We start from the raw sequence: 57,671 nt of genomic DNA, 5'->3' as shown, positions 1-57,671 counted from the left end.
GTATTTACTAAAAAAGATTTTGAATGTTTTCCTTTCCAGTCAAGCAATGCTTTTCTCCCATTATGCTCAATTATTATATCTGGTTTGTCTTCCCCTTTTTCCCACAATTTTTCATATCGCTTATCTTCGCCAAAATCTTTGAAAATAATTCCCCATTGGATAAGTAAATTTTTTCCGGTCCGCTCAGTAAGATCGTGTAATTTATAATTGCCCCGGAATTCTTCTTTAGATTTAGCCGGTTGAAAGTCCAATTTTTTCATACTTGTTACTACTCTTTTGTAAAATCTCTTATCTCTTCCATTTTTGGTATAGTTCGGTCTATCCAGGCTGTTAAGCCAATTTCAGTATTTTTATTAGATATTTCAATATTCCTTTTTAAGATTTACTTTGAAAATAATTCTTAATAAAGAATGTAACAATAGAATTAATTGTTTCGTCTATAATATAGAAAATCATAAATGTTTGCAGAACAGAGATATCGTTTTCTAATTAAGCAGTATAAAAATAAAATTTATACTTACTCGCTTTATATGCTGAAGAACAGAATGGACGCTGATGATGTTACGCAAGAGGTCATGATTCGAATTTGGCAAAACATTGATAAGTTCAACATACTTGCGGCTAAAACTTGGATCATAAGGACAACCAACAATTTATGTATAGATTATTTACGAAAACGTACAGTTGCGGTAAACCGGGAGATTGAGATAGATGAATTCTTTGAAGAGACATACAGCAAAAATTATAATTCTGAGAATCCATATTTAATAACACATTTTAAAATGATCGCGTCAAAAGTTAAAGAGGCAATTCAACGATTGCCGGAAAATTTAAGAAGCGTCTTTGTTCTATACGAAATCGAAGAAATGAAATACAAAGAAATTAGCAAAGCGCTGGGTCTGCCGATTAATTCAGTTAAAGTTTATCTTCTAAGAGCTAGAAAAAAATTGCAAGAGGAGTTAAAGGAATATGAACCGCAAGAAATCATTTGAGTTAAACGAAAAGATTGTGAATAAAATAATTTCTGTTGCATATGGTGACGCAAAATTGATAGATAAATTTATTGTTATGCGGGCAGCCGCACAAAATCCGGAAATACGCTCAGCGCTCTATTCATACAAACAAACTGCAAAAGAAGTTGACGTGCTTCGCGAAGAAGAATATCCAGATGATCTAATTAGAAACGTTATCGGAAAGAGTCTCCCCGTATATAAAAACACAACCTCTTTTTTATTCGATCTTTATTCTACGGTTTTCTCGCGACCGATTATCTCGGCTGTAACAACAATCATTTTAATTACGGCAATTGTTACAACACTTATTGTTAACAAAACGGCTCAATTCAATTACCGCTATTCTCAAACTGAAATAACCGATGCAGATCAACAGGCGCGCAAAGCTTTTGCCATTGTGGGCAAGTTTTTTAAGCAAACTCAAACAACGCTCGAAAATGAAATAATGGGTGAGCGCGTTGCTAAACCCATTAACGATGGAATTGGAATTGTAAACAACTTATTTGAAGGAGAAACAAAATGAAAATATTAAGAATTACTTTCGTTCTTTTTTTTGTATTAAGTGTTGGCTCATTTGCTCAACAAAAAGAAGATTATTCAAAATATCCAGGTTACTTTAACTACAAAGATTTTGCACAGTTAAAGAACGCGGAATCAATTACAGAGATTTATCTTGAAGAACCTTTGTTGAAAATGGTTGCCGGTCTTGCAGAAGACAAGAAAGAGGGACTGGGTGATGCCCTTGGTGGATTAAAATTAGTTCGTGTTAACGAATTTAAAATTCCCAAGAGCGAGTTAACAAATATGGAAGCCGCAATTGAATCAATAGATAATAATCTGCAATCTAAAAATTGGGACCGCATTATTCGCACCAACAACAAAGGAAATTATACAAACATTTACGTTAAAAAAAGTGCTAACGATGAGTTTGTTGGATTAACAATCGTCTCTTTAGAAAAGTCTTTTAAGAGCGTGGAGGGTTCCGATGATTCCGGAAAAGCAACTTTTGTAAATATCGTCGGCAAGATTGATCTTAGCACCATAGGAAAACTCTCCGAACAATTACACGTTCCCGGATTAGAAAAAGCAAAGAAAGAGAAATAAATCTTTAACCAAAGAAAAACCCGACAGCATCGTGTTGTTGGGTTTTTTCTTTTGGTTCGATGTGTAAAAAATTGCCGGCTCTTTGCTTAAAGCGTTTAACTGAGCCCAATTTCTTAAAGCTGGGTTTTGTTTGCCAATAAAAATTTTATACTCTTCATCGATCTTCTTTGATAGCAGCCGTTCAACTTAGATCTAAAACGCCGCGCAAGAAATTGTCTTGAATCTCCTTTGTCTCTTAATAACTATAATCTTATTTTGAATCCAAAAGAAGAACAACAAACTTCTTCCTTATCATAACTGTCGAGTTCATGTGCTTAAAAAATATTTTACTCTATTCGTCGCGCTTCTTTTTATGATTAACTGCTCTTCATCCGAAAAAACATTTGCAGAGAAAAAAATTGCCCTTAAAAAACTATCGGTAGAAAAGTTTGGAGTTTCGTTTCAGGCTACATACAACGCCGACAACTCATTCGCTCTGGTTGTAAAAGAAGCAAAGGCCACAAGCCAAAACCCCAATCCTTTTCTGCGCTTTTTTATTTACGGACTGAGCGAGAGCAAAATTATTTTTGAGGACAATGTTGCCGGTGGTTTAGCAAATTGGGAAAATGATGAGTTGATTGAGGTCACAATTACGCCCGGAACCGTTTCAACCGAGGAAGCCGGCAAACTATACGGGTATATTTATAATGTAATTTCTAAAACTAAGACCGATAGAAATTCATCAACACTAAAACAGAACAATTAAAAAATTTAAAAGGGCTGTTATGCTTAAACAAAATTGGCTGTTTGTAATTCTAATTTCTTTCCTTGTTTTGTTCCTCTCTTCTGCAGACGCTTTCACACAAACAAAAATTGTTTCTCCAGACGACGACCAAGCGTTAACAGAAAATCAGAGTGCGAAACAAAAGAGCAAAAAACAGACGAAGGAAGTTCTTTCCGAAAAGAAGAAGCGTCTTAAGGGATTAGTCAAGTATGACGAGCCCGAAATGTTCGCTGAATTCCAGAAAATGATTAGAACAAGAGATGGAGAGGACGCTCCAAAATATTCTGCAAATTATTTAATGGACGAATTGACTAAAGCAGAGAAACAAAGCAGACTATACAAAACGAACGCATTGGACTGGGTTGAACGCGGTCCGGGAAATGTTAGCGGAAGAACGCGTGGAATTATTGTTGACCCTGCAGATGTTACAAACCAAACATGGTTCGCCGGTTCTGTAGGAGGGGGGATCTGGAAAACATCGGATGCCGGTGTAACGTGGATAAACAAAACTCCTAATCTTCCAAACCTTGCTACTACGGTGTTAGCGCAAGGGGGGGCGTCTTACTTAAATATTTTTTATTGTGGAACCGGTGAAGGTTTTTCTAATGCCGATGCCGTTAACGGTGCGGGAATATTCAAATCAACTGACCACGGAAATAATTGGTTACAACTAACATCAACAGCAAATTTCGATTTTCGCAATGTTAACAGAATTATTGTTGACCCAAATAATCCGGATATAGTCCTTGCATGCACAAATCCGGGCCCAAACAGTTCTACGAATCCGGCAGGTGTTCACAGATCAACCAATGGAGGAGCGTCGTGGACAAGAGTTCTAAGCAAGAGTTCCAGCAGAGTTCAAGATTTGAAAGCAGATCCTTCTAATTTTTCAATTCAGTATTGTGCTGTAAACAATGATGGCGTTTATAAATCAATCGATAGCGGATTGAATTGGACAAAATCCAGCACCGGACTTATTACAACCGGAAGAATTGAAATTGCCGTATCAAGTAAAAATCCAAATTATATTTACGCAAGCGCACAAACTACCGCCGGCTCAGGTCTGTATGTCTCGGAAGATAAAGCTGCAACGTGGTTGTTAGTAAATTCAACTGACGGTAATACACAGAATTGGCTGCAATCACAGGGATGGTACGACAACACAATTGCCGTTAATCCATTCGACGAGAAGACTGTTTTCTTTGGGGGAATAGATCTTTGGAAAGCACAAATAACAGGTTCCGGTTCTACTAATGATGTTCTTGGAATTGATGAAGTGAACACAAGTACATTTTTATCGTTTGTTAATTGGGGTGGACCATATAGAAACGGCGGGATTGGAAAAGGAATTAATTTTTATAACTTCGCTCCTTTTGCAGATGCGAACAGTAACATTTATGCCAGCATGTTTAATCTTTCCGATAACGATTACGTTGCCGTAGAGTTAAGATTTGGTCCCGGCAAATCTCAGAAGGCACATAGATTTTTTAGAGATACAGACGCTTCATATAAATATAGAGATTATGTAACCGTCCCTTTTGAAGCCTGGGATATTACAAATAACAAACAAATTATGATTTCTTTCAGGGACTGGAAAGATGATGGTGCCTTTGATCTTATAACTTATGATGCTAATAATCTTGGAAGAGAATATCTATCCATCAACGCAATTGATTACAACGCAAACACTCCCGATCCCAATATTGCAAAAACAAATGGGATTGTTTATAAAAACATCTGGTCAATGTGGCCAATACTAGCTTCGGGAACATGGAATGCAAGTACATTACCTTCTTCCATTTTAAGAATCAGATGCGGAGATAGTTCTCTTCGTCTCGCAAACTTTTCACACGTAACAGACGGTTATAGTCAATATCAAAGTCAAACCCCAAAGCCGGCATACATTCATGTTGATCAACACAGTATTGTGCCCGTTCCGCTTGCATCTTCGCCGGGAACGTTCTGGATTCTAAATGGAAATGACGGCGGCGTTGCAGTTTCAACTGATAACGGTTTACATTGGCAGGAAGCTCTTAGCGGTGGCTACAACACAACGCAGTTTTATGGCGTTGATAAAAAACCCGGCTCAAACGAGTATCTCGGCGGAACACAAGACAACGGGACTTGGCTTTCACCAAAAGGACAAAATCCATCTAAAACAACCGCATACACAAAAGTAATTGGCGGAGATGGATTCGATGTTGCGTGGCATCATAAAGACCCAGACAAAATTATTGGAGGCAGTCAGTACAATAGTTTTAGAAGAACAACTAATAGCGGATTAACGTGGGAAAGCGCCACAAAAGGTCTGGATGATGTCGGTGGTGGAAAGGGTGCGTTTATTTCAAAAATTGCTGAATCCAATAGCGATCCAGATGTAATTTTCACAACTGGTTCACAAGGAGTTTGGAGATCCGAAGACTTTGGCGGATCTTGGGCAAAAAGTACAATAACAGGAAACACAACTTGGGCATATAGCGGAACATCAACACCAGTTGCTATTTCTATTGCAGATCCACAAATTGTTTGGGCCGGTTATTTTTATACCAACTCAACCTCAAGTAAATTATTTCTTTCAACGGATGGCGGAATAACTTTCTCCGGGGTTAGTCCTTACTCGGGAGTTGCGCTTGGTTCAATTACAGGAATTGATACACACCCAACTGAAATGAATACCGCATTCATTACATATTCAATTTCTGGTGCACCAAAAATCATACGAACTACAGATCTTGGAAATTCTTGGCAAGATATTACAGGCTTCGGCACTAATTCTACAAGCAGCACAGGATTTCCTAATGTTGCAACTTACTGTGTTGCAGTGATGCCATACAATACTAATATTATTTGGGCGGGTACTGAGATCGGTTTATTTGAATCAACCGACAACGGCGCAAACTGGCATCCGGCGAACAATGGTTTACCCTCCGTATGTATTTGGGATATGAAGATTGTTGATGATCAAGTAGTTCTTGCAACACACGGTAGAGGAATTTTTAGTGTTGCGCTTCCGGAATTGAGTGCTTATCAACCGCCTGTTGTTACTTTATCACCAATTATTACTTCACTCTCACAGGGCTTGGATAAAGCCGTCAATATTACAGCAAAATTGAGGTCAGATTACGATTCAACTTTGGTAATGGTTGACGGACAAAAAATTTTCAAGTTAACAACAACTACTGTTGAAGAAAAGGCTTTCAAATTTTCCACCACGAACGTTGGTAAAGTTAATGTTCAGTTGATTTCGTATCGTTCCAGCAGAGCTTATAAATCATCTTTGCGAAGTCTTGATCTATACAATATAAAAGCAACTCAAGTTGTTTACTCAAACTCCTTCGATGTAGAGAATGGCGATTTTGTCGGTAATGGATTTACAATCTCTACTCCTCCAAGCTTCTCTTCTCCAATGGTTAACTCTCCTCATCCTTATTCAGAATTAACAGATTATTACTACAATCTTTTAGTGCCAATTAAAATCTCAGACTTAACTAATCCTACTTATATAGAATATGACGACATAGCAATAGTAGAGCCCGGAGACCCCGGTTCTAAATTCGGTGATTCTAATTTTTGGGATTACGTTGCTATTGAAGGAAGCAAGGACGGATTAAATTGGATCCCGTTTGAGGACGGATATGATTGCAGATATAATCCTTCGTGGACTAATTTATATAATACTTCAGGCAATCCCACTTCTTCAAATTACGTTTACCATAAAATTAATATGACTAATAAATTCAACCGTGGTGATGTAATTTTTATTCGATTCCACTTGTATTCAGATGAGGCGGCGGTCGGTTGGGGTTGGGCGTTTGATAACTTAAAAATTCAGGATGGTGCAAGCGTTGTTGAAAAAGAAAATACATTACCTGCCGATTACAATTTGTCTCAAAATTTTCCTAATCCGTTTAATCCAGAGACTACAATAAAATTTTCTTTACCGCAACACAGCAGAGTTAAATTAGAGATCTTCGATCCGCTTGGAAGAGTTGTTTCTACGCTCGTTAATGGTGAGCTCGATGCGGGAAGCTATAAGTATAATTGGAACGCTTCTAATTTTGCAAGCGGAGTTTATGTTTACCGGATTACCGCAAACGATTTTTCCAGTTCAAAAAAATTAATGCTGGTTAAATAATTTTTGAGATTGGTTTATTACATAGAGGGCGGTAATAATCGCCCTCTTATTTTTTGTGGAATATTCTACTCTAATCTTTTTCTAAATCTAAGTGCACTAAAAAATAAAATTAAAATTCCCATTACCAAAAGCATTGTTGCATCAAACCAATGCTGTGCAAAACCGTTTCCCTTTAATATTATCCCGCGAATAATTGTTATAAAATATTTTAGCGGTATTAGGTAACTGATATACTGAATTATCTTTGGCATGTTTTCTACAGGGAATGCAAATCCTGAAAGATAGATCATGGGCATCATCACGGCGAAGATCGCTATCATCATTGCTTGCTGCTGTGTTTTAGAAACTGTTGATACGAAAAGTCCGAGCCCCAAAGTTGAAAGAATATATAAGAATGACGAGAAGAAAAGAAACACAACGCTACCTCTAACATGAATGCTGAAAATAATATTCATTGCTACTATAACGATCGCAACAGACACAAACCCGAGAATAAGAAAAGGAATAAGCTTTCCGATAATTAGTTGAAGCGGTTTTATTGGCGTAACAATTAATTGCTCAAGTGTGCCTATCTCTTTTTCTTTTACAACAGCTAAAGATGTGAGTATCAACGTAACAATACTAACCAGCAGACCAACAATTGCAGGCACCATAAAATTTCTCGTTTTAAGTTCCGGATTATACCACACTCGTACTTCTGCGGTAATGGTTCCCGTAGGGGAAATTTTTCTTCCGCTAAAATCAATAATGTCTTTGACGATTTGCTTTGAAAATGTTGTTATTATGGTTGTAATATATCCAGTAGCTATTGATGCTGAGTTTCCATCCGAGCCGTTAAAAATTGCTTGAAGTTGTGTGGTCTCTCTTCGATTTATCTTCTTTTCAAAATCTTTAGGAATAACAATTGCAACAAGACTCTTTCCCCTTTCGATATAAGTTTGCACGTCTTCATAGTTGTCGGCATAGTGATCTATCTGAAAAAATCCTGAGCTCTTAAATTCTTCAATAAAATTTCTGCTGATTGTTGTTTTATCTTGATCATAAAATATTGTGTGAACTGTATTGAGATCCAGCGTTGCGGCATAACCCAAAAGAATTAGTTGAACGATGGGCGCTATTAAAATAATTCCGAACATTTTAGGGTCGCGTTTAAACTGAAGAAATTCTTTTTTAATTATGTGAATGATTGTCTTCATGATAGTAGTATAAAGTATACTTTAATTCTTTGTCTCTTTTTTATTATAAATGATAATTGCGGCGCCCAATAGAATGCTTGCGTAGAGAATTAAATATAGAAGCTGATCCCAAATTGCAACGACTCCTACACCGCGAAGAACAATTGCTCTCAAAACGTTTATGAAAAATTTTGCCGGTGTTATATTGGTAATTACCTGAATAATTACCGGCATGCTCTCTATCGGAAAGACAAATCCGGATAATATAAATGAAGGCAGCATTGTAACCATGGTGGCGATTGAAAAAGCAATCTGCTGCGAATCGGAAACAACCGAGACTAAAATTCCTATGCTTGTCGAGGCAATTAAAAAAATTAATGTGCTGAGGAATAAAAGCGGATAACTTCCCTTAACAACAACATCAAACAATATATAACCGGCGATAAGAATCATGGCGGCATTAACCAGCGCTAACAAAACATACGGGAGCGTTTTTCCAATTAATAACTCCGATGATTTTATTGACGAGACATTTATCTGCTCTATTGTTCCGCGTTCTTTCTCTCTTACCAATGAAAGCGAAACGCTGACTGCTGCGGTTATAATTAGAATCATCGCTATCAAGCCGGGAATAAAAAAGCGTGTTGATTTCAAATCTGGGTTAAACCAAAAGATAGGACGGAAATCTATCGGCACAAAAGATTTTACTCCGGCTCTAGATAAAATTTCTGTTGTGAGTTTTGCGTTTAGCGATTGTGTCGCCGCCATTGAGTAGAATTGGATTATATTAGCAGAGTTGCCATCAACCCCGTCAATTAAATATTGAATCTTTGCTTCCTGTTTCGAGTAAAATTTTCTTGAAAAATCTTTTGGAATAACTACTATACATTGCGCTTTTTTTTCATCAAGGATTTCTTTTATTTGGGAATCATTGCTTATGTAACCGACCAAATCAAAATATGTTGACTTGGTTAAAGAACTTATGAACTCTCTGCTTACTTCAGAGTTTTCTTCGTCAAACACAACTATTTTTATATGGTGTACATCAAAGTTAACTGCGTAGCCGAACACGCCGAGTAAAAAGACGGGAAAGAGAAGAAGAATTAAAAGCATTCTGATATCCCGGAATAAATGCTTGAATTCCTTTTTCGCTATTGCCTTTGTTCTTTTTAGATTCATAATTTCTTTTCGTTTCCTAAAAGATGAATGAAAACATCTTCAAGAGTTGGCACAATTTTATTGATTCTCTTAATTGTTATGCAGTTCTCTTCGCATATTTTATTAATTCTGGTTAAATCATTAAATTTTTCTTTTACACTTATATGAATATTGTTCCCAAAGATTGACGTCTCTACGACAAAATTTTGCTTCTCTAGAAGTTCGAGAGTTTCAATTACTTTATCGCTCTCTATTTCGTAAATACTGTTTTTTAGGTAGTCTGTTTTTAATTGTTTTGGATTTCCCTCGGCAATTAGCTTTCCGGCATCTATCAATATAATATTATTGCAGAACTCAGCTTCTTCTAAATAGTGTGTGGTAACAAATACTGTTGTTCCTTCGGAGGAAAGTTCGTTGATTAATTCCCAAAAATTACGGCGCGAGATCGGATCTACACCGCTTGTTGGTTCATCTAGAAACACTATGCCTGGTTGATGAATTACCGCTGCGCCAAGGGCGAGTCTTTGTTTAATTCCGCCCGGGAGCGAGCCGGTTAATAAATTTTCTTTTCCTTCCAGATTAGCAATTTTTAGAACCCATTTTTTTCTTTCTTTAAGTTTTTCGTTGGATAATCCATAAACACCGCCGAAAAAATCTAAATTTTCTCCTACTGCTAAATCGTTATAAAGAGAAAATCTTTGCGACATATATCCGATGTTTTGTTTTACTCTGTCCGGATTTTTTGCAACACTGTGTCCTCCCACTATTGCATCGCCTAAGGTCGGCTCTAATATTCCGCATAACATTCTTATTGTTGTAGATTTACCGGCTCCGTTTGCGCCAAGAAATCCGAAAATTTCCGATTGCCTTACGTTAAACGAAATGTTATCAACAGAAGTGAAACTTCCAAATCTTTTTGTAAGATTTTTTACTTCGATCGAGTTCACTTATTACGCGTCCTTAATAAGATGCATAAAAACATTTTCAAGTGTTGGAGTAATTATTCTTTCGTCTGCTATTTGAACTTTGTTCTCAACAAGCAATTTTTTTATCGAAGCAAGTTCGGATTTATAATTTTCTACAACTACATTTATTCTATCGCCGAACATCTGAACTTCAAGAGCGGTGTTTCTTTTTATGGTTTGATATGCAACTCTAACAGGACTGCAGACAATTTCAATAATCTGTTTGTCCATCTTCTCCTTTATTTTTTTCGGTGTATCTAATGCTATAATTTTCCCGGAGCTCATCAAAGCCACTCTGTTACAGCGCTCCGCCTCATCTAAATATGGCGTGCTCATAAAAATCGTAATGCCTTCTTTCAGTAACTTGGAAAGGATTTTCCAGAAATCTCTGCGCGAAACCGGATCCACCCCTGTTGTTGGTTCATCAAGAAAAAGAATTTTGGGTTCGTGAATTAAGCTGCACACAAGCGCAAGTTTTTGTTTCATTCCACCGGAAAGTTTTTCGGCTGTACGATTTCGAAATGGTTTAAGTCTTGAGAAGTCTAAGAGCTCGTCTCTTCTTTTAAAATAATCTTTTACATTATGAATCTCTGCAAAGAATTCTATGTTTTCATCAACAGACAGGTCGCCATATAAACTAAATCTCTGAGAGAGATAACCAATATTTTTTTGTGTTTCTTTTCTTGATTGCCCTAGATTCTTATCTAAAATCTTAACGTTGCCCGATTCTTGACTGATCAGTCCGCAAAGAATTCTAATCATTGTGGTTTTCCCGGCACCATCAGGACCGACTAAGCCGAACATTTCTCCGGTTCTAACCGAAAGAGAGACATCATTAACAGCTTTAATTTCTCCGTAACTTTTCCGAAGTGATGTAATTTCAATAATATTATTCATTATAAAATTATCTTTACATCAGCCGGCAGCCCGGTTTTAAGTTCCTGTTGAGGATTGGGAATTGCGATCTTGACGGCAAAGACAAGTTTTGTCCGCTCATCTTTAGTTTGAATATTTTTGGGTGTGAATTCTGCTTCCGGTGAAATAAAAATTACTTTTCCTTCGAACGATTTATCCGGGAATGAATCAGCTTTGATTTCCGCTTTTTGTCCTAATTTAATTTTTCCGATTTCTGTCTCAGAGACATAAATAGTTACTTTTGCTTTTGATAAATCGGCGATTTTAAATAACGAAGAGAGCATTGAAACTGTTTCGCCAATCTCAACAAATTTTTTAATTACAAAACCATTCATTGGAGAAGTAACATAACAATCCCGAATGTTTTTGTTTATTGATTCTACTGCCGCCTCAGCTTTTTGATAGTTTGCTCTTGCCTGGGTAATTTCTTCCGCACGGGCTATGTTTTTTATTTTGTTAAAATTTTCTTTTGCCGAGCTTAGTTGTGCTTGTGCAATATCAAACCGCGCTTTTGCGTCATCGTATTGTTTCTGTGTTATCGTGTTGGCTTTAATTAAATTTTCCATTCTTTCTTTGTCTGATTTTGCAATATCAAAATTTACTTCCGCTTGATTAAGCATCTGCTCGGCTTGATTAATATCTTCTTTTCGAGCTCCGATTATTAGTAGATCTAATTGAGCCTTCGCAATCTCGCTATTGGCAATCATTTGCTTCCGCTGGATATCCAATGCCTCATGATCTATCATTACAATTGTGTCGCCGACTGATACCTGAGCTCCTTCGTCTTTGATAATCTTTATTATTTTTCCGGCCACTTGTGAACTTATAACAGATTCTGTTGCTTCGATTGTGCCTGATTCTTCGATAATTGAATTTCTGTTATTCCTGCTGCAAGCAAAAATCAAAAGCGCGAGCGTTGTTGTTATCAAATATTTTCTTATCATGATTTTTTTCTCATTTATATAACAAAATTTTTTGTTTGTGTTTCTCTCCTACGAATCGGATAACGGAGGCTTTCCCTTGGTGATATTTTCCTTCGTCCAAAATTATAATCTCTTTAGAAAATTTTTCGAAGCATAATTCTATTAACTCTTCGGAAATATTTTCAAGTGAGTAGAGCAACGTTTCATCCTTCGGTCCGCCAGAATCATATTTAATCTGATCTTTTTCAAAAACCTCAAGAATAATTTTTCCGCCGGGTTTTAACGAGTCAATTGCTTTCTTAAAGACAATGCTTCTCAAACTTTCTTCTAAATGAAGGAAAATAAACACGGCTGCATCATAATGGTTTTGTTTTGGTTTATATGAATAAAGATCTTCAACGTAATAATTAATTTTAACTTTCCGCTCTGATGATAGCTGCATGGCTTTCATTTTGCCTGTTTCGCTTTGATCTACTGCGTCAACACTCCAGCCAAGCGAGGCGGCGTAAACCGCGTTTCGTCCTTCACCTTCGCCAAGAAAAAGTATTTTGCCGGGATTCAATTTATTCAGTTCTTCTTCAAAAAATCTGTTCGGTTCTTTACCGTAAATAAATTCGCTCGTCGAATAACGATCATTCCAATGGTCTTTCCATTGATCTTTCATCATTGCCCAAAGATTATTATAACAAAGATAAGTATTTGAAGCTCACTTTTTCATTTGCTATTTTTAAGGAGACAACAAGTGAAAAAAATGATCAACACAGAAAAGATAATTATTGTAGGCGACCGTGTTCTTATCAGGCCGGAAGATAATATTAACAAAACAAACAGCGGTTTATATCTTCCTCCCGGTGTTCAGGAAAAAGAAAAGGTTCAAGGTGGATATGTAATTAAGATTGGTCCCGGTTATCCTATCGGCATGCCCTCAGAAGATGATGAGCCGTGGCGTGAGAACAAGGCAACAAAATATATTCCTCTTCAGGCACACGAAGGTGATTTTGCTTTATTTCTTAGACGGGATGCGATCGAAGTAGAAATTGAAAAAGAAAAATTTGTCATTGTTTCTCAGGCGGCCATTCTTCTTCTATACAGAGACGAGAATCTGCTTAGTTAAAGATATTTGACTAATTTATCAGTAAATTAATTTTAACAAACAAATACTGGACTATATTATTTATTATGTTTAATGGGTCTAAATATGTTGACTTATAATTAATTATTTATCATTTTTAATCTGAATTAACTGACTAACAAATATGTCTGTTGCCTCTTTGCCCCCCAATCCTAAAATTCGTCTTGATTCTGAGATATATGCATTAATTAATGAGGCTGATAAATCTCTATATCTGTTAGAGGGTGCGATAAATGTTCTTCCGTTAAATCATTTCCTAATTTCTTCTTTGACAATTCTAGAGTCCTTAAAAAGTTTGAGGATTGATGATTATAAATTAAATCTTGCAGATATTTTTAGCAGGCTTATTCAAGAAGATCAAGAAGAATTAAAAAATATTTTGGGTTATCTGCGCGCTTTATCATTAGCGCAAAAATTGCTTCGTGATGTCTCCAGCTCTTCACACATTATAAAATCAATTCACAAAGAATTAGGTCGTGATTTATCTCCGGAAGATTTGCGTCCGGGTGAATATAGAAAGACACAAACTTGGGTCGGACAATATTCCTCCGGGAAAAGCGATGCAAAATATATTCCCCCTTCTCCTGGAGAGATTGAACCACTCATGAAAGATTTTGAAGCATACATTGCTTCTGATCTCTCGTACCCTTTTGTAGTTAATGCGGCATTGATTCACGCCCAATTCGAAATGATTCATCCTTTCGAGACTAACAATGGCTTGGTTGGAAGAGTTTTGTTGCAACTTCATTTTTTATGGAAGAAGCGATTAAGCGTTCCCATCCTCCAAATTTCACAGGTCTTAAACAATAGAAAGGCGGAATATTTTGATCGGTTGGAAGATTTAGAAAAAAATAACTCTTGGGAAAGCTGGATTAAATTTTTTCTTAAAATAATAATTGATTCCTCTATACATACCTCTCACATCATAAAAAATATTTCTGATTTAGAGTTGAGCGATTATCAAACTATTCTAGATAAAGAGTTTGTATCTGCGCCATTGTTAAAAGTTTTTGATCTGATCTTTCGCAAACCATTTATATCGCTTCCATTTATCACTAAAGAACTTGGATTAAATAAACAAACGGCAAATGTTCTCATAGCGAAATTATTAGAAGAAAATATTTTAAAGGAGTCCACCGGAAAACAACGGTATCGAATATTTGTTTATAAAAAATTAATGAATATTCTTGATGGTTGAGCACTGCGAGTTGCAATAATTATAGATAATCTGTTTACGTCACTGCTTTAACTTTTAACAACTAAATCAAAGGAGATAAATGAAACTCGTTCAAGAATTTAAAACATTCGCAATGAAGGGTAACGTCGTTGATATGGCTGTAGGAATTATTATCGGTGCGGCATTCGGTAAGATAGTTACTTCACTAGTGTCGGATGTGATAATGCCTCCTATCGGCTTGCTGTTGGGCGGTATAGATTTTAGCAAACTTTCTGTCTCTTTGGCTTATGGCGTTACTATTAAATACGGATTGTTCATTAATACAATAATTGATTTTATCATTATTGCCTTTGCTATTTTTATGATGATAAAAGGAATAAACCGTTTAAGGAAAACAGAAGAAGTAAGGCCTGCACCCAAAGAAGAGGTTTTGCTGTTGACTCAAATAAGAGATCTTCTCAAAAAGTAATTTACTATTTTTGAATTTTACTCTGTTTTTCAATTTTATAAATGCAGTTTTAAATTATTTTTTTTAGCGTTTTCTATATAAATGTTTTTCGACACAAAATAATCGGATCTAATCAATGAACGATTTTACTGTTAATGTTCCTCTGTTTGCTGCTATTCCTTTTCTCTTAATGCTTCTTTCTATAGCAATCTTTCCTTTGCTCTGGAATCGTTTTTGGGAAAAGAATAAAAACAAACTCATTGTGGCTTTCGTTCTTAGCGTTCCCGTTGTGATATATCTTTTAAGCGCTGGGTTAGGAGAAAAACTTTTTGAAACTATTCTGTTTGATTACGTGCCCTTTATAATTCTGCTTGGTGCACTATATACCATTACGGGCGGAATTTTTTTAGATGGAGACATTGAAGCAACTCCTTCTGTAAATTCGTTGTTTCTGATCATCGGTGCTGTCATTGCCTCGTTAATGGGAACGACCGGTGCAGCAATGCTTCTTATACGCGCTCTTATTCACACCAACAAAGAAAGAAAATTCAAAGTCCACACTATTTTATTTTTCATAGCTGTAGTAGCTAACTGCGGAGGATTATTAACTCCGCTCGGAGATCCGCCGTTGTTTATGATGTATCTTCGCGGCGCTCATTTTACATGGTTTCTAAAATTATTCCCCGAGTGGTTTGTTACTAATCTGTTTCTCGTAACTATTTGTTTTTTAATTGATACATATTACTACAAAAAAGAGCCGGCGGAAGCGGTTGAATCAGATCGCACGGTTATAAGACCAATTAAAATTTCCGGAAAGATAAATTTTATCTGGCTCGTCGGAGTTATCGTTGCTGTAGCTTTTTTGAACGAACAATATCTTCCTTTCATAAAAAGTAATCATTATTATAAATTTATCCGCGAAGGCATTATTCTTGCGATGGCTATTTTTTCTTTAGTGTTTACAACCAAGGTAACAAGGGAATCAAACAATTTTACTTGGGAACCGATTAAAGAAGTCGGTTATTTATTTCTTGGTATTTTTATAACAATGGTTCCATGTTTGTTGTACCTTGAATACAACGCAAAGTCTCTTGGTGTAATTTTACCTCAACAATTTTATTACTATTCCGGATTGTTAAGTAGTTTTTTAGATAATACTCCAACTGCGGTAACATTTCATTCTCTTGCTCTGGGCTTAGGAATAAATTCTGGAAATATCGTTGCCGGAATACCGGAAGAGATTCTTAAAGCAATTTCTGTTGGTTCAGTTTTCTTCGGCAGTATGACTTACATCGGCAATGGTCCAAATTTCATGGTGAAGGCGGTGGCTGAAGAGAACAATATAAAAATGCCAAGCTTCTTCGCATATATTTATGGCTTCTCCCTTTTGATTCTTCTTCCGGTGTTTATAATTATTCAGCTTCTTTTTGTTAATTAGATTCGTCCGCCACAGTTTTTTCTGGTCTGTGTTTAATTGCGCCAAACCTTTCTTAAATTGCAATTGGTTCTTAAATGAGGAAGCATGCAAAAGCAAAATGTTAGAATAATCGTCTCGCTACTTTTTGTCATTAGCGGAATCGCCGGATTGATTTACCAGGTCGTTTGGTTTAAATATTTAAGTTTATTCTTGGGCAATACTACTTATGCTCAAATGACGGTGCTTGCTACTTTTTTAGGCGGTCTCGCTTTTGGTAATTATTTGTTCGGGAAAAGGTCCGACACTATTACTAATCCTGTGAAAGTTTATTCTTTATTAGAATTATTCATTGGCGTTTATTGCTTGTTATATCCCACGATTAATTCTCTTGTCGGAAATTTATTTCTTTCAACAGCTTCGAATTTAAATCTTATATCAAAACCATTATTATTTACCGGGACTCGATTTCTTGTTGCGGCTATTCTTCTTTTTCTTCCTGCAACAGCGATGGGAGGAACTTTGCCAGTGCTGAGCAATTTTTTTGTAGAGCGTCTTCAAGATGCACGGAAAGAGATTGCTTCTCTATATTTTCTAAATTCGTTTGGTGCTGTTATCGGAGTAGTGTTTGCAGGTTTTGTATTAATAAAAGAATACGGTTTAGAGATAACAATTTATTCTACTGCCTTCTTAAATGTCTTTGCTGGATTAGTGGGCTTCTACTTATCGAGAAAACAAAATAAATTACTTGAACGCAAACTTGTTCCTACAGAAGATACAAACCACAAGGATTTATTTGAAGTAGATAAACAGACTGTGAAAAGAGTTATCCTCGTTGCGGGAATTTCGGGAATGGCTGCTCTTTTATATGAAATGGTTTGGGTCAGATTGTTAATTAATTTCTTCGGTTCTTCTACATACGCATTCTCAATAATGTTGATGTCATTCATCGGAGGAATAACATTAGGCAGTTTGGTTATTTCTCGAAATGTTTTTAAAAAATATAATTATGTAAAATTGATGACCTTCTTACAGGGTGCAATCGGTTTTTCAACTATGTTCGTTCTGCTTTTTTATGAACGCTTGCCTTACCTTTTGTGGAAAGTCTCAGCGCTGTTTTCGAAATCTCAAGAATCATTTGAACTTTTCCTTGCTGTCGAGTTTATTCTCTGCTTTTGTTTAATGTTATTGCCTACTTTATTCATGGGAATGTCTCTCCCTGTTGCCTCCGAAATAGTTACTGCTTCATATAAAAAAATCGGCGTTTCTGTCGGCAGAGTATTTTCTGTAAATACTCTGGGAACCGTTGTTGGAGTTGTCTTAACCGGGCTCGTATTCATTCCATTGTTCGGAATAAAAATAACTTTTGAAATTGGTATCGCGCTTAATTTATTTGGTGCGGTTCTTCTGCTGTCTAAATACAAATCCTTTTCTGCCAAAGAAAAAGTGTTTTTCTATTCTATATGCACAATTGCTTTTTGTTCTTATCTAGTCTTTTTCCCAAAATGGAATGAAAAGGTTTTGCTAAGCGGAGTGTTCCGTTCTTTCGGTGTTCATCCGCCAAGTTCCTTCGATGAATTTGCCAAAGGCTTTACTGATGAAGAAATAATTTTTTATAAAGAAGGGATGAACGCAACTGTTGCGGTTACACAATCTCTTCGGAACAAGACGAACAAAAGATTAATAATTAACGGCAAGCCTGATGCAAGCACATTTTTTGATATGCCAACCCAAGTCTTGCTTGGTGAAATTCCTATGATGCTTCACCCCGATCCGAAAAATATTTTTGTAGTTGGTTTCGGCAGCGGGACAACTATTGGCTCGGTATTAAACTCCCCCGTTAAAAAAATTATTTGTGCGGAGATTTCAAAAGAGGTTATTTCTGCTGCTTCCCTTTTCGAGCATGAGAATAAAAATTGTATTAATAATCCGCGTGTGAATATCATCAACGAAGATGCTGTTACTTTATTAAAGCTTTCTAAAGAAAAATACGACGTTATTATTTCAGAGCCTTCTAATCCTTGGGTTGCAGGAATAGGAAATTTATTTTCAAAAGAGTATTTTGAAAAATGTTCTGCATCGCTAGCAGACGGCGGTATTATGGTTCAGTGGTTCCATCTTTATGAGGCGGATGATGATGTGGTCAAGCTTGTATTAAATACCTTCTCGGCGGTATTTCCGTATTCACAACTTTGGGGTGGTGTTTCCAATGATATTATTTTGGTTGGCTCAAAAAAAGAAATCAAAATTTCTCCAGAAGTCATCAATAAAAAATTTTCTTCTCTTTTGATAAAAAAAGATTTTGAAAGGATTGGAATTAATAGTCCGTTTACATTCTTGGCTTGTCAATCTGTTTCGCCACGCGGATTTTTTTCTCTGTCTAACGACTACCCTATTAATTCTGAGATTCATCCTCTGCTTGAATTTTTAGCTCCTCGCGCTTTTTTTGTTGGGAAGCTGTCTAACTATATTTATTCATTCGATGAAAAATTTGATACGCTTTCTTCCGGATTGTACATAAAAGAGTATGCCAAAAAACATCCTCCTCAAAAAAATGATTTGCTTAATACTATAGATTATGCGTTGAATACTTCAAAAAATTACCGCTTTGCATTCGGATTATCAAAATATCTTAAAGAACTTTTCCCGAATGATTATCAAACAAATCTGCTTTACTCTTTTGCGAATGAAAAATTAGGAATAATAAATGCGCGGTTGTCCTCTTTAGAACGGCTGGTAAATCTTTTCCCGGATTCTTTGCAGGTTAACAAAGACTATAATAATATTCTTTTAAACGAAAAAAGTAATGCCTCTACTTTTCTGCATGTTTTTTCGATTAAAAATGAATCTAATTCTTTTATTGGAACCACAAAGCCGGATAGTGCTTCTCGGCTGAGTGTATATATTCAGCTTGCTAAAGCTTTTTTACAAAACAGCGAAATTCTAAATGCAGATGAAATGCTAATTATTTCAGAAAACTATTTGAGGAGGTCCCCTCTACTTATTAATTCCGTTAAGGCAGATGACTTTTATTATGTTGGCGCAGCGATAAATCTTTATAAAAAAGAATATGAGAAAGTTATCGGCTATTACTTGGCTTTGGTGAATTACAATTCTAATTATGAAAATCTTTTTCGGTTGAGAAAGCTTGTTGCCTGGCACTTAAAAATGGAAAGATGAGGCTTGGTGTGGTCAAATGTTAAGGTCTATATTGGCTTGCTCTGTCTCTCTTAAAAAGAGAGGTAATAATAGAGCAATTAAAAACATTAAAATTCCTGTTCCATAAAAAATATTTCCTACTAATTTATCTTGTTCCAACAATCCCGTTTGAGATAACAACCACGCCCAATCATGGTAAACCTTATTCCCCCCTAATAGTGGTAACTTTTGCGCGCGTGCATCTGCTGCATAAACGCTAATGTTAATTAAGTTTTCCCCAAGCCATACTAGAAATATCTGTGTGCCGAATTTCTTTTCCTTTATCAGATAATATATTATGAACATTGACGGAATTATTATTTGCATCAGCGTTCCGCCAAGTGTATAAATAAATTTTCCGAAGATCTTAAATACGCCGTGTCCGCCTTCGTGAATTAATAAATTTATATAATCTATAAAAGTAAATTGTCCTTTATTAATCGTGTAATAAATGATAAGCGGTAAAAGGGCCGTTGTTCCTAACCATGGTTTTACATATTTCCAAAAATTTTCACTTCTGTTTTTCATGTTTACTTCTCGAATAACTTTCTAAGTTTTTCTTTGTCTTTAGTTAGACCAAGACAGACGATTAATTTTATCCTCGCCTTTTGCCCGTTCAAGTAGTCTGCAAAAATCACTCCTATATTCTTTAACCATTTTCCAGCGCCTGGATAACCATAAATGTCCAGGGTTTCTCCTGCCGGACATCTAGAAACAAGAACTACCGGAATATTTTTTTCTACTATATACTTAATTCCATCAAATGCTGGTGGTGGAACATTGCCAACACCCATTGCTTCAATGACTACGCCATCTGCCCCGCTGTCTGCAGAGTACATGAAAAATTTTTCGTTCATTCCTGCATAAATTTTTATAAGATCTACGTTTGAATTAATTTTTTCTGTTTCTATTCTTTCTAGTTTATTCGGCTGTCTGTTGAATATAATTCTACCTCTATCAACAAATCCCAGCGAACCAAAATCCAGGCTTCGGAATGTTTCTATGTCTTCTGTATGTGTTTTTGTAACCTCGCTTGCCGCATTAATTTCTCCGTTAAGACAAACCAGAACGCCCATTCCTCTGCTGTTCGTGTTATTGCAAATATGAATTGCGTCCAAAAGATTTAACGGACCATCCCAGTCTTTTTCGCTGCTAGTTTTCATCGCACCTATTACCACTATTGGTTTTTCAGTTTTAATTGTTAAATCTAAAAAATATGCGGTCTCTTCCAGTGTGTCCGTGCCGTGGGTTACTATAATTCCGTCTATGTCTGCGCGTGAAGTAAATTCTTTTATTTTCTTTGATAGTTTCAACATTAGTTCGGGTGTGATATGTGGTCCTGGATATTTTCCAAAGTCATAAACAGATATATTTGCGAATTGCTTTGCTTGAGGAATCATTTTTAACAATTCCTCTCCGTGGAAATAAGGAACTGCTGAATTCGTCTTTTCATCTATTCTCATAGAGAAAGTACCTCCTGTAAAAACTATCAAAAGATTTTTCATGCTCGTCTCAAATAAAATTATTGCTTAATTAATTTCTTCGGCACAAAATTAGCTTTCGTTGTTCTTTGTTCAAAACTTCTTTTTATAAAAATATTTTTCTCTCTAAGAGAATTTGTTTGCACTAATTACACTCTTCGACTATCTTCGATGGAGTAGATCGTGTTTAAATTAGCTGTGAATAAGTTGTTGATAATAGAGTTTTGTGGAACGTTTCACATTTTTAAGAACCTGTTTAGTGTTGTAAATTTCTTGTCTGTCTATGTTAGTTATTAATAATTTTCTCTGAAAGTTGCTTATAATCAAATAGTTTATGCTGACTTTTTAATGTTAATAATTTGTTCGTAATCTCAAAAATTGTCTTAGTCTTTTATAATAAATCATTTTTTTACACCTTTTTCTTTCTTCTGTATTGTGGACAATATGCAAAACGCAGCCGAAAGCCTTCTTGGCCTTCAAACCGAAAAGAACGCTTCTGAAGTTTGGAAGGAATGTTTAGGATTAATCAAAGAAAATGTTCCTTTTATAACTTATAACACCTGGTTTCTGCCCATCAAACCCTTTGAGCTGGAAAAATCCACGCTTAAAATTTATGTTCCTAATAATTTTTTCATTGAGTGGATAGAAGAACATTATAATACTTTAATCAATAAAACTATTTCTCAGGTTCTTGGTGCCGACGGAAAACTTGCTTACGTGATCTATGAAGAAAAGATTTCTGCAGACGAATTTGCGGCTCCCGTTTCTTCCAATAACCATTCTGCTCTTTCTGTAACAAAAACTAAAGAGCGTGATTTTGAAACCTATTTAAACCCAAGATATATTTTCGAAAATTTTATAAAGGGTGAAGGAAATCAACTTGCGCGCGCTGCTGCTATTGCAGTAGGAGAGAATCCCGGACAAACCTCTTTCAATCCACTTTTTATATACGGAGGAGTGGGTTTAGGAAAAACTCATTTGATACATGCTATCGGCAATAAAATTTTAGAGCGTTCCCCGGAAAAACGTGTTGTATATATTTCCTCAGATGCTTTCACTGTTGAATTTGTAGAATCTATTCAGGGCGATACTGTTAACGAGTTTTCTAGTTTCTACAAAAGTATGGATGCTCTTATTATTGATGATATTCAGTTTTTGGTTGGTAAAGAAAAAACACAAGATTTATTTTTCCAAATTTTTAATACTCTACATCAATCCGGCAAACAAGTTGTATTATCCAGCGACAAGCCGCCTAAAGATTTAAAAGGTTTAAATGAAAGATTGATCTCCCGCTTCTCTTGGGGTTTGTCTGCGGATATACAACCTCCGGATTTCGAAACCCGTGTTGCTATTTTAAAAAATAAAAGCGAAGTATATGGCATTATTCTTTCCCGTGAAATTATAGAATATATAGCGCAAAATATATCTTCAAATATTCGTGAATTGGAGGGGTGTTTAATCAAACTTCTTGCTAACTCTTCTCTTACTTCTAAAGAAATAAATTTTGACCTCGTAAAAAAAACAGTTAAAGAAGTTTCTACAAATAAACAGGTTAATATCTCTATAGAGTTGATCACTAAAGTAGTTTGCGAGTTCTTTAATCTAGAAGAAAATAAACTTCGTGAAAAGAATCGAAGAAAAGAAATAGTTTTTGCTCGTCAAGTTGCTATGTACCTTTCCAAATTACTAACTAAATCTTCTCTGAAAACCATTGGTCTACATTTTGGTGGAAGAGACCACTCTACTGTTATTCATTCACAATCCAGCATTGAGAATCTAGTAGCGGGAGATCCTAAAATGCAAGAGATGGTAGATTCAATAAAAAATAAAATTGAGATGCGTGTTACATAAAATTTATTCTTGTTGGTAACCAGTGTATAATCAGTGCTATTAATGTTTATATTCTATTGTTAATAACACATCATTTGATAACTTACGTTTGTTGTTATGTTACCAACTTTATTCTGTTGGTTATATATTTAGAAATTTAATTGAACGGTTAATAAAAACTACTTATACACAAGTTAACATTGCTTATTATTAATATAATTTAAATGTATATATAGTTTATATAATAATAAGGCTGTTGATATCACTTAAACAGAAGCAAAACACAAATTGAAAATGGTAGCATTTTTTGATATTTTTGGTTCAACTAGGAGATGAATTATGGAATTCAAAGTTAACAGCAAAGAGCTCGAAAAACTTCTAAGCAAAATCATTCCAGCAGTTCCAACACGCACACCAATGCCAATTCTGGAAAACTTTTTATTCGAAGTTAAAGACGGGCAGCTTACCATTTATGCCACCGACCTAGAAATATCTTTGAAGTCTTCGCTTAACATAGTGGCAGAAGAAAACATAAAAATAGTTGTTCCGGCAAGACTTTTGAACGATGTCGTTCGCTCTTTGAAAGACACAACAATTCATTTCAAATTAATGGCGAATAAAAAAATCAACATAGTTACGGATATGGGAAAATATACCATCAGTTATTTGGATGCCGACGAGTTCCCGGAAATTCCGTCTGTAGAAACCGATAAAAACGCAAAAGATATAAACGAGGTATTGATCAATGGAGAAGAATTAAGATTAGCATTTGAAAAATGCGCCTTCGCAATGAGCAAAGAAGAAATGCGTCCCGCTATGATGGGTACATTGTTTGAGTTTAGAGACGACGGATTACGGCTTGTAACTACTGATGGTCACCGACTTGTAAATATGTTAAACAAAAATATTAAGGCAGCGTTCAATCAACAATATGTGGTGCCGGAAAGAGCAGTCTCTGTTCTCTTGAAAATATTGAACGAGAAGGATGTCAAAATTCATCTTACAAAAACTTATGTATCGTTTAAGCTGAACGACATAGAGTTGATCACACGGCTCATCAGTCAAAAATATCCCGACTACTCAAGCGTAATTCCACTCGAGAACGAATTTTTTATGAAAGTAAACACAAGAGATATTCACGAATCAATAAAAAGAATGATGCTGTTCTCTACATCAAGCACAAGACGTGTTAAGTTTGCGATCACGACGGATGCTTTGGAAATCTCCGCAGAAGATTTAGATATCGGCGCATCAGGAGAAGAAAAAGTAATTTGTGAATACAAAGGAGACGCTCTGGAAATCGGATTCAACTCAGCTTACGTTAACGATGTTCTTACACACTTAAGCAGCGAAGAAGAAATAATTTTTAAACTTCACTCACCGACCAAAGCGGTAGTAATAGAACCGGTCCAGAAAAAAGAAAATCTAGACTTAATGATGTTGTTGATGCCGGTTCGCTTAAATACGTAAAATGGTTCTTAAGCAAATCGAATTGCAAAACTTCAGACTGCATAAAAACACATCGCTGAATTTTTCCGACAAGTTAAATCTCATCGTTGGTGGTAATGGGCAGGGAAAGACATCCATATTAGAGGCAATCTACTATTTGAGCACTACAAAAAACTTAAATCTTGCTAACGAGAACGATGTTATAATGTTCGGCGAACAATATTTTGATGCGAAAGGAAACTTTTCAGATTTAACCGAAAACAACACGCGGATATTTTTTGATTCTTCAAAAGGGAAAAAGAATTTTTATTTGGACGGCAAACAAGTTTTTAATTCTACTTCGGTAATAGGAAAATTTCCGATCGTCTCGCTGATACAATCCGATCACGCAATTACACAGGGCGCACCGGCAGAACGGCGAAGATTTGTAGATTCGGTAATTTCGCAGGCAAGCCAGACGTATTTGGAAATGCTACTGGAGTACAATAAAACATTACGTCAGCGCTCTTCATTGTTGACGCAGATTAAAGAAACACGTAACCAGAACTTATATGATCAGCTGGATGCATGGACGGAATCTCTAATCATAAGCGGCACGGAAATAATTAAACACAGACAAAATTTTGTTATCGAGTTTAACGGCTACCTTAAAGATTCTTATAATCAAATTATTGAAGGCGCAGAAGAACCAAAAATAATTTATGATTCTTTTTCGGGAACAGATCAGGAAAAAATACCGGAAAGATTTAGAGAAGAGCTGAACAATCTCCGCGAAGACGAACTACGGAGAGGAACGAATTTAGCCGGACCGCATCGCGACGATTTTATTTTTTATATAAACGATCTAGAATTGAAACGCTTTGGTTCACAAGGACAGCATAAAACATTTCAGATTGCTCTGAGATTTGGTCAGTTCTTTTTTATGAAAGAAAAACTTGGAAAGACACCAATCTTTTTGATGGACGATGTTTTCGGCGAACTTGATATTTACCGCTCCGGAAGAATCAGCCGGTATCTTTCTCAAATAGGACAAGCGTTTATTACTATGACCGACCTTACTAAAACAGAAGGTCTGGATATGGGAAAAGAAAATCTTTTAATAAAAGTTAACAATGGCAAAGCAGCATACGCGTAGCAGTTTTAGAACACTCGATGATGTGTTGAATAAAGAAGCAGAGTTTACCAATCTGCGCGAGTCGCTTAAGAATTATAATATTGTTGATGAGTTTGAAATAATATTTCCAGAACTAAAACCGATCGCTCAAGCAGTTAAGGTAGAAAAACAAATTTTATTTCTTAGAGTAGAAAACTCTGTCTGGAAAAGCGAATTGAACCTAAGAAAAAATCTAATAGCAGAAAAAATAAATAAACATTTTAACGGACAAGTAATAAAAACATTAAAGTTTTTGTAGAGCTTGCCTGTCCGGCAGGCAGGAAGGAATACAGATAAATTATGGCGAAAGAAAAAGTAAAAGACACCGCAGCAAAGCAGGAAGAATACAACGCGAAAAGTATTAACGTATTAAAAGGACTTGAAGCAGTACGTAAACGTCCCGCAATGTATATCGGCGATATTGGGTCGCGCGGACTTCATCACCTAATCACCGAAGTGGTTGACAACAGTATTGATGAAGCTCTCGCCGGTTACAACGACCGAGTAATTGTAACTATTCACAAAGACCAAAGCGTTACGGTTGAAGACAGAGGCAGAGGCATTCCGGTTGACATGCATCCCGAAGAAAAAAAATCTGCGCTTGAAGTTGTTATGACAGTTCTTCATGCGGGAGGAAAGTTTGATAAAAATTCTTATAAAGTTTCCGGCGGGCTTCACGGCGTTGGTGTTTCTGTTGTGAATGCGCTTTCGGAGTGGCTTGTTGTAGAAGTGAAACGGGACGGAAAAATCTATACGCAGGAATACAAACGCGGTATCCCGAAAGCCTCGGTAAAACAAACAGGAACATATAAAAGCGAAAACACCGGAACCAAAACTACATTCATGCCGGATAAAGAAATTTTCAAGACAATAAAATTTCACTTTGATACTGTTGCCGAAAGACTGCGCGAGCTTGCATATCTCAACAAAGAAGTTACGATGACATTGAAAGACGAAGCGGACGACCAGGAAGAAGTTTACAAGTTCAAAGGCGGATTAATAGATTTTGTAAAATATCTTGACGAAAACCGCTCGCCCATTCACAAACCGGTTTATATCGAAGGAGAGAAAGATAACACGCCAGTTGAAATCGCGTTTGAGTACAGCGATTCATATTCCGAAAATGTTCACTCGTATGTGAACAACATTAACACGATAGAAGGCGGAACACACCTCGTCGGCTTTAGAACCGCGCTCACAAGAACACTTAACAACTACGCATACAAGAACGGACTCATCAAAGACAGCAACAAAATAACTTTAACGGGTGACGATTTCAAAGAAGGATTGACAGCGGTAATTTCCATTAAAGTGATGGAACCGCAGTTCGAAGGACAGACAAAAACTAAACTTGGTAATGGAGAAGTTAAATCGGCAGTAGAAACTTTAGTAGGAGAAAAACTTTCAGAGTTTCTGGAAGAGAATAGTGCGATAGCAAAAAAGATAATTGATAAATGTATGCGCGCAGCAGAAGCACGCGAAGCCGCACGCAAAGCACGCGAACTTGTTCGTAGAAAAAATGCTCTCGACACGATGCACTTACCGGGCAAACTTGCAGATTGTTCAATCAACGATCCAGAGCATTGCGAGATATACATTGTCGAAGGAGATTCCGCGGGCGGTTCTGCAAAGATGGGACGCGATAGAAGATTCCAGGCGATACTTCCGATCAAGGGAAAAATTTTGAATGTTGAGAAAGCGAAGATCAATAAAATTTTAGAGAACATAGAAATTCAGGCGATGGTCTCTGCGATCGGCGCAGGAATTGGCGAAGAGTTCGATCATGAAAAAGCGCGCTACGGAAAAATTATTTTAATGACAGATGCAGACGTGGACGGAAGCCACATCCGGACTTTACTCTTAACGTTTTTGTACCGCCACATGAAAGAATTGATCACGTCCGGCAAAGTTTACATTGCACAGCCGCCGCTTTACAAAATTAAAAAAGGAAAAGAAGAACATTATGCTTTCGATGATGACGAACGCGATAAAATTTTGAAACGGTTCAAAGCAGATTTAAAAGGAAAAGAAGAAGTGATTGTTGTTGAAGGCGAAGAGGCGGAAGAAAGCGAAGGCACAACTTCAACAAAGGGAATTCAGATCTCACGCTACAAAGGTTTGGGTGAAATGAACCCTGAACAATTGTGGTCAACAACAATGAATCCCGAAACACGCACGGTGCTGCAAGTTAATTTGGAAAGCGCCGCAGCCGCAGATAAAATTTTTGAAACTTTGATGGGCGACGCAGTTGAACCGCGCCGAGCGTTCATTGAGAAACACGCTAAGTACGCGAACTTGGATATTTAACATTGTCATTGCGAGGAGTCCCGGCAATGCCGGACCCGCAACGACAAAGAAAAAGAGGAATGCACGACAAACAAACATATAATCAACCGGTTTTAGATCATGCGCGAAAAGATTTTACCGCGCTCGATAAAAATTTATCCGTTGAAGAAACGCTAAAGAAAATTAGAGAAGAAGGTCTTGGCGAAAGAATAGTTTACTTTTATGTTGTTGACGATGAGAAAAAACTTGTCGGTGTTCTGCCAACAAGAAGATTGTTGACCGGGAAACCGGAACAGAAAATAGAAGAGTTAATGGTTAAGCGTGTTGCCGCTCTTCCAAAGACGGCAACGGTTTATGATGCCTGCGAGTTCTTTGTAACTTATAAATTTTTAGCCTTCCCCGTCGTTGATGAGGAAAGAAAATTGCTCGGCATAGTTGATGTAAATCTTTTTACCGAGGAACTGCTTGAAGACGAGTCGAGCGAAGACGAACCGCGGAGCTACGATGATGTTTTTGAAACGATCGGTTTTAGAATTAACGAACTTAAAAACGCATCACCGTTAAAATCGTGGCGCATTCGTTTTCCGTGGCTGCTCGTTACAATTTCAAGCGGAACGGCAGCGGCGTTGTTCATCGGAATTTTTCACACAACGATCGAAATGAGTTTGGTGATAGCGTTCTTTTTAGCCTTGGTTCTTGGATTAGGCGAAAGCGTAAGCATTCAATCAATGACGGTTACGGTTCAAACGCTTCATTCAACACAGCCGTCTTTGAAATGGTATTTGAAAAATTTATTGCGCGAAAGCAAAACATCTTTTTTGCTGGGCATAAGCTGCGGAGCGCTGGTTACAGTTGTTGTTTTTTTATGGAAAGGACAAGTACTTCCGGCAGTTGTAATCGGTTCAAGCATTGTGCTGGCAGAAATCAGTGCGGCATTCTGGGGATTGAGCGTGCCGGCAATTTTGCACAAAACAAAGCTTGACCCAAAATTAGCGGCGGGACCAATTACTCTTGCGCTGACAGATGTAACAACGATATTGTTTTACTTCGGGTTGGCAACAGCATTACTGTAAAATATTATTTTATCTAACGGAAGGCGCAGAAATGGCAAACGAAAAAATAATTACTGTTTTTAGAAAGAAAGAGATAATTGAAAAGATTCAGAACAAGCTTCCTTATTTATTTCAATTAGCAGAACAAGAAAGCTCACGTGCAGGAAAATTAGGAATGGAAGTTGGATCAGTTCGAGAAAGAGTAATTGTTGCATTATTGGTCTCAAGGTTTGGCGAAAAAAACGTAGAAACAGAAATTCCAATTACTGAAGCTGAAATAGACGTAAGGGTTTTTGGAAATCCGATCTCAATAAAAACTTTTACAGGAAAAACCTTTACTGGAGTTAAACTGATTTGGACAGTTGATCCGAAAAGCGCTCTTGAATTCTCACAGAAATACTTGCCTATTTGTGATATGATTTTGGTTCAGATTAACTGGAGTAATGGCGGCGGTTTTTATTATATCAAAAAAGAAACACAGCAGAAAGTCTTTAATGAAATTGGAAGAGAAAAATATATTAAGCTACCAAAGCTAGACACAAACCCAAGGGGAGTAGAGGTTACTAAAGAAGCATTGAAAATGCTTGCGGAAAACGCCGACACGACAAAGATTACCATTGATTGGAAAAGAAAGGATATCAATTTCAATCCGTATAAAAGATGGGTTGAGTTATGGGAGGAAGAATAATATGCGTACAACAATAAGAAATAACGGAACAAAAACGAGCGCCTTCGGATCGCCCGGCAGAATCAATCATGACGCCACAACTTTTTATGAAAGCAGGCTTTATGAAGGACTGCGAGTAATAGAAACAAAAGATTTTACAGAAAATCCAATACCAGAAAATCATTTAAACAGAATATTTATTAAATCAAGCGAGAGGATGGAAGAACTGCCAGACAACTCTGTTCATTTAATGGTTACTTCTCCGCCATATAATGTTGGAAAAGAATACGACGACAACCTTACTCTTAAGGAATACAGGGAATTAATAAAAAATATTTGGAAAGAAGTTTACAGAGTTCTTGTACCAGGAGGGCGCGCGTGTGTTAATATTGCAAACTTAGGTCGCAAACCGTATTTACCACTTCACTCATATATAATAGACGACATGTTAGAGATGGGTTATTTAATGCGTGGAGAGATTATTTGGAACAAGGCAAATAGCGGAAGCCCGTCAACAGCGTGGGGTAGTTGGTTATCCGCAAAGAATCCAATTCTTAGAGATATTCATGAATACATATTAATTTTTTCGAAAGGCTCATATGGGAGAGAACAAAATAAATTTCTTAAGAGCACTATAAACAAAGAAGAATTTTTAGAGTTAACAAAAAGCGTTTGGACCTTTTCTGCCGAATCAGCAAGAAAGATAGGGCATCCCGCACCATTCCCCCTTGAACTTCCATATCGACTAATACAACTCTATACATTTGAGAATGATATAGTGCTTGATCCATTTATGGGAAGCGGACAAACGGCAATAGCTGCAGTAAAAACAAAACGAAATTATATTGGTTATGATATAAGTAAAGAATATGTAAAGTTGGCCGAGAAAAGAATAAAAGACTTTGTTACAATAACCACAACACCAACGCTCTTTGATCCGCCACAAAAATATAAAACAGCAAAAAAACGGAAATCAAATAAAAATAAATTTTCTACTACAACCATATTTGAAGAAGAAGTTCTTAATCATAATCTTACTCATAGTTTAAAAAAGAGCGAGAACAAGATTAAGAGCACGAGCAAGAAAACATTTTAATCAATTAAAGAAGATATATTACTGATGACAACGATATTTGAAAAAGTAGTTCCCGTATCACTTGAAGAAGAAATGAAATCATCTTACATAGATTATGCAATGAGCGTAATTGTTGCGCGCGCATTGCCCGATGTAAGAGACGGATTAAAACCGGTTCACCGCAGAGTATTATTCGGCATGCACGAGCTTGGAGTTCCTCACAACAAACCATATAAAAAATCCGCACGCATAGTTGGTGAAGTGCTTGGTAAATATCATCCGCACGGAGATACAGCGGTTTATGATTCAATGGTGCGCATGGTTCAAGATTTTTCTCTGCGTTATCCTTTGGTGGACGGACAAGGAAACTTCGGTTCGGTTGACGGCGACTCACCCGCGGCAATGCGTTACACTGAAGCGCGTCTTGCAAGAATTGCAGACGAAATGCTTCGCGACTTGGACAAGAACACAGTTGCATTCGCAACAAACTTTGATGAATCATTACAAGAGCCGACAGTTCTGCCATCTTACTTGCCAAACTTATTAGTAAACGGCGCAAGCGGTATTGCGGTTGGCATGGCAACAAATATTCCGCCGCATAATCTTGGCGAAATAATTGACGGACTTGTTGCAACAATAGAAAATCCAAAACTGAAACCGGAAGAGTTAATAAAAATTGTTAAAGCGCCGGATTTTCCAACGGGCGGAATTATCTACGGCTATGAAGGAGTGAAAGAAGCATTCCTTACCGGACGCGGAAAAATTGTTATCCGCGCAAAAGCCAACATAGAAACTTTAAAGAACGATAGAGAAAATATTATCATCACGGAAATTCCATATCAAGTTAACAAAGCAACTTTGATAGAAAGAATTGCTGATCTTGTGCGCGAAGGAAAAATTGACGGCATCTCAAACATCCGCGATGAATCAGACCGCGACGGCATGCGCATAGTTATTGAATTGAAACGTGACGGGCAGCCGGCGCTGACGTTAAATCAGCTTTTCAAACACACGGCAATGCAGGTAACATTCGGCGTTATAATGCTTGCGCTAGTGAACGGACAGCCGAAAGTTTTAACACTTCAGCAGATGATGCAGTATTTCCTCGAACACAGAATGGAGGTGCTGAAAAAACGCACACAGTTCGATCTTGATGCAGCAGAAAGACGCGCACACATTTTAGAAGGATACATAATTGCGCTCGACAACATTGATGCGGTGATTCAGACAATCAAGAAATCGAAAGACACCGAGACTGCAAAAAATAATTTGATGAAGAAGTTCAAGCTTTCGGAAATTCAAGCGAAAGCAATACTCGACATGCGTCTGCAGCGCTTAACGGGACTTGAAAGACAAAAGATAGAAGACGAATACAAAGAGACGATCAAGTTCATCGAAAAACTGAAAGGCATTTTAACAAACGAAAAGAAAAGATGGAACATAATTAAAGACGAGCTTCTTGCACTAAGAGAAAGATATGCCGATGAACGCAGAACTTCCATCGAACGCGAACTGAAAGAATTTGCGCTGGAAGATATAATTGCCGAGGAAGATGTTGTTGTAACAATTACACACGGCGGATTTATCAAACGTTTTCCGGTTAGCGGTTACAGAAAACAAGGAAGAGGCGGTAAAGGTGTAACGGGCGCGGGAACAAGAGAAGAAGATTTTATAGAGCACATGTTCATTGCGTCAACGCATCACTACATTATGTTCTTCACCGATCGCGGAAAATGTTACTGGCTCAAAGTCCACGAAATTCCCGAAGGCGGACGCGCGACAAAAGGAAGATCTATTTTAAATCTTATCGAAAAAGATAAAGAAGAAAACATCACTGCGTTCGTTACGGTAAAAGAATTCACCGATGATAAATTTATTGTGATGGCAACCGAAAGAGGAACTGTTAAGAAAACAGTTCTCTCGGCATATTCGAATATCCGCAAAGGAGGAATAAACGCAATCAGCCTTGCTGCGGGCGACCGTTTGATAGAAGCGAAACTGAGCGAAGGAAAAAATGAGATCATCATCGGCACAAAAAACGGAATGGCGTGCCGATTCAACGAAAAAGATGTCCGCAATATGGGCAGAACTGCAACGGGCGTGCGCGGAATTAGATTAGGCAAAGGCGATGCTGTAATTGGAATGATTGTAATACGCAACGCAACCACATTGATGGTAGTTACAGAAAAAGGATTCGGCAAACGTTCCGAGATAGAAGATTATAGATTATCAAGACGCGGCGGTAAAGGAGTTATTACTGTAAAGACATCGGACAGAAACGGAAAACTGATTGCGATAAAAGAAGTGAATGATTCGGATGAATTAGTAATTATTACAACAGGCGGAATGGTAATTCGTCAAGCAGTAAAAGAACTGCGCGTGATGGGAAGAAATACACAAGGCGTAAGATTAATACGCTTGAATGAAGGCGACGACATTGCCGATATTGCACGCGTAGTTCCTGAAGAAGAAAACGGAAATGGAAACGGAGAAGAATAAAATTAAACGAGGTAACAATGGAAGAGAAAAATAATAACTGGTATGAAGATCCTTCGGAAGACGAAGATCAAGAATATCATTTTGGAGAATATGACATAACATCAACGCCGAATGATTTTAATATCAAAACAATCTTTGATTTCATTAATTCTGGAGTAGTAAAACTCCCAGACTTTCAGCGTAATTATGTTTGGGATATAAACAGGGCGTCAAAGCTAATCGAATCTATAATTATTGGACTTCCGATACCACAATTATTTCTTTATGAAAAAGGCAAAAACGAATTTTTAGTTATTGATGGCCAACAGCGGCTAATGACAATTTATTATTTTATAAAGATGAGATTTCCAAAGAAAGAAAGAAGGGTAGAGCTAAGGAAAATTTTTGATATCAAAGGAGAAATACCAGAAGAAATATTATATGACAAAGATTTTTTCACAGATTTTTATTTGAAATTACCGCCAGAAGTCCCAGGCCAGCTTAATAAACTAGATAAGTTAAATTACGCAACACTCAAGGATTTTAAGACAACGTTTGACCTTCGGCCTATACGGAATGTTATAATAAAACAAAATTTTCCACCAGACGACGACTCTTCTATCCATGAAATCTTTAATCGTTTAAATTCCGGCGGAATGAATTTAAAACCACAAGAAATTCGTAGCAGTTTATATCATTCAGATTTTTACAGGATGTTATCAAGAATAAACTTACTTCCAGAATGGCGCAATCTGATAGCTCGTGATGAACCGGACATACACATGAAAGACATAGAAATAATTTTAAGATGTTTTGCTTTATTGATAAGCGGTAATAACTATAGAGCGCCAATGTCGAAATTTTTAAATCTCTTTTCAAAATCAGCAAAATCCTATTCTACAGAACAAATACAAATATTTGAAACAGTATTTATTCTTTTCTTAAACGCAGCAAAACAATTAGCGCTTACTGAGTATATAGCTAGTTCGGGAAAGTTTAATATATCTACACTTGAGGCCATTTTTAGGGCAATGTGCGAGGTTTCGCTTAACGGACCCAATCCTGTAATTATGGCTCCCGATAGAAAAAAAATTGAAGAGTTAAAGAACGACGAAGGATTTAGAAAAGCAGTATTAGAAAGTACAGTTAGCAAGAAAAATGTGGAAGAACGGTTCAAAATAGCAAAGAAAATTTTGTTTGAAAAGTAGATCGATTATGGAAACCATAATTGATAAATTTTATAACGATTACAAAAACTTGGTTGATTTCCTTGACGAAAACAAACAACCCTCCTTAAAAATAGAAGCAGAAAATAATTTTAGTAAAAATTTATTATTGGCCGCGGCTAGTTTTCATGAACAAGAATTAACTGACATAATAAGAAGCTTTATCTTGGCGATAACACAACAAGATGAAAAAGCAATTTCGTTTTTTGAAAATAAAGCCATGAAAAGACAGTATCATACATTTTTTCAATGGGAGAGCAACAACGCAAATAGCTTCTTTGGTCTATTTGGTGAAAAAATTAAAACAGAAATGGAGAAAGAAGCCAAACTAAACGAAAAACTAGATAAAGCGATAAAGGCATTTTTAGAAATTGGTAGACTAAGGAACACAATGGTTCATGGAAACTATGCAGCTTTTAATTTAGAAAAAACAGCCCAAGAATTATATGATCTTTTTATAAGCGCTAATTATTTTTTAGAAAGATTTAAAACAAAACTTTTAGAGAGTAAAATTGCCAGCGTTTTTCCGGAAGTGAAATGCGAAAACACAGAGGAATAATTTTGACCACCCTCCGACTTCCTCCTCCTTAGTAAGGAGGGGGACACAGGGGGAGGTCTGAAACAAAAGGAAATAGAAAATGTCCGATAACAAAAAATTACAATTCGATTCCAAAACAGTTCACGCAGGAATGGATGATTATGAATTCGGTCCGGTGGTTCCGCCGATCTATCAAACCTCCACATTTAAATTCGAATCCGTAGAACAGGGCGCATCTCTTTTCAAAGGAGAAGGATGCGGATATATATATACACGATTAGAGAACCCAACTATCGAGGCGATGGAAAATGCAGTTGCGGAATTAGAAGGCGGGCACAAAGCATTAGGATGCGCGAGCGGAATGGCCGCGATCAGCACAATATTTTTTTCCTTGCTTAAATCCGGCGATCATGTTGTCTGCTCAAAATTTGTTTACGGACCAACACTTACTCTTCTTCAAAACATTTTAGGAAAGTTCGGAGTTGAAACAACGTTTGTAGATACGGCATTTCCCGAAGAAATTGAAAAGGCAATGAAGCCGAACACAAAAATAGTTTATGTTGAAACGCCGGGAAACCCAACACTTGCAATTTCAGATCTCGAAGCGGCATCAAAAATTGCACACGCACACGGCGCACTCGTTGTTGTTGATAATACATTTATGAGTCCAGCACTTCAGCAGCCATTTAAATTCGGTGTTGATGTAATTCTGCACAGCATGACGAAGTTTTTAAATGGACACGCAGACGTTGTTGCCGGAATAGTTGTTGTTAAAGATGAAGAGATGTTTATTAAGATGAGAAAAGTTTTAAATCAAACCGGCGGAGTAATAGATCCGTTCAATTCATTTCTAGTTCACCGAGGATTAAAAACACTTTCTGTGCGAATGCAAAAACATTGCGAGAATGCACAACTCGTTGCAGAGTATTTGGAGAATCATCCGAAAGTAAAATGGGTTCGCTATCCCGGACTTAAGAGTCATCCAAATTATCAAATCGGTTTGAAACAGCACAACGGAACCGGCGGAATGATCGCGTTCGAATTAAAAGGTGGACTGAAAGCCGGAGAAGTAATGATGAATTCTGTTAAGTTATGCATGCTTGCGGTATCGCTCGGCGGAGTTGAAAGTTTAATCCAACATCCCGCAAGCATGACTCACTTTTCCATGGGCGAAGAAGCACGCAAAGCAGGAGGCATTACTGATGGTCTCGTTCGTTTTTCGGTTGGAATTGAAAACGTAAAAGATATTATTGATGATCTTGAGCAGGCACTTGCAAAAATTCCTAAGATGGAAAAAGCAGAAGCGTAATCACAGCATTAAAAATAATTAATTTGTAAAAAATCTACCACCAACCTATTTTTACCGCCAACTAACTCAACATGTAAATTATTAAAGGGACAACGATGAACAGAAAAATTCTTATTTCGGTAATTTTTCTTTTAACTGCAATTTCGTTTGCTCAGAAATCTTCTTTAACGATTCCGCGAAACATTCAAAAAGCAATTGATAAAGGCACGCGCACGCAAGAAGGGAATCCCGGACCAAATTATTGGCAGAACAGCGCTGATTATAAAATCAAAGCCGAGCTGGAACCCAAAACAAGAATTCTAACCGGAACGGAAGAGATTACTTACTATAATAATAGTCCCGATACTTTGAAACAGATCGTAATTAAAATCTTAATGGATATTTACCGAAAAGGAAACATGCTGGATTTTGAAATAGACAGCAAAGCATTAACAGACGGAATGAAGTCAAATGGAATCTTTGTTGACGGCAAAGAATACAAAACCGATGGGACGAGTCCGAAGTTGCGAAGAGAAGGAACGAATCTATTTCTAACATTAGAAAAACCAATTGTTCCAAAATCAAAAGCGGAAATAAAATGCGACTGGAATTTTATCATTCCGAACACATCACAAATTAGAATGGGCGCATACGACAGCACAACTTTCTTCGTGGCATATTGGTTTCCGCAAGTTGCAGTGTATGATGATATAGACGGCTGGGATGTTATAAATTACACGGGACAAACAGAAACTTATAACGATTTCTCTAATTACGATGTTAAGTTAACCATTCCGAAAAACTTTTTAGTCTGGGCAACAGGCGTTCTGCTAAATCCGAAAGAAGTTTTATCGTCAGAGGTTTATGAGAAATATAAAAAAGCATATAACTCCCCAGAAGTTGTGAAAATAGTTGAAGAGAAAGATTATCAAAAAGGATTAATAACGGCTGACGAAGAAAAGCTCACGTATAAATTCAGAGCGGAGAATGTAATGGATTTTGCTTTTGCCACAAGCGATCATTATTTGTGGGACGGCTCCAGCGTGGTTGTAGATAAAAAAGAAGGAAGGGCTTCATTTGTAGATGCGGCTTATAATAAATCATCAAAAGATTTTTATAATGTAGCAGAACTTGCACGCAAAGCGATCGAAAGTTTTTCAACACAAATTCCGGGGCGGCCATATCCATATCCCGAAATGACAGTGTTCAACGGAGAAGGAGGAATGGAATACCCGATGATGGTGAACGATTCATCCGAGCCTGAACTCCAAGGCACTGTTCATCTAACCTCGCACGAAATATCTCACACATACTTTCCGTTTTTTATGGGAATCAACGAGCGCAAGTACGCGTGGATGGATGAAGGCTGGGCAACAATGCTTCCGTTTGATTTTCAAACTGCAAACGCACCAGGATACGATCCGAGAACAAGAAATGCATTAGGCTATAATAATTTTGCCGGTAACGAACAGGACATACCGCCAATGGTTTTGTCTTACGAATTGAGAGGCGCTTCTTACAGAACCGCTTCATACCGAAGACCCGGCGCAGCATATGAATTTTTACGTCAGTTGCTTGGCGACGATCTTTTCAAAAAATGTTTGCATGAATACATGAATCGTTGGAACAGCAAACATCCGATCCCCTTTGATTTCTTTTTTACATTTAATGAAACGGCAGGACAAAATTTAGACTGGTATTTAAAACCATGGTTTTTTGAAAACAAATATCCCGATCTATCTCTAACAGCTAAAAATATTGAAGGCGGTGTAAGCGTAAACGTTTCTAACAAGGGTGGATTACCTGTTCCGATTAAAATAAAATTTTATTACGATGACGGAACAGATGCGTTTGTTTATGATAAAACAGCAAGCGAATGGAAAGACGAAAATATTGGAATTACGACCTTCATTTCTTCAAAGAAGAAAGTGATAAAAGTCGAGCTCGGCAGCAGTCAAATACCGGACGTTAATTTGAAGGATAATACCGTTGAATTAAAATAACAATAAAAGAAACATTATCACCACGAGAGACATCTAAATACGAAACAGATTAGAGGAACCATGAAAAATTTGTTAACACACACATCAAAAATATTCTTTGTAATAATTTTATTAACCACCATAACACAAGCACAAAATTCTTCCATCTACATTCCACGCAATATTGTTAAAGCATACGAAAAGGGAATGCGGTCTTACGACGGGAAACCTGGACCGAATTATTGGATAAATCACGCCGACTATAAAATCCAAGCAGAAGTATTTCCTAAAGAGCGAATTGTAAAAGGAACCGAACAAATTAAATATTATAACGATAGTCCGGATTCACTAAGCAGGATAGTTTTTCGTTTGTATCAGGACGTTATGAAGAAAGGGAACAGTCGAGATTTTCAAATTAATCCGTCAGATGAAACAGATGGAGTAGTGATTGATACATTTATGATCAACGGAGTTGGAATTAGTACAAAAGGAAGAGGAGGTCTTTCCAGAAGCGCAACAAACATGAGTATAAGAAATTTAGAAAAACCAATTCCTCCGAAATCAATTACAACTATTGATGTTAAGTGGTCGGTCATAATTCCTAAAGAAACGCGCATAAGAATGGGTGCTTACAACGACTCAACCCTTTATGTTGCGTATTGGTATCCTCAAGTAGCCGTTTATGATGACATTGATGGATGGGACATGATCGAATATGGGGGAGCAGTAGAATTCTACAACGACAAAAATAATTTTGATTTTGATATCACAGTACCACGAAATTTTCTAGTCTGGGCAACAGGAACATATCAGAATCTGCAGGAAGTAGTAAAACCCGAAATTTATTCCCGTTATAAAGAAGCACAAGAATCAGACGGCATTATTAGAATCGTGCGGGAAGAAGATTTGAAAAACGGTGCTACAGCAGACAAAGAAAAAAATGTCTGGAAATTTAAAGCAGAAGGGGTTCCGGATATTTCTTTTGCAACAAGCAGCGGATACATCTGGGATGGAATCGGCGCAGAGATTGATGCAAATGGCAGAAAAGTTTTTACCGACGCAGTTTATCCGGTCAAATCCAAAGGGTGGGACGAAGTAGCTTACTATGCAAAACTTTCGGTAGAAAATCTTTCTAAAGTTTGGCCGGGTGTTCCGTTTCCATATCCGAAGATCACTACGTTCAACGGAGAAACAATGGGTGGCGGCGGAATGGAAATTCCAATGATGACAAACAACGGCATGGGCTATACAGCAGCAGGTCAAGCCGGGGTTACGCTTCACGAAATTGCTCACACATATTTTCCGTTTTATATGGGAATTAATGAACGCAAGTATGCCTGGATGGATGAAGGCTGGGCAACTTTTTTTACTTCAGCATTGTTAGGCAGCCTTGTTAAAGATGCGGACGAATTTACGGGGAATGTACTTTATGTTAGCAGAGTAATGGGCAACGAATATGATACACCGATGATACTTCCCTCAATTGCAACGCGCGGACCAATGCTTTCGTTTAATTCATATCCAAAAGCGTCTATCTCATATTATGTTCTTAAAGATATTTTGGGCGATGAATTGTTTAAGAAAGGATTGCATGAATATATTAATAGATGGAACGGAAAACACCCGATACCCTGGGATTACTTTTTTACATTCAACGATGTTACAAAAGAAGACTTAAGCTGGTTCTGGAATCCATGGTATTTCGAAAGGGATTATCCGGATCTCGGTATTAAAAGTGTAAGTTCAAAAAAAGGGAAAACAGAAATAGTAATTGAAAAAATTGGAAATGTTCCCGTTCCCATTGATTTAAAAATAACTTATATAGATGATTCTGCCGAAGAAATTCATAATAGTGCTTCTATGTGGAGAGACGGAAAGAAAGAAATTACCGTAAGCGTTAATACAACGAAAGAGATTAAAAAGGTTGAGATTAATTCAAAATTAGTTCCCGATGCAAACGAAAAGAATAACGTTTACGAAGTAAAGAAAAAATAAATTTTAACCAATCAGTTTAATCCTCCCCGCTTATGGGGAGGATTAAAAAGCGTTGACAAGAATCATTGTTAGTTACACACCGAATTCATAAACTTGTCTAAGTAAATTCTTAAAGCCAAAGACATGAGAAAAATATTTTTTTATATAACGTTATTAATTCTTTTCGGAATTTCAGTTAGCGCCGGACAGAACGTAATACAAAAAGGGAAATCGTTTTATATCTCGAACACACTTGTCGTAAAGTTTAAGAAGAACTTTTCTGTGTCTCCACAAACGTTAAATAAATCAACACAAAATTTTTCAGTTCAGAATTTCACACAGCTTTTCCCGCCTCAATCAAAATTGAACAAAGGGGAAGAATCATTAAGCCGCATTTACCTTTTAAAATATGATTCGCCCGAAAGTCCGGTCGAGTTGGCGGCAAAAATTTCAAAACAAAGCAATGTTGAATGGGCTGAACCAAAGTATATTCAAACGATTGCATATTCACCGAACGATTCACTCTTTGTTCTAAATCAGCAGAAAAATTTAGAACGCATTCATGCAAAAGAGGCGTGGGATATTACGAAAGGTGATACAACTGTTGTAATCGGAATAGTTGATACGGGAGTTGATTGGACTCATCCCGATCTTCTGGCAAACGTTTGGTATGACAACGGCCGCTTTGTGGGTTATGATTTAGGCGGCAGCAATGGAATACCGGACAACGATCCGAGCGAGGATGTTTCTTCACAGAACAGATATCATGGAACACACGTTGCAGGAATTGCTTGTGCGGTAACAAATAATCAAAAAGGAATTGCTTCGATCGGGTTCAATTGTTCTTTCATTCCGGTCAAAGCATCGCGCGGGGATATGCGAGACGCAAATGGTTACCCGTACATTTATTACGGTTATGAAGGAATAAAATATGCGGCAGACAATAAAGCGCGGGTTATTAATTGCAGCTGGGGAGGATTTGATTATTCAAATCTTGGCCAAGAAGTAATTAATTATGCAATATCGAAAGGAGCTTTGGTTGTTGCAGCAGCAGGAAACGACGGAGAGCTAACGGATTTTTATCCCGCCAGCTTTAATGGAGTTTTAAGCGTTGGCTGGTCGGAAACAGACAGCGATGTAATTTCTTTTGCCGCAAATTATGGAAGAACGGTGGACGTATTTGCCCCGGGGACATCTATCTTATCAACGTGGGCCCATAAACTCCCCACAGACTCACTCTATTTTAGAATTAGCGGATCATCAATGTCTTCCCCACTTGTTGCAGGATTGGCCGGACTGGTATTTTCAATACACCGGAATTATACAGCACTTCAAGTTGCAGAACAGATACGGGTAACTTCAGACAACATTGAACAATCGAATAACGCGAATTTAAAATATCTTTTGGGCAGAGGAAGAGTAAATGCATTTAGAGCCGTAACTGACACGAACGCAACATCTATTCGCGCAACTAATATTAAATTTATAGACGAAGGAAACGGTAACGGCATATTGGAATCGGGCGAAAATGTTTCTATTGAAATTACTTTTAAGAATTATTTGAAGACAGTCTCAAATGTTAATGTGCAGTTAGTTAACATTGATAACGATAGCTCGATTGATCTACTGGAATACAATTTCGATACGGGGCTAATAGGGATACCGGTGGATTCGGTAAAGAATTCATCAAATAAATTTAAATTTAGCATACACTCTAACGCACCGCTCAACCACGATCTCCATTTACTTTTAAAATATTTTATTAATGAAACTGAAATTGATTTTCAATGGATAAGTGCGCGAATCAATCCAACATACGACACACACAATGTTGGTAAAATAACGATGAGCATTACAAGTAAAGGCGCGCTCGGATTTAATGATTTTCCTAATAATCTAGAAGGATCAGGATTTAAATATAACGGCGGCGATAACCTTTTATATGAAGGCGCTTTTATGTATGGAACTGATTCGAACAAAGTTATGGATGTTGCGAGAGTTTTACAAAATCAAGACACGGATTTCCTAACTGTAACTCCAGTTAAAATGATTCTGAATGATGGAACCACACAACATTCAGTTACAGTTTTTAATGACGACGGTGCCGTTGCAAACAAACTTGGCATAGAAACTAAATTCCACGCATATACTTATGCAAATGTGCCCAATGATAATTTTGTTTTGTTGATAGCCGAAATGATAAACACAACTTCGCAAAACATTAGCAATCTGTATGCGGGATATTTTTTTGATTGGGATATACCGGCAGATATTCCAACTATAGATTCAACCGCTTATGATTTTCAAGATAATTTTGGATATGCTTTTTGTACGAACAAAACCCTTGTGAGCACAATTGTCGGCGCAGCGCTTGTTTCATCTAACAAATACGGATATTATCCGATCGACAATAACGCAATATCCGGTAGTGTAATATTAACAGACGTTAACGGATTTAGCGATGCCGAAAAGTGGATAACACTTTCTAGCGGGATTGTAAATAATAAAATTGGTCCAACAGATATTTCTTTCGTGATTTCAGGCGGCGATTTTATTATTCGGGCACACGACACTTTAAAAGTTGGATTTGCAATAGCAGCAGGGGCAACTCTTAGTGAATTAAGAAATGCAATTAAACAGAGCCGAGCTGAATATATTATTAGTGCGCTCGAAGGAGACCATCAAAAATTACCAACTGGTTTTGAATTATTTCAGAACTATCCGAATCCATTCAACCCCAACACAGTTATCAGTTGGCAAATTGCAGTTGGTGCTCACGTAACTTTGAAAGTTTACGATCTACTGGGAAGAGAAGTAGCGACCTTAGTTGATGATTACAAACAACCAGGAATTTATAATTCGCAATTCTCAATTCGCAATTTTCAATTGCCAAGCGGCGTTTATTTCTATCAATTAAGTACAGGCGGCAACATACAAACGAAGAAAATGATTTTATTGAAATAAAAAAATTACGCGGATTATTTTCTAGGACCGGCAAAATTTATTTTGAAGTTTATAATTTCTGGACGGCTTCCAGTTCGAACGGGAGGACCCCAACCGCCAACGCCGCATGAGACATAGTAATGAGTATTCCCGTTGAGGCCGTAACCCCAACTCAACTCATAAATTTTTTCAATTATAAAATTGAGCGGCCAAAGCTGCCCGTAGTGTGTGTGACCTGAAAGCTGTAAATCAATTTCGTTTTCGAGCGCTTCGTTTAATCCAAATGGCTGGTGGTCCATCAAAATAACCGGAAAAGATTTATCAACGCCGGTCAACAAATCTTTTAATTCTTTTCTTTGTTTTCCCGCAAATTGTCTTATAGAGCGATCCTCTCTTCCAACAACATAGAAAGCATTATCAATTTTTATTTTGTCATCTCTTAACACATTTACACCGTGGGCAATTAAATATCTGTATGCCTCTTCTACGCCGCCGATATACTCGTGATTTCCTGTAATTGCATAAACACCGTACTTAGACTTAAGACGGGTCAATTCTTCTCCCACGTTATTTTTTATTACAGCAGCTAAGTCTTCATCAATGATATCGCCCGCAAGCAGAATAATATCCGGATTTAATTTATTGATTTCGGTTACAAGTTTATTTAGAAATGATTTACCGTTGATTGTTCCAAGATGAATATCGGAAGCCATTGCAATGTTTAGAGATTTTAGTTCCCCTGCATATTTATAGATTTTCATCTTATAAGTCTTTGTTATAATAACTTTTGTGTTGATGTATCCGCCAACAACGGTTACAGTAACTAAGATTAGAACAATAAGCGCGGTTATGCGTCTGGTCTTTTCGATATTGTGTGTAATAAAAGCCGGAAAGAAAGGAATAATCAAATTTATTAACCTCAGTAAGTCAATAACGACAAAAACCAGAAAAAAATAAAACATAAGCGCAATCCAGAATGAACCGATCCAGACCAATGTATCGCTGAAAAAATTTATAGAGATGCGCTCTAAAAATCTTCCGGCAATAAAAGAAAGAATAATTATTACCGATGTGATTATGAATAAAGATTTGTAAGATTCCGGAACGACTAAAAGTGCACGACGGATAATGTAAAAATTTATTAATCCGTAAATAGAAAAAACGATTCCGAAAAAAAGAAGCTGCTGTGATAATTTCATTACTTGATAATTATATTGTTGGAGATATTATTCTAAGTTAAAAATCTGTAACAACTAATTTATTTTATTTTTTTAATTTTTGAGACAGCTTTTTCATAAAGCGAAACATATTTACCAGCTGATTTTGCCCAGGATAAATCTTTATTCATTCCGTTGATCTGTATCTTCCGCCAGGCCTCTTTGTTGTGGAATTCATAAATAGCATTTTGAAGAGCGCGGACAAATGATTCCGAAGTATATTCTTCAAACAAAAATCCATTTCCCGTTTCATCACCATGCAAAATAGAATCTTTCCAATCTTGAACCGTGTCCGCAAGGCCACCGGTTTTCCTTGCGACGGGAACGGTTCCATATCGAAGAGAATAAATTTGATTTAACCCGCACGGCTCAAAATGTGAGGGCATAGTAAAAATATCCGCACCGGCTTCGATTAAGTGAGAAAGCTCATTATTAAAACCAAGATACGAAGAAACTTTCTCTGGAAACTTGCGAGCAATTTCACTGAACATAGCTTCATATCTATACTCGCCGCTTCCAAGCATTACCCATTGAACAGGCAAGTCCATCAAGCGGTTTAATCCGTAAGAAAACAGATCAAATCCTTTTTGATCAACAAGTCTGGAAACAATTCCAACAAGCGGAATATTTTCGTTGAACGGAAGACCAAGATGCTCAAGCAAAAACTTTTTATTTTTAATCTTGCCGGATAAATCTTTTACAGAATATTTATATGGAATAAATTTATCGGTTTCCGGGTTCCAAACATTATAATCAATGCCGTTTAGGATTCCGGAAAAATCTTTCTTTCTGATTTCCAAAAACTTTTGCATGCCTGCGCCATATTCAGCGGTTAAAAGTTCGCGTGCGTAAGTTTCACTTACGGTATTGATGATATCGGCAGTTAGTATTCCTGTCTTTAAAAAATTAACACCGCCATAATATTCACCAATTCCGCCGGGCAGATAATGTTCCTGTTTAATCTCAGCTTTTTCGAAAGCGGATTTAGAAAATTTTCCTTGATATGCAATATTGTGAATCGAAAAAACCGTTGTGGTTTTTTCGAACAATTTATCCCAACCATAGTTTTCTCTTAAAAGAAGCGGAAGAACTCCCGTTTGCCAGTCGTTGCAGTGAATAACATCCGGCGCCCAGGCAAGCCGCTGAAGTATTTCTATAATTCCTTTTGAGTAAAAAAGAAATCTTTCGTCTTCGTCAAGATCGTTTGTGTAAACGCGGAAACGGTGGAAGTAGTGAGGACAATCAACAAAATATACTTGTACACTAGAGTTTGGAAGAGTAGAAGCGTGAACATGAACGGAGTGAACCAATCCAGCTATGCGGATTGGAATTTCTCCGAGATCCCATTGATAATGCAAACCATGTTCTTCTTCCCCAAACACATTATACTTTGGAAGAAAGACTTTTACTTCATGGCCGAGTTTTGAAAGCTCGATCGGAAGAGAACCGGCTACATCGCCGAGTCCTCCGGTTTTTACGTATGGAAAAACTTCGCTTGAAGCGAATGCAATTTTCATAGTTCTTTACAAAAGGGTAAATGATCTTCGTAAAGATAAGAAGTGTAGGGAAAGAAATCCTTTTTGATTTTAGGCGCCGACCGTAAAATTATTTAAGCAGAACCATTTTTTGTGTAGAGGAAAAATCTCCTGTCGTAAGTCTGTAGAAATAAGTTCCGCTTGACAGAGAGTAATTATTAATGTTAAATGTTGAATTATGACTTCCGGGTTGTTGAAATTCATTTACAAGTGTTGTTACCTCTCTTCCCAATAAATCATAAACTTTCAACGTTACGTGGCCGCTAACCGTAATTTGCCAGCCTATAACTGTGGTGGGATTAAATGGATTGGGATAGTTTTGGAATAATTCAAATTTATTTGGTAAAACATTGTTGCTCTCTATGGAGGTTAATAAACCCCCATTGTTATTGGTATAAAATAAATTTCCGTTATCGCCGAAGATCCATCCCACATTATCGCTGGTGAAAACTATATCTTTAAACCTGCCTCCAACTCCAGCAGGCGGGGTTTGCAATAACCACGTTGCACCACCGTCGCCACTGTAATAAATGTTAGTTATATTAGTGAACCAAATTTTGTTTTTGTCGCCCGGTAAAAATTCTATATCAACACCCCATCCGGCAGGACTAATCGTAGAACTTAATTGCCAAGAAGATCCCCCATCGGTAGTTTTATAAAAATTATCGCCATCATATACTAAACCATAATTCGCATCATAAAATTTTAGTACCTGGACATAACCTGAATAATTATTTAGAGTGGTCCACGTAGAACCGCCGTTGGTGGTTTTCAAAATATTCTGAGGATTGATGCCGGATTGAAAAAAGTAACCAACGTTCTCGTCAACAAAATCCATTCTGCGCCACATGTCGCCCGAGCTGCCAACAGCCTGAGTACATGTTTGTTGCCAATCATTCCCGTTAGTAGTTTTAAGAAATACTGGTTGTGTGAACGAAGGACCTGGTCCATCCCCCATAGCAATTCCTTTCGTATCGCTAAACATTTCGATATAATTACCAAATGAGCATAAACTGGGATTTGAGAAAATAACCGTCCACGTATTTCCCCCGTCAATAGTTTTATAAAATGAACCATTGTCAAAGGCAACATAAAAAACATTAGTATTAACTATAGAAATATCTATGGCTCTATCTGCAGGTAAAATTTTCTGAGCCCACGTTACTCCGGTATCTGTTGTTATAAGAATTCTATTAGATTGGGGCAAGATAACAGCGAAATTATTTCCAAGAGCATCCACCGCAATACCTTGATTATATGAGAAAGGAACTGATAGTTTTTGCCACTGAGCTTGCGAGTTGGATATTAAAACGAAAAGAAGAATGACGGAGAAGTAAAACTTTTTCATAAAGCACCCCTAAATTTTTCTCGTGAGAAAGGTAACCAATCAATAAACTATTTACAATCTATTTAATAGCATCACTCAACGCAAACGCGGACATCAACTCCATAATATTTATTGTCTTCTCCAACTATCAACGGATTCAAATCAAACTCAACGATAGTCTTGTTTTCAATCATCATTCTAGCGCAAGATAAAATAATTCGTTTCAGCTCGATCATATCACACGGTTCCTCTCCGCGGATTCCCCTTAATATTTTCCCAATCACAGTTTCGTTGATCATATGGTTTATGTCTCTATCACATAAATAAGCGGATCTAATAGCGGTATCGCTAATTATTTCTACATACTTACCGCCCGCCCCGAACATTATTACCGGACCGAACGACGCATCTCGAAAACCGCCGATTAGAATTTCATGTTTAGTTTTTACAAACCCTTGAACAAGAAAATTTTCAATATCATAACCGGACTTGGAGAAACTTTCTTTAATTTCTTTTGCCGCTTTACGAAGCTCTATTCTGTTTTTTATGTTCAATTTTACCGCACTCAACTCCGTTTTGTGAATTACTTTTGAATTGATGCCTTTCAATACAAGTGGGAAAAAATTATTGCCGATGCTATTTAGTTCTAACGGTTTAATCAGCCTGCTTTTTATTAACGGTAAAGAATATTTCTCACATAATTTTGTTATTTCATTTTGAGGCAAGAATCCGCTTGCGCAGGAGTTCTTCTTCGGCTTCAAACGTAAAAGAGATTCATATTTCTTCTTGTTTTCCAATATTTTTTTTTGTGAAGAAGAATAGAACAACATGTTCGATAGAACTTTCGGCGGATCTTCCGGATTTTTGAATAAAGGACATTTGCTGGAGGATTCTTTGCGGTACTTGTTCCAAAATTCCGGCAGAGGCATAACAACCTGAAGTATTGGTTTCTTAGATTGAATAGAATTAATATTTTCTACAATCTCAAAAGGAGCAACCATAACCGGTTCTACAAAAATTGAAATAACAGCATCAACATTTCCATCTTCAATAATTATTCCGATCGCTCTTTTAAATACTGAAGCATCTGCGCCAGGCAAAAGATCAACAGGATTTTCAACGCTTCCTTCGGGATGGACTATGCCGCGAAGCAATTTTTTTGTTTCGTTGCTGAAAGTTGTTAAAACAAGATTCTCTCGCTCAAGAGTATCAACCGCTAAAATTCCCGGACCACCGGCATTAGTAACAACGGCAACTCTGTTTCCTTTCGGCATTGGAAAATTTTCAAATCCTTTTGCCGTATTAAATAATTCGTTGAGATCGGAAACGCGAATTATCCCAAACTGTTTCATCAATGCATCTACAACTTTGTCTTTGCTGCTTAGAGCGCCTGTATGAGAAGAAGCAGCCTTCATTCCGCTTGCAGTTTTTCCGGCTTTTAGAACGATTGCGGGTTTCGTTATGATTCCGGTTATAAAAGGCTTAATAAAATTTTCGCCATTGATAAAACTTTCAAGATAAAATGTCAGCGTTTTGATGTTGCTGTCGTTTTGCCAAAAATCCAAAAGATCATTTTCGTTTACATCGGCTTTATTACCAACGCTTATAAAATGAGCAAACTTTATATCTGTCTCGCGGAGGGAATTTAACACCGCCGCACCGAGAGCGCCGCTCTGCGACAAAAATCCTGTATTGCCCGTCTCGGGTTTTTCAGCAACAAACGTTGCATTGAGTTTTATGTTTTCCAACGTGTTGATAATTCCCATGCAGTTAGGGCCCACCATCTGTGCGCCGAAGTTTTTTATTTTCTCAACGATTCTATTTTCTAATTCTTCGCCTTCCTTGCCAATCTCCCTAAATCCCGCTGTGATCAAGACAATCGCTTTAACATTTTTAGCAAGCAGTTCATCAATCGAAGTTTCTACAAATTGTTTAGGTACAACAACAATTGCTAAATCAATCTTTTCGGAAATCTCCTCGATTCTTTTATAACATTTATAACCAAGGATCTCTTCGGCTTTTGGATTTACAGGAAACACGCTGCCCCTAAAGCCATAGCTTTTTATTGTGTTTAATAATTCATATCCAATGTTTTTTTCTTTTGTTGATGCGCCGACCACGCAGATGGATTTCGGATAAAAGAAATTTTTAAGTGAGTTCATATTTCTGTTTAATTAGCTTACTCAAAAATAAAGATTCATATTGCAAGAATCCTAAATAGATTATTGCCTTATTATACACGTCAAAGTATATTTAATACATAAAAATGAAGGGAAGAGAAATGTCAGATCAAATAAAACTCTCTGCAACATTTCCAGTTACACAAAAGCGGATTTATGATGCATGGTTGAACAGCAAAGAACATAGTGCAATGACCGGTGGTAAAGCAACCGCATCAACAAAAGTTGGCGGAAAGTTTACAGCATGGGACGGATATATTTCCGGTAAGAATCTTGAATTGATTCCGAACAAAAGAATTCTGCAATCATGGCGCTCAACAGAATTTCCTAAAGATCATTTAGATTCTTATCTGCTTGTTAAATTGGAAAAGACTAACGGTGGGACAAAAGTAACGATTATTCATTCCGAAATACCCCAAGGGCAAAGCGCGAGTTATAAAAAAGGTTGGAAAGATTTTTATTTTACTCCAATGAAAAAATATTTTAGTAAAGGATAGAGTCAAATAATTTTTTTGATAAATTTCTTGTTTAGCCTGCTCAAAAGATTTTGGGTTTAAATCCAAACAGATTAATATATTAAACCAGCCGAATAATTTTTTCTATATTTTTTTTAAAGTAAAAACAAAAAAAGAGATATGAAGAAAATTCACTTTGTAATCAACGGGCGTTTTAAGCATACTGAACGCACCATTAAAGAAATTGAAGATGCGTTCGGTGAAGAATTTTTAGTTTGGGTTTCGGTTACAAATGGGAATGGACACGCAATAGAATTATCGAGGAATGCAGTGTCGGGCGGAACAGATTATTTAATTGCGGCTGGCGGCGATGGAACGATGAGCGAGGTTGTTAACGGTGTAATGCAAGCGGAGAGATCGAAAAGAGAAAACTTAATTATTGGATTGTATCCTTTTGGAAGTGGTAATGATTTTGCCAGAACAATGAAGCTAACCAAGAAACTTTCCGACCTTTACGCGCTGCTGAAAAACAATTCAACGATTCCGATAGATATTGGAAAGCTTGAATACAAAAAAATGAACGGCGAAAACGCTGTTAGATATTTTAACAACATAACTGATATCGGGCTTGGTGCTGAAGTTGCTAAACGCGTTAATGAAGGCAAAAAGATTTACGGGCCCAACTTTGATTTTTTCAAAGCCACAGTGCTTGGCTTTTTGAAATACAAACGGAAGAAATTAAAAATAATTTCTGAAGAATTTAATTGGAGCGGCAGCTTATTGATATTGTGTTTGGCAAACGGAAAATATTTCGGGAGCGGGTTATGCATTGCCCCGCACGCAAAAGTTAACGACGGAAAATATTCAATTACACTTGCTGGGAATGTGAGTTTGATAGACTACTTAAAAAATCTTTCGAATATCCGCAAAGGAGTATTTGTAAATCATCCCGAGTTGTATTACAAAGAAGTAGAAAGTTGTATAATCGAACCGATCGGTGATGAATGCTTGATCGAGGCCGACGGCGAAATGATCGGAAAAATTCCACTGAAAGCAACGATGCTGAAAAACGAACTCAAATTTCTTGCGCCAATCGGAGTTTAATATAAATCTAAAAAAGGTTCAGCCTTAAAATAAGCGGAATACAAAATCATGTCCCGATTCAAATTATATATAGAATACGAAGGCACGCGATACAGCGGCTGGCAAATGCAAAAGCAGAGCAAAACCGTTCAGGGTAAATTGTATGAAATTGCGGAAAATATTTTCAAGGGAGAACGTTTAGAAATTTACGGCTCGGGTAGAACAGATGCCGGTGTTCATGCACTTTGCCAAGTCGCTCATCTTGAAGCGAAGACAATGCTTGCACCCGAAATAATACGAATGAAATTTAACGATGAACTTCCTTCCGATATTAATATTATAGAAGTAGAAAAAATAAATCCAAAATTTCACGCACGGCATGACGCAAAAAGCAGAAGCTATATTTATCAAATCTCAAGAAGAAGAACCGCATTCGGTAAACCATTTGTCTGGTGGATTAAAGATGATCTGAATTTTGAAAAGATGAACAATGCCTCAAAACTTTTTGTCGGGATGCACGATTACAGATCTTTCTCAGACAAAGACGATGAAGAAAAATCTACAAAGGTTTTGATAGAAAAAATTCAAATGAAAGAAGACGGCGATATGATTCTGATCCGCATAATCGGTTCTCATTTTCTGTGGAAGCAAGTCCGCAGAATGATCGGCGTACTTGTTGAAATAGGCAGAGGCAAGCTCACGGAAAAAGATTTAAAATATTTTCTTGAACACAATTCGCCCACTCCGGCACAATTTACTGCGCCGCCATCGGGATTGTTTCTCGAAAAGGTGGTTTATGAAAACGAAAAGCATGATGAAAATTTTGTTCCTACGATAAAGATAGCTTCATTCGAAAGATCGAGAACATGATCAAGGTTACGCCGACAACCGATAACCGGTCACTGACAACAAATCACCGATCACCAATTACCAAATACTGGAAACCACTCTTTGCAGTTACAGTTTGGGGTTTATCTTTTATTGCCACAAAGAATGTACTCAAAGAAGTTAAACCCGAGGTAATTGTTTTCCTTCGTCAGCTATTGGGAATATTATTTTTAGCTGCGGTACTTCTTAAACAGAAAAGAAAATTTTCTATAAATCTCCGCAAGCAAAAGTGGATCTTTGTTCTTGCGGGAATAGCATGCTTTCATTTGTGGATTCAAGTTACGGGACTTCAATGGACAACTGCATCACACACCGGATGGATAATAGGCACAACGCCCGTCTTTATGGTTATACTTGGAATTATTTTTTTCAAGGAAAAAATTTCTGCAATGCAAACGCTCGGAATTCTTATAGCATTCTTAGGATTAATCGTGCTTATAAGCAAAGGAGATTTAACTTCAATTGATTTTATTAAAAACAAAGGCGACGTATTAATAATTGCAAGTTCGGTAACGTGGTCTATCTATTCGATAGTAAACAAAAAAGTTACCTTTACTCTATCGCCCGTGTTAACAACATTTTATTTATTTTTAATTGTTGCGGTAATCATTGCACCGTTCACAATTAATCAGAAAAATATTTCGGATGTTCTCCGCCTATCTTTAAGCGAATGGGGTTCGATATTGTTCCTTGGTATTTTCTGTTCGGGAATAGCATATACTTTGTGGGCGCAGACATTAAATGAAATGAGCGCTTCGAGAGTTGGTGCGTTTCTTTATATCGAACCGTTCGTAACTTTTTTTGGAGCGTGGATTCTGTTAAATGAACAGATTACAGCGCTAACTTTATTAAGCGGATTGATTATTATTGCCGGTGTAGTTTTGGTGAATCGAAAGTAATCTCAAACATAAAATTTCAAAAATGAAACGGTAAAACGGGTCAAGAATGAACTCAAAATATTTATTTAAGAACTTTGCATTGTTAATAATTTTATTATTAATACAAAGTTGCGGAGGAAAGAAAACAGTGGTAAAAAATCCGGCAGACCTAGTTTTGATAAATGGAATTATCGCAACAGTTGAAGATGATAATCCTACAGTAGAAGCAATTGCCGTTAAAGACGGAAAAATCTTTGCCGTTGGTTCAACAAGTGAAATTGAAAAATATGTCGGGGATTCAACCCATGTAATTGATCTCAAAGGAAAATTTGTAATGCCGGGATTTAACGATAGTCACGCACACTTTCTCGGTATCGGCAATTCAAAACAGATATTAGATTTACGAGAAGCAAAAAATTGGGACGAGGTTATAGAAATAGTTGCTAAAGCCAGCGAGACAGCTAAACCAGGCGAGTGGATTATTGGACGCGGCTGGCATCAGGAAAAATTTAATCCGAAACCAATGCCGAATGTAAACGGCTACCCGGTCCATAATGAATTAAGTAAAGCTACTCCGCGCAATCCGGTTATGCTTACACACGCAAGCGGACACGCGGTATTTGCAAACGAAAAGTCAATGCAGATCTGTAACGTAAATAGAAACACACCCGATCCAAATGGCGGAACAATCGAACGCGATTCACTTGGTAATCCAATAGGCGTCTTTGAAGAGAATGCGGAGAACCTAATCAGAAAATATTACGATGAATATCTTTCTAAACGTACGCCCGAACAGATTTTAGATAATTATGAAAAGCAAATAAGCCTTGCGTCAGATGATTGTTTGAAGAAAGGAATTACATCTTGTACAGATGCAGGAGAACCTTTCGACGTAATTGACATTCTAAAAAAATTTGTTGACGAAAAAAAACTTGCTGTGCGGTTAAATGTTATGATTGGTGATTCTATTGCTAATATGAAAAAGAAACTAAAAAATTATTTTACGATTGGATACGGAGATAATCATTTAACTGTTAGATCCGTAAAGCAATATATTGACGGGGCTCTCGGTTCGCGCGGTGCGTGGATGCTTGAACCATACAGCGATTTTCCAAATCACTCCGGTTCAAACGTAACTCCATTGAATGAACTGAAAGAAATTTCCGAGTTGGCAATATCAAACGGATTCCAAATGCGTATTCATGCAATTGGCGATCGAGGCAACCGCGAGGTTCTGAACATTTACGAAGAAATATTTAAAAAACATCCTGGCAAAAAAGGTTTGCGTTGGTGCATCGAACATGCACAGCATTTATCAGCCCAAGACATTCCACGCTTTGCTAAACTTGGAGTTATTGCTGCAATGCAAGGCGTGCATTGCACATCGGACGCAACTTTCGTTCCGGAGAGAATTGGTAATAAGCGGGCGGAAGAAGGCGCATATGTTTGGAAAAAACTTATCAATAGCGGTGCAACTATTTGCAACGGAACAGACGCACCCGTTGAAGACGTTGATCCTATTAAATGTTTTTATTCTTCAGTTACAAGAAAAAATGCCGATGGAATAGTTTTTTACGGGGATCAAAAAATGTCGCGACTCGAAGCGCTAAAATCTTATACAATCAATGGGGCATTTGCAACTTTTGAAGAAAACATAAAAGGATCAATTAAAGTCGGAAAGCTTGCTGATATTGTTATACTTTCGAATGATTTGCTAAAATGCAGCGATGACGAAATCCTGAATACGAAAGTTTTGTTTACAATTGTAGGCGGAAAGATCTTATTCACTTCAAAATAATTTTGTTCTTTGGCGAGAGATAATTTTTCTCGCAGCGCAGTTAGCACCTAAATGAATTTGTAATTACGCTGGAGTAGATGCAGAATGAAAATATTTGAAATACCGGATTATTATCGAAGTCCGATAATCTCTAAACTAAAAGAGTTACGTAAAAACGAAGATCCGCGCAAAAAAGATTTTTCACCAACCGCTCTCGATTTTGGTCCGGTTAAATTTTTGATCGCGCGGCATTTCGGATTTTGTTACGGAGTTGAGAATGCCATCGAGATTGCATATAAAACAATTGAAGAAAATCCCGGTAAAAGAATTTTTCTTTTAAGCGAAATGATTCACAATCCGCTTGTGAACTTAGATCTGCAAAGCCGCGGTGTTAAGTTTATTATGGACGCATATGGAAATCAGTTTGTTGAGTGGGACGAAGTAAATTCAAACGACATTGTTATTATTCCTGCATTCGGCACTACCCTGGAAATAGAATCATTGCTGAAGAAAAAAGGCATTGATACAGTTGAGTTTAACACCACATGCCCGTTTGTTGAAAAAGTATGGAACCGCGCAGAAGATTTAGGGAAAGAAAATTTTACTGTAATAATTCACGGCAAAGCGAAACATGAAGAAACACGCGCAACATTTTCTCACAGCAAGCAAACAGCGCCGTCATTAATCATTCGCAACATAGATGAAGCTACTGTTGTTTCTAAAATGATACTTGGCAAGATGGACGAGCATGAGTTTAATAAATTTTTTGAAGACAAACTTTCGAAGGATTTTGATATTAGAAAAGATTTTGAAAGAATAGGAGTAGTTAATCAAACAACAATGTTAGCATCAGAAACACAGGCGATAGCAGATCTTCTTCGCGAGACAATGATAAAAAAGTATGGCGCGGAAAATCTAAAAGAACATTTTGCCGACACAAGAGATACATTATGCTATGCAACGAACGATAACCAAAGTGCAACAATAGGATTGAAACAAGAAGAGGCAGATCTGGCAATTGTTATTGGTGGTTATAACAGCTCGAACGCTTCTCATCTCGTTGAACTGTTGGGAGAAAAATTTACCACATACTTTATCTCCGGTGCAGAAAAAATCATCTCAGAAAAACTAATAAACCATTTTGATATACAATCGAGAAGAGAAAAAGCAACAGAAGATTATCTTCCACGCAAAGCAAAAATTACAATAGCGATTACAAGCGGTGCATCATGCCCCGATTCTGTTGTGGATGATGTGCTGAATAACTTGCTTTCATTTTTCCATGGCACAAAGAAACTCGAAGAAATTCTTAAGTCATTACAGCCCTAATCTTATACTAAATCTGCGAGCGAACTATATTCCGGATCGAACAAGCGGCGATAAATTCGCATTGCATGAGAATCCGTTGAACCGGATATATAATCGCAAACCATTCTAGCGCGATTAATTTTACTTTTCTCGTTACACAAAAGACGATGATTAAAATCCGGCAATAATTTTGTATCGCTAAGCGAATGAACATAATTTTCTTCAAAACGTTTGAACAGATTTTCGATCATCTGCTTTCCCTTAAATTCTATCTGGTGAAGCTGCGAAGAATTAAAAACTAAATCCGAAGAGATTCTTTTGTAAATCTGCACGCGCTCAAAGATATCTTTTTCAATTACAAGGGCAAACTTATACCGGTTGGTTAAATCGTCAAGAAAAGTATTTCTCTTTTTTAACCCACATGCTTTTACAAATTCACCTATTTGAGCGCCGAATTTTTTTTTAAAATTTCCAATCTTGATCCATTCGATAATTTCATCAACAATATTTTTTTGTATTTCGGTTAGCCGGTTTGATTCTCGCCAGCGCGAAAGTTTTTGGATATTAATAAAACCGCCGGAGATGCTATCTACCAAATCGTTAATTGCGTATGCGGTATCATCAGCCCAATCCATTATTTGACATTCGATACTCTGAAATTTGTTAAGTCGCTCAGGTGAAGAAATATCTTTTGAAATTTTTCTATTGCCGAAGATAAAATCTATAATTCCTTTTTGCTCATTGTAGATAAAATGATTCTCCGGATTTTTGAATTGTTTATAAATTGCTTTGTATTTGAGAATACCGTCAATAAATGCTCGTGTAGAATTCATTCCGCGATAATGATCATCGTCGCGATAAAAAATTTCCGTTGTCATCCGGAGCGCTTGTGCGTTGCCCTCAAAGCCGCCGTATTTTTTCATCAGTTCGTTTAATGTACGTTCGCCCGCATGTCCGAACGGAGGATTGCCGAGATCATGTGCAAGGCAAATAGATTCGACCAAATCTTCATCTATGAAAGATTCTTCATTGAGGAACTCATTTTCTTTAGAAAGAAGAAAAGTGCAAATGGCTCTTCCAATTTGTGCCACTTCAATCGAATGAGTTAAGCGCGTTCGGTAAAAATCATATTCGCCCGGCAAAAAAACTTGTGTCTTACCCTGCAAGCGCCGAAATTCCGATGAATGAATTATCCGGTCACGGTCAATTTGAAACGGTGAACGGTAATCACTTTCGCGAGGACTCGGTTTGAGACGCTCGAAATCAAAATCAGTATAAAATTTGTTTTTCATCTTCTTGATTCACATTTTTGTGAAGTGATACTTTAATTTAAGAAATAATTGTTTGTCTAACGATATGCGGGATAGAATAAAATTTTGAGCCACGATCACAATCATCATAACGGATTAAATACAACAACCGGCAGATTGATAATCACAATGCTGCTGAACTTTGTGATTACGGTTGTTCAAATTGTAGGCGGAATTATTTCCGGAAGTCTTGCTCTGATCTCAGACGCACTTCATAATTTCAGCGACGGAATCGCGGTAATTCTTTCGTACATAGCAATTAAATTAAAACAGAAAGATAATTCCCACCGTCACACCTTCGGATTAAAACGCGCGGAAATTCTTGCCGCAGTAATTAACTCAGCTGTGCTGATTATAATTTATTTTTTCCTTTTCTACGAAGCTGTTGCAAGATTTTTAGAACCGCACAAGATCGAAGCCGTAACAATGACAATTATAGCGTTTATTGGTCTTGTTGCCAACATTATAGGGACACTCTTACTGAAGCGTGACGCAAAAAATAGTATTAACATCCGCTCGTCTTATGTTCATCTACTTGGGGATTCTGTTTCTTCGGTTGCTGTTATTTTTGGCGGTATCGCAATTGCCGTTTGGAATGTTATGTGGATTGATCCGCTTCTTACTGTTCTGATCGGGATATATATCATCAAACAAAGTTATGATATACTAAGTGAAGCAATCCATGTTTTGATGGAAGGTGCACCTACCGATCTTTCCTTGAGTGAAATAAAAAACGCCGTAGAAAAATTTCCGAAAGTGGATGACATTCAC

Annotated in this window: 46 protein-coding genes (2 of these 46 running past the window's edge); 32 read left to right on the top strand and 14 right to left on the bottom strand. The window is 37.1% G+C overall.

Annotation, left to right across the window (positions count from 1 at the left end; translation table 11 throughout):
- Positions 1–260 carry the start of a hypothetical protein gene (locus NTZ27_10300; protein MCX6175132.1) on the bottom strand. Its footprint begins 262 nt before the window's first position, so 260 of the gene's 522 nt are visible here — the first part of the coding sequence; its start codon is at positions 258–260; its stop codon lies beyond the left edge, outside the window.
- Between the two features lie 198 nt (positions 261–458).
- Between NTZ27_10300 and NTZ27_10295 the strand changes: the two genes are divergently transcribed.
- From NTZ27_10295 to NTZ27_10275, 5 genes are all read left to right on the top strand, one after another.
- Positions 459–992, top strand: coding sequence for an RNA polymerase sigma factor (locus NTZ27_10295; protein MCX6175131.1), 534 nt, complete (start codon positions 459–461; stop codon positions 990–992).
- Positions 970–1,536: a hypothetical protein gene (locus NTZ27_10290; GenBank protein MCX6175130.1), complete on the top strand. Its 567-nt coding sequence runs from the start codon at positions 970–972 to the stop codon at positions 1,534–1,536. Before NTZ27_10295 ends, NTZ27_10290 begins: the two co-directional genes overlap by 23 nt.
- Positions 1,533–2,117, top strand: coding sequence for a DUF4252 domain-containing protein (locus NTZ27_10285; protein MCX6175129.1), 585 nt, complete (start codon positions 1,533–1,535; stop codon positions 2,115–2,117). Before NTZ27_10290 ends, NTZ27_10285 begins: the two co-directional genes overlap by 4 nt.
- A 310-nt stretch (positions 2,118–2,427) precedes the next feature.
- Entirely contained in the window at positions 2,428–2,862 is a 435-nt protein-coding gene (locus NTZ27_10280; protein MCX6175128.1) for a hypothetical protein, read from the top strand.
- A 19-nt stretch (positions 2,863–2,881) separates the two neighbouring features.
- On the top strand, positions 2,882–7,015 hold the full coding sequence (locus NTZ27_10275; protein MCX6175127.1) for a T9SS type A sorting domain-containing protein: 4,134 nt from the start codon (positions 2,882–2,884) through the stop codon (positions 7,013–7,015).
- 65 nt (positions 7,016–7,080) lie between these two features.
- Here NTZ27_10275 and NTZ27_10270 read toward each other — a convergent pair whose 3' ends face one another.
- From NTZ27_10270 to NTZ27_10245, 6 genes are read right to left on the bottom strand one after another with little or no spacing between them, the layout of a single operon-like run.
- The gene (locus NTZ27_10270; protein MCX6175126.1) at positions 7,081–8,211 is read right to left on the bottom strand and encodes an ABC transporter permease; all 1,131 of its coding nucleotides are present in this window, start codon (positions 8,209–8,211) and stop codon (positions 7,081–7,083) included.
- Positions 8,212–8,232: 21 nt separating this feature from the next.
- A complete protein-coding gene (locus tag NTZ27_10265; GenBank protein ID MCX6175125.1) occupies positions 8,233–9,369 on the bottom strand; it encodes an ABC transporter permease in 1,137 nt (378 codons plus the stop codon).
- Positions 9,366–10,295 (bottom strand): ABC transporter ATP-binding protein, encoded by a 930-nt coding sequence (locus NTZ27_10260; GenBank protein ID MCX6175124.1) that lies wholly within the window; start codon positions 10,293–10,295, stop codon positions 9,366–9,368. Before NTZ27_10260 ends, NTZ27_10265 begins: the two co-directional genes overlap by 4 nt.
- Positions 10,296–10,298: 3 nt before the next feature.
- Entirely contained in the window at positions 10,299–11,210 is a 912-nt protein-coding gene (locus NTZ27_10255) for an ABC transporter ATP-binding protein (GenBank protein ID MCX6175123.1), read from the bottom strand.
- Positions 11,210–12,172, bottom strand: coding sequence for an efflux RND transporter periplasmic adaptor subunit (locus NTZ27_10250; protein MCX6175122.1), 963 nt, complete (start codon positions 12,170–12,172; stop codon positions 11,210–11,212). Before NTZ27_10250 ends, NTZ27_10255 begins: the two co-directional genes overlap by 1 nt.
- 10 nt (positions 12,173–12,182) lie before the next feature.
- A complete protein-coding gene (locus tag NTZ27_10245) occupies positions 12,183–12,815 on the bottom strand; it encodes a class I SAM-dependent methyltransferase (protein ID MCX6175121.1) in 633 nt (210 codons plus the stop codon).
- Positions 12,816–12,902: 87 nt separating this feature from the next.
- On the opposite strand from NTZ27_10245, the gene NTZ27_10240 reads away from it, so the two are divergent.
- The 5 genes from NTZ27_10240 to NTZ27_10220 all read left to right on the top strand — a co-directional run bounded on the left by NTZ27_10240 (position 12,903) and on the right by NTZ27_10220 (position 19,502).
- Positions 12,903–13,265 (top strand): co-chaperone GroES family protein, encoded by a 363-nt coding sequence (locus NTZ27_10240; protein MCX6175120.1) that lies wholly within the window; start codon positions 12,903–12,905, stop codon positions 13,263–13,265.
- Between the two features lie 142 nt (positions 13,266–13,407).
- Complete coding sequence (locus NTZ27_10235) at positions 13,408–14,481, top strand: Fic family protein (protein MCX6175119.1); 1,074 nt, start codon at positions 13,408–13,410, stop codon at positions 14,479–14,481.
- 79 nt (positions 14,482–14,560) lie between these two features.
- The gene (gene mscL, locus NTZ27_10230) at positions 14,561–14,929 is read left to right on the top strand and encodes a large-conductance mechanosensitive channel protein MscL (GenBank protein MCX6175118.1); all 369 of its coding nucleotides are present in this window, start codon (positions 14,561–14,563) and stop codon (positions 14,927–14,929) included.
- A gap of 115 nt (positions 14,930–15,044) precedes the next feature.
- Positions 15,045–16,346: a sodium:proton antiporter gene (locus NTZ27_10225; GenBank protein MCX6175117.1), complete on the top strand. Its 1,302-nt coding sequence runs from the start codon at positions 15,045–15,047 to the stop codon at positions 16,344–16,346.
- Between the two features lie 84 nt (positions 16,347–16,430).
- On the top strand, positions 16,431–19,502 hold the full coding sequence (locus NTZ27_10220; protein ID MCX6175116.1) for a fused MFS/spermidine synthase: 3,072 nt from the start codon (positions 16,431–16,433) through the stop codon (positions 19,500–19,502).
- A gap of 12 nt (positions 19,503–19,514) precedes the next feature.
- Here the strand turns inward: NTZ27_10220 and NTZ27_10215 are convergent, their stop codons facing one another.
- Both NTZ27_10215 and NTZ27_10210 read right to left on the bottom strand, forming a co-directional pair.
- Positions 19,515–20,048, bottom strand: a complete 534-nt coding sequence (locus NTZ27_10215) for a hypothetical protein (GenBank protein ID MCX6175115.1) — start codon at positions 20,046–20,048, stop codon at positions 19,515–19,517.
- 2 nt (positions 20,049–20,050) lie between these two features.
- The gene (locus NTZ27_10210; protein ID MCX6175114.1) at positions 20,051–21,025 is read right to left on the bottom strand and encodes an asparaginase; all 975 of its coding nucleotides are present in this window, start codon (positions 21,023–21,025) and stop codon (positions 20,051–20,053) included.
- A 420-nt stretch (positions 21,026–21,445) separates the two neighbouring features.
- On the opposite strand from NTZ27_10210, the gene dnaA reads away from it, so the two are divergent.
- The 15 genes from dnaA (at position 21,446) to NTZ27_10135 (ending at position 42,963) form a co-directional block, all read left to right on the top strand.
- Positions 21,446–22,852 carry a chromosomal replication initiator protein DnaA gene (gene dnaA, locus NTZ27_10205; protein ID MCX6175113.1) on the top strand — a complete coding sequence of 469 codons (1,407 nt, stop codon included), beginning with the start codon at positions 21,446–21,448 and terminating at the stop codon, positions 22,850–22,852.
- A gap of 318 nt (positions 22,853–23,170) precedes the next feature.
- Positions 23,171–24,301: a DNA polymerase III subunit beta gene (gene dnaN, locus NTZ27_10200; protein ID MCX6175112.1), complete on the top strand. Its 1,131-nt coding sequence runs from the start codon at positions 23,171–23,173 to the stop codon at positions 24,299–24,301.
- A gap of 1 nt (position 24,302) precedes the next feature.
- Positions 24,303–25,415: a DNA replication and repair protein RecF gene (gene recF, locus NTZ27_10195; protein ID MCX6175111.1), complete on the top strand. Its 1,113-nt coding sequence runs from the start codon at positions 24,303–24,305 to the stop codon at positions 25,413–25,415.
- Positions 25,393–25,692 (top strand): DUF721 domain-containing protein, encoded by a 300-nt coding sequence (locus NTZ27_10190; protein MCX6175110.1) that lies wholly within the window; start codon positions 25,393–25,395, stop codon positions 25,690–25,692. The genes recF and NTZ27_10190 overlap by 23 nt, the downstream gene beginning before the upstream one ends.
- Before the next feature lie 41 nt (positions 25,693–25,733).
- Positions 25,734–27,740: a DNA topoisomerase (ATP-hydrolyzing) subunit B gene (gyrB, locus tag NTZ27_10185; GenBank protein ID MCX6175109.1), complete on the top strand. Its 2,007-nt coding sequence runs from the start codon at positions 25,734–25,736 to the stop codon at positions 27,738–27,740.
- Positions 27,741–27,766: 26 nt separating this feature from the next.
- Positions 27,767–28,792, top strand: coding sequence for a magnesium transporter (locus tag NTZ27_10180; GenBank protein ID MCX6175108.1), 1,026 nt, complete (start codon positions 27,767–27,769; stop codon positions 28,790–28,792).
- Positions 28,793–28,823: 31 nt separating this feature from the next.
- The gene (locus NTZ27_10175; GenBank protein ID MCX6175107.1) at positions 28,824–29,459 is read left to right on the top strand and encodes a ThaI family type II restriction endonuclease; all 636 of its coding nucleotides are present in this window, start codon (positions 28,824–28,826) and stop codon (positions 29,457–29,459) included.
- 1 nt (position 29,460) lies between these two features.
- Entirely contained in the window at positions 29,461–30,534 is a 1,074-nt protein-coding gene (locus NTZ27_10170) for a site-specific DNA-methyltransferase (protein ID MCX6175106.1), read from the top strand.
- A 24-nt stretch (positions 30,535–30,558) separates the two neighbouring features.
- Positions 30,559–33,012 (top strand): DNA gyrase subunit A, encoded by a 2,454-nt coding sequence (gyrA, locus tag NTZ27_10165; GenBank protein ID MCX6175105.1) that lies wholly within the window; start codon positions 30,559–30,561, stop codon positions 33,010–33,012.
- A gap of 17 nt (positions 33,013–33,029) precedes the next feature.
- The gene (locus NTZ27_10160) at positions 33,030–34,199 is read left to right on the top strand and encodes a DUF262 domain-containing protein (protein MCX6175104.1); all 1,170 of its coding nucleotides are present in this window, start codon (positions 33,030–33,032) and stop codon (positions 34,197–34,199) included.
- Between the two features lie 7 nt (positions 34,200–34,206).
- The gene (locus NTZ27_10155) at positions 34,207–34,776 is read left to right on the top strand and encodes a HEPN domain-containing protein (GenBank protein ID MCX6175103.1); all 570 of its coding nucleotides are present in this window, start codon (positions 34,207–34,209) and stop codon (positions 34,774–34,776) included.
- Between the two features lie 79 nt (positions 34,777–34,855).
- A complete protein-coding gene (locus tag NTZ27_10150) occupies positions 34,856–36,064 on the top strand; it encodes an aminotransferase class I/II-fold pyridoxal phosphate-dependent enzyme (protein ID MCX6175102.1) in 1,209 nt (402 codons plus the stop codon).
- Between the two features lie 95 nt (positions 36,065–36,159).
- The gene (locus tag NTZ27_10145; GenBank protein MCX6175101.1) at positions 36,160–38,046 is read left to right on the top strand and encodes a M1 family metallopeptidase; all 1,887 of its coding nucleotides are present in this window, start codon (positions 36,160–36,162) and stop codon (positions 38,044–38,046) included.
- Positions 38,047–38,106: 60 nt separating this feature from the next.
- A complete protein-coding gene (locus NTZ27_10140) occupies positions 38,107–40,020 on the top strand; it encodes a M1 family metallopeptidase (protein ID MCX6175100.1) in 1,914 nt (637 codons plus the stop codon).
- A gap of 123 nt (positions 40,021–40,143) precedes the next feature.
- Positions 40,144–42,963, top strand: coding sequence for a S8 family peptidase (locus NTZ27_10135; GenBank protein MCX6175099.1), 2,820 nt, complete (start codon positions 40,144–40,146; stop codon positions 42,961–42,963).
- 14 nt (positions 42,964–42,977) lie between these two features.
- On the opposite strand, the gene NTZ27_10130 is transcribed toward NTZ27_10135, so the two are convergent.
- From NTZ27_10130 to NTZ27_10115, 4 genes are all read right to left on the bottom strand, one after another.
- Entirely contained in the window at positions 42,978–44,141 is a 1,164-nt protein-coding gene (locus tag NTZ27_10130; GenBank protein MCX6175098.1) for a metallophosphoesterase, read from the bottom strand.
- A gap of 59 nt (positions 44,142–44,200) precedes the next feature.
- A complete protein-coding gene (locus tag NTZ27_10125) occupies positions 44,201–45,676 on the bottom strand; it encodes a glycogen/starch synthase (GenBank protein MCX6175097.1) in 1,476 nt (491 codons plus the stop codon).
- Positions 45,677–45,764: 88 nt separating this feature from the next.
- Positions 45,765–47,042 carry a YCF48-related protein gene (locus NTZ27_10120; protein MCX6175096.1) on the bottom strand — a complete coding sequence of 426 codons (1,278 nt, stop codon included), beginning with the start codon at positions 47,040–47,042 and terminating at the stop codon, positions 45,765–45,767.
- A 71-nt stretch (positions 47,043–47,113) separates the two neighbouring features.
- On the bottom strand, positions 47,114–49,183 hold the full coding sequence (locus NTZ27_10115) for an acetate--CoA ligase family protein (GenBank protein MCX6175095.1): 2,070 nt from the start codon (positions 49,181–49,183) through the stop codon (positions 47,114–47,116).
- A 119-nt stretch (positions 49,184–49,302) separates the two neighbouring features.
- Between NTZ27_10115 and NTZ27_10110 the strand changes: the two genes are divergently transcribed.
- The 6 genes from NTZ27_10110 (at position 49,303) to NTZ27_10085 (ending at position 55,611) form a co-directional block, all read left to right on the top strand.
- Positions 49,303–49,698 (top strand): SRPBCC domain-containing protein, encoded by a 396-nt coding sequence (locus NTZ27_10110; GenBank protein MCX6175094.1) that lies wholly within the window; start codon positions 49,303–49,305, stop codon positions 49,696–49,698.
- A 138-nt stretch (positions 49,699–49,836) separates the two neighbouring features.
- The gene (locus tag NTZ27_10105) at positions 49,837–50,760 is read left to right on the top strand and encodes a diacylglycerol kinase family lipid kinase (protein ID MCX6175093.1); all 924 of its coding nucleotides are present in this window, start codon (positions 49,837–49,839) and stop codon (positions 50,758–50,760) included.
- Positions 50,761–50,808: 48 nt separating this feature from the next.
- Positions 50,809–51,609: a tRNA pseudouridine(38-40) synthase TruA gene (gene truA, locus NTZ27_10100; protein ID MCX6175092.1), complete on the top strand. Its 801-nt coding sequence runs from the start codon at positions 50,809–50,811 to the stop codon at positions 51,607–51,609.
- Positions 51,606–52,526: a DMT family transporter gene (locus tag NTZ27_10095; GenBank protein MCX6175091.1), complete on the top strand. Its 921-nt coding sequence runs from the start codon at positions 51,606–51,608 to the stop codon at positions 52,524–52,526. Before truA ends, NTZ27_10095 begins: the two co-directional genes overlap by 4 nt.
- Before the next feature lie 46 nt (positions 52,527–52,572).
- On the top strand, positions 52,573–54,303 hold the full coding sequence (locus NTZ27_10090) for an amidohydrolase (GenBank protein MCX6175090.1): 1,731 nt from the start codon (positions 52,573–52,575) through the stop codon (positions 54,301–54,303).
- A gap of 84 nt (positions 54,304–54,387) precedes the next feature.
- A complete protein-coding gene (locus NTZ27_10085; GenBank protein ID MCX6175089.1) occupies positions 54,388–55,611 on the top strand; it encodes a 4-hydroxy-3-methylbut-2-enyl diphosphate reductase in 1,224 nt (407 codons plus the stop codon).
- Positions 55,612–55,613: 2 nt separating this feature from the next.
- On the opposite strand, the gene dgt is transcribed toward NTZ27_10085, so the two are convergent.
- The gene (dgt, locus tag NTZ27_10080; protein MCX6175088.1) at positions 55,614–56,882 is read right to left on the bottom strand and encodes a dNTP triphosphohydrolase; all 1,269 of its coding nucleotides are present in this window, start codon (positions 56,880–56,882) and stop codon (positions 55,614–55,616) included.
- 84 nt (positions 56,883–56,966) lie between these two features.
- Between dgt and NTZ27_10075 the strand changes: the two genes are divergently transcribed.
- Positions 56,967–57,671, top strand: the 5' portion of a protein-coding gene (locus NTZ27_10075; GenBank protein ID MCX6175087.1) for a cation diffusion facilitator family transporter. The gene runs 204 nt beyond the window's last position; the window shows 705 of its 909 coding nt (coding positions 1–705); it begins with the start codon at positions 56,967–56,969; its stop codon lies off the right edge, out of view.

Source organism: Ignavibacteriales bacterium (assembly GCA_026390775.1).
In the GTDB taxonomy this organism is placed as follows: domain Bacteria; phylum Bacteroidota; class Ignavibacteria; order Ignavibacteriales; family Melioribacteraceae; genus Fen-1258.
Note: the sequence above shows the minus strand (reverse complement) of the source record. Positions and strands in the feature narration are given on the sequence as shown.

Coding starts and splice junctions, on each gene's coding strand:
- NTZ27_10295 (MCX6175131.1), top strand. CDS start 459: ATGTTTGCAGAACAGAGATATCGTTTTCTAATTAAGCAGTATAAAAAT.
- NTZ27_10290 (MCX6175130.1), top strand. CDS start 970: ATGAACCGCAAGAAATCATTTGAGTTAAACGAAAAGATTGTGAATAAA.
- NTZ27_10285 (MCX6175129.1), top strand. CDS start 1,533: ATGAAAATATTAAGAATTACTTTCGTTCTTTTTTTTGTATTAAGTGTT.
- NTZ27_10275 (MCX6175127.1), top strand. CDS start 2,882: ATGCTTAAACAAAATTGGCTGTTTGTAATTCTAATTTCTTTCCTTGTT.
- NTZ27_10270 (MCX6175126.1), bottom strand. CDS start 8,211: ATGAAGACAATCATTCACATAATTAAAAAAGAATTTCTTCAGTTTAAA.
- NTZ27_10265 (MCX6175125.1), bottom strand. CDS start 9,369: ATGAATCTAAAAAGAACAAAGGCAATAGCGAAAAAGGAATTCAAGCAT.
- NTZ27_10255 (MCX6175123.1), bottom strand. CDS start 11,210: ATGAATAATATTATTGAAATTACATCACTTCGGAAAAGTTACGGAGAA.
- NTZ27_10250 (MCX6175122.1), bottom strand. CDS start 12,172: ATGATAAGAAAATATTTGATAACAACAACGCTCGCGCTTTTGATTTTT.
- NTZ27_10245 (MCX6175121.1), bottom strand. CDS start 12,815: ATGAAAGATCAATGGAAAGACCATTGGAATGATCGTTATTCGACGAGC.
- NTZ27_10240 (MCX6175120.1), top strand. CDS start 12,903: ATGATCAACACAGAAAAGATAATTATTGTAGGCGACCGTGTTCTTATC.
- NTZ27_10235 (MCX6175119.1), top strand. CDS start 13,408: ATGTCTGTTGCCTCTTTGCCCCCCAATCCTAAAATTCGTCTTGATTCT.
- mscL (MCX6175118.1), top strand. CDS start 14,561: ATGAAACTCGTTCAAGAATTTAAAACATTCGCAATGAAGGGTAACGTC.
- NTZ27_10225 (MCX6175117.1), top strand. CDS start 15,045: ATGAACGATTTTACTGTTAATGTTCCTCTGTTTGCTGCTATTCCTTTT.
- NTZ27_10220 (MCX6175116.1), top strand. CDS start 16,431: ATGCAAAAGCAAAATGTTAGAATAATCGTCTCGCTACTTTTTGTCATT.
- NTZ27_10215 (MCX6175115.1), bottom strand. CDS start 20,048: ATGAAAAACAGAAGTGAAAATTTTTGGAAATATGTAAAACCATGGTTA.
- NTZ27_10210 (MCX6175114.1), bottom strand. CDS start 21,025: ATGAAAAATCTTTTGATAGTTTTTACAGGAGGTACTTTCTCTATGAGA.
- dnaA (MCX6175113.1), top strand. CDS start 21,446: ATGCAAAACGCAGCCGAAAGCCTTCTTGGCCTTCAAACCGAAAAGAAC.
- dnaN (MCX6175112.1), top strand. CDS start 23,171: ATGGAATTCAAAGTTAACAGCAAAGAGCTCGAAAAACTTCTAAGCAAA.
- recF (MCX6175111.1), top strand. CDS start 24,303: ATGGTTCTTAAGCAAATCGAATTGCAAAACTTCAGACTGCATAAAAAC.
- NTZ27_10190 (MCX6175110.1), top strand. CDS start 25,393: ATGGCAAAGCAGCATACGCGTAGCAGTTTTAGAACACTCGATGATGTG.
- gyrB (MCX6175109.1), top strand. CDS start 25,734: ATGGCGAAAGAAAAAGTAAAAGACACCGCAGCAAAGCAGGAAGAATAC.
- NTZ27_10180 (MCX6175108.1), top strand. CDS start 27,767: ATGCCGGACCCGCAACGACAAAGAAAAAGAGGAATGCACGACAAACAA.
- NTZ27_10175 (MCX6175107.1), top strand. CDS start 28,824: ATGGCAAACGAAAAAATAATTACTGTTTTTAGAAAGAAAGAGATAATT.
- NTZ27_10170 (MCX6175106.1), top strand. CDS start 29,461: ATGCGTACAACAATAAGAAATAACGGAACAAAAACGAGCGCCTTCGGA.
- gyrA (MCX6175105.1), top strand. CDS start 30,559: ATGACAACGATATTTGAAAAAGTAGTTCCCGTATCACTTGAAGAAGAA.
- NTZ27_10160 (MCX6175104.1), top strand. CDS start 33,030: ATGGAAGAGAAAAATAATAACTGGTATGAAGATCCTTCGGAAGACGAA.
- NTZ27_10155 (MCX6175103.1), top strand. CDS start 34,207: ATGGAAACCATAATTGATAAATTTTATAACGATTACAAAAACTTGGTT.
- NTZ27_10150 (MCX6175102.1), top strand. CDS start 34,856: ATGTCCGATAACAAAAAATTACAATTCGATTCCAAAACAGTTCACGCA.
- NTZ27_10145 (MCX6175101.1), top strand. CDS start 36,160: ATGAACAGAAAAATTCTTATTTCGGTAATTTTTCTTTTAACTGCAATT.
- NTZ27_10140 (MCX6175100.1), top strand. CDS start 38,107: ATGAAAAATTTGTTAACACACACATCAAAAATATTCTTTGTAATAATT.
- NTZ27_10135 (MCX6175099.1), top strand. CDS start 40,144: ATGAGAAAAATATTTTTTTATATAACGTTATTAATTCTTTTCGGAATT.
- NTZ27_10130 (MCX6175098.1), bottom strand. CDS start 44,141: ATGAAATTATCACAGCAGCTTCTTTTTTTCGGAATCGTTTTTTCTATT.
- NTZ27_10125 (MCX6175097.1), bottom strand. CDS start 45,676: ATGAAAATTGCATTCGCTTCAAGCGAAGTTTTTCCATACGTAAAAACC.
- NTZ27_10120 (MCX6175096.1), bottom strand. CDS start 47,042: ATGAAAAAGTTTTACTTCTCCGTCATTCTTCTTTTCGTTTTAATATCC.
- NTZ27_10115 (MCX6175095.1), bottom strand. CDS start 49,183: ATGAACTCACTTAAAAATTTCTTTTATCCGAAATCCATCTGCGTGGTC.
- NTZ27_10110 (MCX6175094.1), top strand. CDS start 49,303: ATGTCAGATCAAATAAAACTCTCTGCAACATTTCCAGTTACACAAAAG.
- NTZ27_10105 (MCX6175093.1), top strand. CDS start 49,837: ATGAAGAAAATTCACTTTGTAATCAACGGGCGTTTTAAGCATACTGAA.
- truA (MCX6175092.1), top strand. CDS start 50,809: ATGTCCCGATTCAAATTATATATAGAATACGAAGGCACGCGATACAGC.
- NTZ27_10095 (MCX6175091.1), top strand. CDS start 51,606: ATGATCAAGGTTACGCCGACAACCGATAACCGGTCACTGACAACAAAT.
- NTZ27_10090 (MCX6175090.1), top strand. CDS start 52,573: ATGAACTCAAAATATTTATTTAAGAACTTTGCATTGTTAATAATTTTA.
- NTZ27_10085 (MCX6175089.1), top strand. CDS start 54,388: ATGAAAATATTTGAAATACCGGATTATTATCGAAGTCCGATAATCTCT.
- dgt (MCX6175088.1), bottom strand. CDS start 56,882: ATGAAAAACAAATTTTATACTGATTTTGATTTCGAGCGTCTCAAACCG.